Origin of the sequence: Cognatundibacterium jejuense (genome assembly GCF_014284255.1) — a bacterium.
Taxonomy (GTDB): Bacteria; Pseudomonadota; Gammaproteobacteria; order Burkholderiales; family Burkholderiaceae_D; genus Undibacterium; species Undibacterium jejuense.
This window is the reverse complement of record NZ_JACOFV010000011.1, coordinates 57,672-115,342: the sequence shown is the minus strand read 5'-3', so window position 1 is coordinate 115,342 and position 57,671 is coordinate 57,672. Positions and strand designations below refer to the sequence as shown.

The following is a 57,671-nucleotide window of genomic DNA, read 5'->3' as shown; positions in this document are numbered from 1 at the left end:
CAGCCACGGCGTAATCAATGGTAAAACAATGCGATAAAAAATCGTCCATTCTGTTGCACCATCCACCCGCGCTGCATCTAACAAATCCTGCGGCACCTCATCAAACGCCTGCTTGAGCAATAAAATAGAAACAGCTGTCACAACATTAGGCAACACCACACCGGTATAGGTATCAACCAGACCTAGTTTTGTCATACTAATAAAGTTGACCAAAAAATTCACTTCAGAAGGCAAGATCATCGTTGCAAGAATGATGCCCAGTATTAATTTACTGCCGCGAAATGCCATCCTCGATAAAGGATAAGCGGCCAGCGAACAAATCACTAACTTGCCGAGTACCGTGGCAACTGTAATCAAGAGCGAATTTTTATAAAATGCCAGAATGGGTATTACCCGAAAGACCTCAATAAAATTAGCCAGCGAGACGCCTTGCGGCCAAAACGTCGGCGGAAATTCAAACATATTTCCTTTGGTAGAAATGGCGACGACAAAAGTCCACCAAAACGGGAAAACGCAAATCACAGCGATCACGCCGAGCACCAGATACTGCGACACGATACGGAGAATTTTATGATGATTCATTTTGGCTGCTAATTTCATTCGCGGTGCCTTGGCTTCAGATATTTCAGACACACGAAGGCAATGCCTATACAGCAAATCGACACAACAAAACTAGCAGCCAAACCGCGCGGCAATTTTAAATGTTTTAAACCTTGATCATACGCATAGTAGAGAGCCGTAAATGTCGAATTCATCGGCCCGCCTTGTGTTAGCACATCGACTTCCTGATACGCTTTTAATGCCGCTAATACAGACATGATGCTGCATACCATGATGGTTGGATATAGCATAGGCACGGTAATACGCCAGAAACGTTGCCAACGATTCGCACCATCGAGTATGGCGGCTTCTTGCATCTCTGAAGGTAAAGATTGCAAAGCCGCCAGATACATCACCATATACCAACCCAGACCGCGCCAAAACGATACAAACATGATGGCAAATAAGGCTAATGCATCATCAGACAACCAACCTAAGGGCGTGTGTATCAAATGTAATTGCAACAGCACATAATTGAGCGTGCCTTGCTCATGAAACATAAAACCCCACATAATGCCCACCACAGAAACGGTCGTCACTACGGGTACATAATACGCGGCACGGAACCAGCGAATCGCAGGCAATTGATTGTTGACCAGCACCGCCAAACTGATCGCACCGATCTGGGTAAATGGCACGACCAATAAAAAAATCAGCGAATTTTTCAGACCGGTTAAAAACATATCATTGCTAAACAAAGCCTGATAATTATCCAGGCCAACCCAATGCGTGGTTCGCATCAGACTAAAATCGGTGAAGCTTAAATACGAACCGTAAAACACTGGCCAGAATGAAAACGCCGCCAGTAACAGCAATGCCGGGGCCAGAAAGGCGTAGGCTAATTTAGATGAATGGCGGTAATGACTCATGGCCTGTGTACCTTGGCTAATTTCTTATTCCAGATCGCAACGGCTTCATTGAGGGAAGTCTGGATGTCGGCTTTTCCGGTAACGCCAGCCTCAACCGCTTTCACCAGAAAACGACGTAATTCATCATAATCATCGATGCCGGCAACATATAAGCTACGTGCTGAATTCATCGAGTTTGCGGCCACGGCAGATGCTAATTCCGCCGCGCCGGCATTGACTGGCAATTGTTTGAAATACGGATTGGCTAAGGCTTGCTTCGTGGTTGGCATGACGCCAGCTAATCGGGCAAAAGCAAGTTGGCTGCGATCACCGGTCAGGTAACGTGCAAATTCGGCGACGGCTGGCATGTCTTGTGACTTCACACCTTGTGGAATCGCGAAGTGAAACATCCAGCCACCGTCGTTAATACCTGTGGGGCCTGCTGGCATAGGAAAAATGCCGGTTTGGGCATAAATATCAGGTGCATCAGTTTGTATGCGTTTGATCGCCGTGGGAGCACTCACCATGACCGCTAATCGTCCCCCTAGATAAGCATCAACAACAGCAGGAAAATTATCTTCAGCGAACAACTTATCTTTTAAAAAGCCATTCGCTTTGTAGGTGGCAGCCAGCTTTTTTACTAAGGCAACATGCGCTGGCGAATTAAAAACCGCCTTGCCATTAACGATCAAATCCAGACCTTGCTGCATCATGAATCCATCGATTTTACCTAAAGCGGGTGCATAGCCTGGTTTGCCAGTTTTGGCGGCCACCTTGACAGCCAGTGCTAACAGCTCATCCATATTTTGAGGCGCTTGCGTGATTCCCGCTGCGGCCAATAGTTGGCGATTATAGGCAATCACATTAACGTTGCTGTAATGGGGAAAGCCATACACTTTTCCATTAAAACGCAAATCTGCTAATGCCGCATCGGTGTAGGGTATCGCTTGCCCCGGCGTAGTTAAATACGCATCCAAGGGTTCCAGCAAGCCATCGCGTGCCATTTCCTCAGCCCAGGGCACACTGAGATTAACCAGTGCTGGCGGTTTGCCTGCGGCAATGGCAGTGATCAATTTGAGCTGCAAGATGTCCCACGGAAAATCCACCCAGACGATCTGAACGCCGGGGTGAGTAGCCTCATAATCACGCACCAGATCATGAAAATACGGAATAAATTTGGGCTTAAGACTCATGGTCCAGAATTCGATTTTCTGAACTGCAAAAGCGGAGGCCTGAAAAGAAAATAGCAAAACAAAGGCGCAGATGACCTGAGCGAAAACAAGCCTGCCGTCTCGCTTGCGACAGGAAAGGATTTTGCTAGAAATACGCAGATTAAATATACTCCCCCATTTTTTTAAAAAATAGTTCATCTAACCAATACCTTTATTAGAATATTTTTTAATACTGAGAGGGAGTATATTTTTATACATTAAAAAAATTTCACACCAACCTGAACAGGTTTACTTGGGTTTAGTTGGTTTTAGTCACTTTGCTCAGATGACGTGGCTTATCCGGATCAAGTCCGCGTGCCACTGACAAATGAGCCGCCATCACATAAAACGCCTGAATCGCCACGATAGGATCAAGGTCAGGAGTCGCTGCAACAGGCAAAGTAAGATTACGTTCTTTAATATTATCCGGTGCTGCCAACAATACATTCGCACCGCGGCCACGCATTTCTTCGGCGAGCTTGATCAAACCATCTTGTGCTGGCCCACGCGTTGCGAAGATCAACAAAGGATAACCATCATGAATCAAGGCCATAGGACCATGCTTGATCTCTGCACCACTAAATGCTTCTGCTTGAATGACTGAGGTTTCTTTAAACTTCAATGCCGATTCCAATGCAACCGGGAAACTGATACCACGCCCCACCACCATAATGCGTTGTGCTGGCGTCAGCACTTCTAATGCAGGTGACCAATCTAATTGAGTCGCTGCTGTCAGCGCTTCAGGCAACTGTTCGATCGCATCTAAAAATGCCGCGTCGTTTTGCCAATGACCTGCGAGACGAGCACCAGCGACCAACGAAGTGATAAAACTCTTGGTGGCAGCAACACTCAATTCTGGACCGGCATGCAAAGGCATAGTCCATTGTGCTGCTTGGGCTAAAGGCGAGCTTGCGTCATTCACGAGTGCTACCGTGGTGGCGCCACCCTGACTGAAATAGGAGATAGGCTCTACCACGTCAGGGCTCTGACCAGATTGGGAAATAGCAATTGCCAATGCATCTTTTGCCAGCAATGGTGCTTTGTTTAAAGTGACCAAAGACATCGGTAAGGATGCGACGATGCGTCCCAGTCTTTGCATGATCAGATACGCTGCATAATTCGCTGCATGGTCAGAACTACCGCGCGCAACAGTCACGACTGAAGTCGGCGGCTTGGCGCGCAGATGAGCACCAAGCTCAACATAGCGTTCACGATCCTGGGTTAATTGATAAGCGACACGTTCTGCGGAAGAACAGGCTTCTTTAAGCATTTGCGAGGTCAATCTTTTCTCCTTCTACATACACAGCAATGAGGTTGAGCTGACGATCCAGCACAACGAGGTCGGCAAACGCGCCCGTTTTCAAACGGCCACGTTCAGATAATCCGAGGTAATCAGCGGCGTAAGTAGAAACCCGTTTGGAAGCATCTTCCAAATCAAGTCCGATACTGACCAAATTGCGCAAAGCCTGATCCATGGTCAGGGTGCTACCTGCCAACGTGCCATCTTCGAGGCGCACACCGCCCAAACATTTATGCACCACCTGACGACCGAGCATATATTGCCCATCAGGCATACCAGAAGCAGCCGTAGAATCAGTCACGCAAAACAAATGAGGAATAGCCCGCATTGCGGCTTTAATTGCACCAGGATGTACGTGTAATAAATCAGGAATAATTTCCGAAAACTCGGCATGCGCTAAAGCTGCACCAACCATACCCGGTGCGCGATGATCAAGACGCGACATCGCGTTGTACAAATGAGTAAAGCCCTTAGCACCATTTTGCAAAGCAGCGACACCATCTTCATACGTGCCTAGAGTATGACCAATTTGCACCTGCATACCCATCGCACACAATTCGCTGACCAGTTGCAAATGCCCTTCCATCTCAGGTGCAACGGTGATGAGTTTAATCGGCGCAATCGCATCCAGATGTTTTACTTGTGCGAGCGAACCAATATCAGCAAAATCGGGCTGCGCACCAAGCTTACCCGGATTAATGTAAGGCCCTTCCAGATGCACGCCAAGCACTCTTGCTGCGCCAGCAGGTCTTTGCTCGATCACAGGCTGTATCGCACGCAGTGCCGCTTCAATATCGGCCATTGGCGCGGTCATGGTGGTCGCCAGCAAACTGGTCGTCCCATGTTTAGCATGTTGACGTGCAATCACTTGCACTGCGTCTCCGGCTTCCATGGTGTCTTTGCCGCCTGCACCGTGTACATGCAAATCCACAAACCCAGGCAAAATAAAATACTCTGGTTCAGCAGAAAAATCACTCGCCTCGATGCTTTCAATCTTTTCTGAAAACTGAATTTCACCCTTTACCCAGCCTTCCGGGGTGAGTATTTTTCCTAGCAATTGTTGATTCACACTCATCTGAACAACTCCGCCACGAAGTCGTAGTAATCGCTACGGCAATATGAATGCGAAAGCTCAATGGCGGTGCCATTTGGTAAGTAACCAACGCGGGTAATGAACAACATGGCAGCACCTTGTTTGATATCTGCCAATCGGGCTTGCTCTGGTGTCGCATTCACCGCGCGAATATGTTGCAACGCACGGGTCGGCGCGACATTGTGTGATTCCAAATAGCCGTACAAACTATCTGTGACCAATTTTGGGTTTGGCATATACATCGCTGGTACGGTGGTGCTTTCAATCGCCATCACCACGTTATCTGCGGTACGCAAACGCTTCAGACGAGATACAACGGTATTTGGCGACAAGCCCAGAGATAAAATTTCTTCTGGCGATGCAATGCCAGTTTCACGGGAAATCCAGCGCGATCCAGGCACAAAACCGCGCTGACGCAACTCTTCACTAAAGTTGGTCAGACGGGATAAAGGTTGCTCCAACTTCGGCGTAATGTAAGTGCCAGAGCCATGTTTGCGGGTCAACAAACCACGCTCACATAACATATCAATGGCTTTACGCGCGGTGACGCGGGAAATCTGCAAAACCTCGGACAGCATACGCTCTGATGGCAGTGCCTCGTCAGGCTGCCACTGTCCGCTATGGATGCCGTTCGCCAGCTTATTTGCCAATTGCAAATAGAGCGGCGTAGAGCTCTCGTTATCAGGTTTAAAATCATCCAGTTGTGTCAGCATTTTTTGTCTCTCTTGTTATATTTTTTGCAGATAATGTTGAATCAAAATCAAAGCACCGCTCGCTGAATCTCCCTGCGGTTTTTGCGCTCTTTGTTGCAATTCCAATGGTAAATAATGCGCCATCACCGCGGCCAGACCACCACACAAGGCGATCGGCAATTGTCCGCTAGCGTCAAGTGCATGCGCCATTGCTTGCACCTCGCGACCTGCGGCCAGCATGATGTTACGCGCCACATCTACTTCTGTGGCACAACGAATTACGATAGGCGCCAATTCGGCATAGCGGGTTTGGTTAGCACTGGCGAGCCACGCAAAAACGGCATCTTTATTGCCACCACAATGCGCTAATACCGCAGCCGAAAATGGATTCGCAAGAGCACGGCCATCGAGCGTACGTTGCAAGTGATTGACTGCATGCAAGCCCAACCATGCACCACTTGCCTCATCACTGACAGGAAAACCCCAACCACCAACCTCGCGCCGCTGACCATCCGCTTGCAGCACTTCACCAACACTACCCGTCCCCAATGCAATAACCACACCTGGTTGTCCAAGATGTGCGCCGAGCAAAGTGGTATAAGCATCTGTTTCCGCCTGGAGTAAGGCGAAACCAGGATTGAGCGCGATAAACTCAGCAGCCCATTGAACATTATTCACACCAGCCAAGCCGCAACCGATGGCGATTGCAGATAATTCCGGCATCGCCAGGTTGGTATCTTGAAATGCTTGACGGATGGCGACCAGGATAGAATCCCACGCTTTTTGCCGCCCATGCACCAGACCAGATGGTCCGCCAGCACCGCGCGCCAACTCAGTACCACTTTCATCAGCTAACACCACTCGCGTGCCAGTACCGCCACCATCGACACCAATCAGATAGCATATCTCGCGTGCTTGTTCAACGCTCTTAGTCTGGTTCGATGTTTCCAGAGTTGCCTGCGGTGTGTGTAAATTATTCATTGATATATTTATAGCGAGCAAATTTTCCGAAACGCAATGTAGGTTTGAAGTTCTGTTAAACTAAAGTACTTCACTGTAAAGTTTTTTTATAGTGGTTGTCAATAGGTATTTAAGTGGTATTGTATCGAAATAATACTAAGCTCAAATACCTCTTTGTTTTTTGTATGTCCCAATTAAACAAAAACACTGTTTAACGCATCGCATTTCTCCAACCACTTTCCAATCAAACCAGAGCCGTTTATCATCAGAAATCGTAAAAGGTATTCACCGTCAGACGTCCAGAATCTGGATTCGCATTGATACTAATTGCCGGATTGATGCACGCAGAATGCAGTAAGCTGCCGCGATAAACCACCAGCCGGTTAAATTTTGCTGGGATCATTCCCAGAAAAGTAAACTGAGAGTTCGATTCATCAAAATATCTTTGCTGTGGTCGTTCCGCATTAATTTCTTCGTAATAAATGTCAAGGTAGCTTTCTCGATTGCCAGCAGTAATTTGCTGCAGACCAGTCTTCTTATGCCGATAGAAACCAGTCCCTCCATGCTGCTGATCGCAAAGATAAAGTAACACTGCCATATGATTTGGTGTACTAGCATCAAAATGTGGCGTGCATTGCAAGGGACCCAACTCGTTTGCTGGTGTGGTCGTCAACGAAAACATGCAGATACTTTTGCGTATAGCCAATAGCTCTGGCACATCAAAATTTGTTTTAATAACTGGTTCTAGTAATTCGGTCAGGTTGAACGAATACTGCTCTGGTGCTTTAGCGCGCACGCCAGGATATCCTTTACCGTCCCGCACTCCAGGATAAGGTTCAAACTGACTTTGTATGGCAATTTCTTTTAAAGCCTTCGGATCCTGCAAAAAATTATCGATGATCAAGGCATAATGCTCGCCTATCTTCACTGACTCAATGACGGGCGGCATACTAATTTCAAAACGAGTGTCCATATAATCGTCGATGAGGTATCTGAAAATATCGGTATTTCTTCATTATGTGAGGGATCCACTGGCACCGTATTTGCGCAGTGATCAACACAGTCGTACATAAAAATCACAGACTAAAGGAGGGACTATATTTTGACAATCCATGCATCAATCTGGCATGAGTTTCAAAAAAAGCCCGGCATAAACCGGGCTTTTTTATACATCAAACTTACATCAGAACTTAGCGCTGACACTCAGACGATAAGTTGTTTCTCCCTTGAATGACCACGCTGGATAGCCAGCTTGCAAAGGCACTTTTACTGTAGTCGTGGTTGATGCCGTACCATATTGAACATCGTCTGCTTTCAGCAAGTTTGTTGCTTCCAACGTCAAGCGAATTTTGTCAGTAACATTCCAACCAATACTTGCATCCAATGTGCCATAAGAATCATGCATACGGTTACCGTACCAACCAGTTTCACGCAGCATGTATTCAGAACGCCAGTTGTAGGCAGCACGAGCAAAGTACTGTGGGCTTTCCCAGTAACCGAGCAAGTTCACATTGTGCTTGGAAGACTGCGTAAATACGTTCAACTGATCCTGGTAGCTAGTTGCTGGTGCAGTGGCGTTTGCCAGCGTGTAGTTGGCAACAACACCGAAACCATTATCAAATGAATGATTGATTTGCGCTTCCAAACCATCAATTTTACCGCCGCCAGCATTGACGTAGCGATTCACTGTCCAGCTATCTTTTCCGCTATCTGGACTAACCACACCAATACTTTGATTAACAGCAGTCTGCGTAGTGATGAAGTTATTGATGTCTTTGTGGAAGTAAGTCAGAGACAACAGGTTACCCTTACCATAATAGTACTCAACACTGAGATCCAACTGTGTGGACTTCATTGGCTTCAGAGCTACACTACCGTAAGTAATTGTTTCATTACCGGCCGTTTTATCCTGATAACCAGTTTCTGTCGCCAGGAACATATTATCAAAATTTGGACGAGTAACTGCCTGAGAAGCTGCTAAGCGCAAAATCGTGTTTTTGTTGAGGTCATAAGCAATATTCAGACTTGGCAATACGTCGTTGTATTTTGCCGTCTGACTAGTCAGACTATTACTCCAGCCATTGTTATTGCCAATGTCACCAGCAGCCAATGGCGTGCCGTTAAACGCATATCCGGTCCCAGTAGCATCAGTACTAATATAACGAGCGCCAAAGTTACCATGCCACTGTTCTTTTTCGAAGTTAAACATACCGTAGATTGCGGTATTTTTTTCTTCAAGTTTGCCGTAACCGCTACGATCATAAGTCCAGCCAGTGATGTTTTGATTGGTGTTAGCCATCATTGCATCAATATTTGGTTTTGGATTTGACCAACCATTTGGACCCATCGCAATCGTGCCGCTGTACAAACTTGCAGTTGGGGCGTTGATGGTAGTCGCAGCAAAATTAGCACGGTAAGAACTCTTTTCAAACGTGTGATCCGAGACGCGGAAGCCAGTTTTGAAGGAAGAAATACCACTAGCCCAGTCCAGGTTCAGCAACAAATCAGCTTGCGCATAATTTTCTTTGTCGGTGTTAGGACCTTTAGACGTTGCCCATGAACCTGAAGGGCCGATACTTCCAGGCAAATTCGCCAAAGTAACGTCCTGAGGCGAACTTGGTGTCATAATAATTTGCTTACCTGTAGCATTGATATTACCCGTCCATTTTGGCAGATTTGGACCAGTCGCATCACCTGAATAGTAAGCGTAGTTAGTTGTTTCAGAAGTACCACCGTCTGCCTTGGTAGAACCAGCAACCGCATCCAGTTTAAAGCCGTTACCCTTGTACGTACCATTCAGATTCAAACTATCAGACGTCATTTCTGCAGTACGCGCCCAAGTCTGCAAGAATGCATTGTTTGCAGTTGCAGCCGTTGTTGTACTGCTTGTACATACACCAGCAGCATTCAAAGATGTACAGTTATTGAATCCTGTTTTCGCTGCAGGATCGTAAGTGTTTTGGAAAACGTACTGACTCGTGTTCGAGTTATCACCAGTCAATTTCAGTTTTAAGTAATTCAAACCAAGATCCAGATCTTTGGTTGGACGAGCTTGCAGGTTCAAGTTAAACGCTTGACGCTTACGCTCTTGCACGAAGGTCGTTGGCGCAACGTCACCAGACCAGCGTGAATCAGACTCAATACCACGGCGAATATATTCACCATTTTCGACCGCACCACCAACTAACACACCAAATGTATTGGCTTCATTCTTCCAGCTATAAAGACCAGACACATCTTTATCCAACTCAGTGCTGACAGTGCCTTTACCGATTTTCGCGCCGATAAATGCAGAACCAGATGGCATATCCAATGGCTTACGGGTTTTAACAATCACCGTACCACCAATACCACCTTCAGTCAGATCTGCCTGAGAGGATTTGTACACTTCTATGCCACCAATCAACTCTGAAGGCAACAAGGAGTAGTTAAATGAACGATCGATAGATTGCTGGTCATACCAACCAGTAGAAGCAATCGTCTGACCATTCAATGTCGTGTATGTCATTTGTGGATCAGAGCCGCGCACAGAAACAGATGCACCTTGACCAAAAGCACGGCCAACAGAAACGCCTGGAACACGTCCCAAGGATTCACCAACGTCGGTATCTGGCATCTTACCGATGTCTTCTGCAGAGACGGCGTCAACGACAGAATTTGAATTTCTCTTAATATTTACTGCATTTTGCATCGATGCACGGATGCCCGTTACAACGACCTCTTGTGCAGCAGGCTGCTGCGCCTGCTGTGCTTGCGCTGACATCGTTGCACTCAGAACCAGCAGCGCCACTGCCGAAGCAATAGGTGTCAAACCAGATGTTGAATTATGTTTCATTTACTCCCCCAAGGATTTTTTTAAACAATTTTTTAGCTAAAGTACTTCAATTTAATGAAAAGCCAAGTCCCCACCGACACAAAAACACCAACTTTTTACAACAAAAAAAATCCACTTAGATGCCACTACAAATAAAGGAGGCAATATTCTTGTTTTGTAAAATTGCCTTATAACTTCGTCCCAAAAATCATTTTAAAATTATTTTTTTACAAATAAATTATTGAGCCAAACCGCAAAATTCACCTCAATTTAAAAAGAGTTTTCGGCAATTACACCACCCATTTGCATCCGGAATTGTCGATTTCAAACCTGGATATTGCGAGTGAAAATCAGACAAAAACTTCGAATGAGTCTCACTTTAAGGACGGCAAAAGTGGTTGTCAAGCGGTATCTACGTGGTATTAACATGAGCGACATTGGTATTAATTATATTGATCAATAATTGGATGTAAGCACCTGTTTTTAAACAACTATATTTAATTTATTTTAAATACCAAGATAAAGTGGTCTGTTTAGTTTTTCCAACAATGACATATAGATATTTACTTAATGCATATCAGATTCACATGAAGTAACACTATATTTTTACGACCATTTAAAATCAAAACTTCCAGTAAATTGGCGCCTGAATTGACAGTAACTTCCCAGGAAAGATTGTCGTTAAAAATTACTAGGATTTTTTATACACGGAGATAAAAAAGTAAAAGAACCGGCAACCTCAGAACCAGAAACTTTCCATCAGAGAACATTTTTTTTCGAATAAAATTAAGAAAACATATCTAAGTGGTATTAAGACGTTATTTGGCAATACAAAACAGTAAAGAACTGCACGCAAAAGTAGGGATAGTAGGGATTCATAAAAGGCGTGGAGCTCCTGTTTTTCGGGGTTTGGGTTTGCAATGAGCCAGAAAAGCTTAATTCACTGACGAAAATCAAAGACACTATGAGCAAGCGGATTATTTCACTGCACAATTGCGGCAAGATCTCGACTACACTTGAATTCCGACTCGTAAAAATGCGCGCACCGTTATGCCTATCAACTACCTGTCTGCACTGACTTCTCCAAAGCGCTCTGCGCGAACAAACCTACATCTGGGTGTCAGCCTTGCCGCGATTGCCGGCGCTCTCAATGCCGGTGGATTTTTAGCGGTTGGTCAATACACTTCACATATGACAGGTATGTTGGCAGCAGCGACAGATGATTTGGTATTAGGAAGAATATTGCCAGCGATAGCGGCCATGTTTTCATTACTAAGTTTTGCGACTGGTGCCGCATGTACTGCATTAATTGTGAATTTCGCCAAACGCAATCACCTGCGCTATATCTACACGCCAGTATTGCTTCTTGAAGCAGCGTTGCTGCTGATGTTTGGACTGGTAGGCACGAGACTTCAACAACACGAAGTCATTACCGTTTCATTCACCACGGTATTACTGTGTTACACGATGGGATTGCAAAATGCCTTGATCACCAAAATCTCTAACGCAGAAATCCGGACGACACATGTCACAGGATTAGTTACAGATATAGGGATAGAACTAGGGAAATTGGTATATTGGAACAAAAACAAAGATGAGTTGCATCCATCGGCAGAAGTGGCGGCAAATATGGATAAATTGCGCTTGCATCTCTTGTTAGTTGTCTGGTTTTTTATTGGTGGAGTCTTAGGCGCATCCGCGTTTAAACATCTGGGATTTATCTCCACTGTACCGTTGTCGATCGCACTCATTATTTTATCATTAGCACCGAATCTGAAACGGCGATTAAAACAGAGTAAGCAAATCCAATAAAACTTAAGCCTCTGCGCCAGCAATTACTATTTACTGGCGCAGTGCTTGTAAAACCACGTCTTAAAATTGCGGCAGGTCTGTCAGTCGACTACCGTAGACAACATCTACTTCAGTACTTAACCCTGGCATGCCATCTTCATACATGATTCCGACCACCTTCGGCCCAAGAATAATGGCATTGTCACGCTGAAATTTCGTCACGACCTCATCGCCGTTCGTGATCGTTTCCCATACCGCCGATACATCCGCCTCTTGCAGTTGATCAACGACTGCGGGTGGCATCACCTGCCCCCCTTTGCTTCGCCCCCAACGCACTTTAGCGACACGCTCGCCACTATCGTCAAACCGGACTGCCTCAATAAAGAAAAGTGCCATGACAATACTCCTTATTTACAACGAACAAAAAACAGAAGAAGAATGGGTGTGGGATGAAGAACTTACCTCGCAACTGAAGCCGGACAAACAAGTCCTCCTATGAACCTCAGTAACGGGAATATTACCAAAGAAATTCGACGCCGGGTTTTTTCAGGAAAGCTAATTACAGAGCGGCTCTTCAAGACAAAAACCCTTGTAAGGCGCGTAGGCGCGAGAGGAAATTTATTATTTCATCTTGCGTTTAGATATGTACGCAAAGAAAGATTATCGAAGAAAAATTTCCGAATAAGGAAATGTTTTCTGAATCCGGCTAGCATTGAAAAAAGTTGCTCCTAAATACTGCTATCCATAGCAAGCTTTTGCTTACAGCGCAGGCTGGAATCCAGGAGTGTTCAGTGTCGGTGTAATATGCGCAAGATCTTAAAGAAACTGGATTCCTGCTAAAAACACGTAGGAATTACAATACCTGATGCGAGTTGGCGGCTTGCACCCGCCCTACAAAAGTAGTAGCTACGGGTGCAACAATACATCAACTCAATTTTGCGGCATGCTCACGAGTCGCATGGAAAGTGATGCCAGGCCAACGCTCTTGCGTCAATTTCAGATTGACACCAGAAGTCGCCAGGTATGCCATGTTGCCAGCGGCATCATAGGCAATATTGGCGCCGGCGGCAGAGCGTTCAAAGTCAGCCATCATTTTCTTGTCGTCGCAAGTAATCCAGCGCGCGCTACTGATACTCGTACCTTCAAACACAGCGTCAACACCGTATTCATTTTTGAGACGACTTGCCACCACTTCAAACTGCAACACACCGACTGCACCTAACACCAGATCGCTACTCACGACTGGTTTGAACACCTGGACGGCGCCCTCTTCGCCCAACTGCTGCAAACCTTTTTGCAGTTGCTTGATTTTCAGCGGATTCAAAATACGTGCAGTGCGGAAAAAGTCCGGTGCAAAATAGGGAATACCAGTAAATTGCAGCAATTCACCTTCAGAGAAACTGTCACCGATTTGCATATTGCCGTGGTTCGGCAAACCAATGATATCGCCAGCGTAGGCTTCTTCTACTTGCTCGCGGGAGGACGCCATGAACGTCACTACAGATGACACTTTGATGTCACGATTGAGTCGCAAATGCTTGAGCTTCATACCGCGTTCAAATCGACCAGAACACACGCGCAAAAACGCGATGCGGTCACGATGAGCCGGATCCATATTGGCTTGAATTTTGAATACAAAACCAGAGAATGGCAACTCGCGTGATTCAACCGTACGAACAGTCGCATCACGACCGCAAGGCGGCGGCGCCCAATCCAGCAAGGCATTTAAAATTTCACGCACACCGAAGTTATTAATCGCTGAGCCAAAGAATACTGGCGTTTGTACACCAGCTAAAAAGTCTTCCAGACTAAACGGATGAGAAGCACCATGCACTAACTCGACTTCCATTTTGAGCTGTTCAATTTCCAGCGGGAACATTTCAACCAGACGCGGATTATCGATGCCTTTAATCACTTCAAATTCCTGATCGGCGCGTTCGCTACCAGGCGTGAACAACAAAATCTCGTCTTTCAGAATGTGGTACACACCACGGAACGTTTTGCCCATACCTATCGGCCAGGTCACTGGTGCACATTGAATCTTCAATACCGATTCCAGTTCATCGAGCAATTCCAAAGGATCGCGAGTTTCACGGTCCATTTTATTGACGAAGGTAATGATCGGTGTGTTGCGCATACGGCAAACATTGAGCAATTTAATCGTTTGCTCTTCGACACCTTTAGCAGCATCGATCACCATCAGTGCCGAATCCACTGCCGTCAACACCCGATACGTATCTTCTGAGAAGTCCTGGTGACCTGGCGTGTCGAGCAGATTAACGACGTGATCACGGTATTCAAACTGCATCACGGACGACGCAACCGAAATACCGCGTTGCTTTTCGATCTCCATCCAGTCAGAGGTAGCGTGGCGACCACTCTTACGCGCCTTGACCGTTCCGGCGAGCTGAATCGCACCAGAAAACATCAGCAGTTTTTCAGTGAGCGTGGTTTTACCCGCATCCGGGTGGGAAATAATGCCGAAAGTACGACGGCGCGCCACTTCGCGGCTGATCAGATCGCTCGATGGCGAAGTAGCGTTCGCAGACTCAAGCGTTGTATCTACTACAGAGTCAGACGCTGATTCAGGACTTTCGCCTGAGGATTCGTTCATGGTGTTCATTGCAGGTGCCGCAAAATGGAAGAAAAACGTGCAAGTTTAGCTGGTATTGCGGCCGAAGTCGAATTGACAGTCAAACAATATCTTAAACACATTAGGGGACTGATCAATAGATCGGGGAAATTTCATGCAGGCATGACGCATTCCGGCAAAAAAAAGAAGCGCGATATGCTCCGAGGAGTATTTTTTCAAGCTTTGCTATATGCTAGTCATCTTTACAAGATAGTATGCTTATTTTTCCTATTTTTCTTTCCCTTTCTGACGCAAATGAAAAAACTCTTGATTTGTCTTTCCATGCTGACTGCAGCGACAGTACCGCAACTCAGTTTTGCCTGGGGTGCCGATGGTCATCAAACCGTCGGAGCGATTGCCGACACCTTACTCACTGGTACTAAAGCCGGGGCACAAGTCAAAAACTTGTTGGACAATAACACCCTGGAAAAAATGTCAGTGTGGGCGGATTGCGTTAAGGGTATTTCGCCTGAAAAAGATTTCGCCTATACCTCAACTGGTCGCTATCCTGAATGTGCACCATTTGAAACGGCCAACGGCATCGCTGCGATGGCAGATTACGTAAAGCGTAATTCGGATGATTGTCATCCAGCTGCAGGTGAAGAAAGTTGCCACAAACAATATCATTACGCCGACGTGAGCCTGCAACACTCCCATTATCAAACTGGTTATGTGGGCACCAGCGATCATGACGTGGTTCACGCAATTCGCGCCGCAGCACTGGTTTTGCAAGACAAACCAGCGCCAGCACCTTTTAATTTCAAAAACAAGGCAGAAGCTTTAGCACTCATCACCCATTACATCGGCGATATACATCAACCTTTACATGTCGGTTCCGTGTTCTTAGATGCGAATGGCCAAATAATCAATCCCGACGATGTTGCACACAACCAAAGCAACAATACGGTCGGTGGCAACGCATTGCAATGCCCGTGCGGAAATTTCCATGCACTTTGGGATGATGTCCCTATGCTATTCAAACGCGGCCGCATGAATGCGACGTTAAGCAAAAAAGCCCGTACACTGACGCTTGCCAGTGCACCTGTCGATCAACTACCGGTGCTATGGGCTGACGATGCCATTGCCGATGCCAGACTGATTTTTGCAGGAACACAGTTTAGCAAAAGTACGCAGAACCAATTTGGTAGTAATTGGTCTATAGGCTTGCCGTTAGAATATGAAAAAACCATGCAAAATGTTAAAGAAGATGCGCTAGCCCGTGCTGGCGCCCATCTGGCGCAGATATTACAAGCCATCTGGCCTGAATAGTTTTTAAGACAATAAAGGACTGACTATGAGTTTCCCACTGTTTCGCTGGATAGGCGCAGGTTTCAAATTTTTATGGAATGCGCTAGATACCAGCCGTAAGATTTTTTTAAATATCCTGACCTTTTTTATTTTGCTTGCGATCGCTATCGGCATCTTCGGTGGCGGTTTGAGCAAGTTAGAGGACAAAACATCACTGATCCTTGATTTCAAAGGCCCGGTCGTTGAGCAACATTCTGGAAACGCGCGCGATGCCTTACTGGCTGAAGCACAAGGCAATGCCAAAAAATCGACGCAATTACGTGACATCTTAGCGGTGCTCGACAGTGCTTCTAAAGACAACAAGATCAATAGTGCAGTCTTGTTACTCGACGACATGGGCCCGACTGGCCTACCGATGTTGCGCGAAGTTGCGGCCGCGATCGACCGCTTTAAAGCCAGCGGAAAAACCGTGGTTGCCTGGGGCTCGAGCTTTGACCAGCGTCAATACTTTTTAGCTGCGCATGCCAATGAAGTGTATATGCATCCGATGGGCTCAGTGATGTTGACTGGGTTTGGTCGATACCGAAATTATTATCGCGATGCATTAGACAAAGTGGGTATCACCGTTAACTTGCTTAAAGTCGGCACCTACAAAAGTTTTGCAGAACCGTATATCGCCAATGCCCCCTCCGAGGCAGCTACAGAAGCCGAGAGTTTTCTCTACAATGCAATGTGGAAAACCTATACCAACAACGTTGAACAAGCACGCAAACTTCCAGTTGGCAGCATCATGCAGGGCATCGACCAATTACCAGAGTTAATGAAAGCAGCTGGTGATGATAGTGCCAAACTGGCATTGAATATGAAGTTGGTCGACGGCTTAAAAACACGCGATGAACTGCGTGAGTTAATGCTCAAACGTGGTGCACGTGATGTCCAAAATCATACTTTCCGTCAAATCGCATTTGATGACTATCTGAGCCGCCAGAAACCAAAATTGTTTGGTGATGCGGTCGGTGTGATTGTTGCTTCCGGTGAAATCGGTGATGGCAAAGCGCCACCGGGATCTATCGGTGGTTTATCTACTTCTGCCCTGATCCGCAAAGCAAGAGAAGACGACAGCATTAAGGCCGTTGTGTTACGGGTAGACTCTCCTGGCGGTAGCGCATTCAGCTCTGAATTAATCCGTCGTGAATTAGAACTGACGCGTAAAGCAGGCAAACCTGTGGTCGTTTCTATGGGCAATGTGGCAGCTTCTGGCGGTTATTGGATTTCGATGTCGTCTGATGAAGTAATCGCTGATGAAGCGACCGTGACAGGTTCGATCGGTGTTTTCGCAATATTACCAACCGCAGACAAGGCGATCGAAAAATTAGGTATTCATACTGGCGGCACGACGACGACCTGGCTGGCTGATCCGTTTAATCCATTGCGTCCTCTGAATCCTAAATTTGGCGAATTAGTACAATCAAGTATTAACCATATTTATTCCGAGTTCACGACTAAAGCAGCAGCGGCGCGTAAAACGACACCAGAGAAAATCGATGAGGTAGCACAAGGACGCGTTTGGACAGGGGCTCAGGCGAAGGAACGCGGTCTGGTTGATAAAGTCGGTAGCTATTCCGATGCGATCAGCTCGGCTGCAAGCAGAGCCAAGTTAGGCAATGACTACCGTATCAGCTATGTCGAGCCGGAACTGACCAAGTTTGATCGGATCTTTGATCTGATCGGCTCGCAAGCGGCACATATTTTACAAGACCAATTTAAAGTTGCTTTAGTACCGACAGGTATTCCACCAGTTGCGGCAACACAAATTATGTCTGACTTTGCCTGGTTAGCGGATGTCAATAAAGATGGCAAGGGTTACTCAGCGATTACCCATTGTTTGTGTTCAGCACCATAAAGGAAGAATAAAAATTAAATAGGCAGCAGGGGTAACTCTGCTGCTTTTTTTTTGCTAAATGAAAAATGCAATGAACAAACTGAGTATCTCCTTTTGAAAAGCCAAAAAGAGTAGGACTTTTTTATTGAGCGATCTTGAGCAAGTTTTTCATCGATGCCGATCAGGTTTCAGGTCAAACATCGCGATTGGTATCAAACGAAACGACGTGTATTCACTTTCTTAATTCCACGCAATTTCTGAATAATATGGCGTAAATTGAGGAACATAATAAACGGTTCATTCCAGCGCATTTCCCGCCACCATAAAGGATAAAAGCACCACTTCAACAAGCCCTGCCTGTCTTGGGCATCAATTGCACGGAACACATCCTGTGGAAATAAAGGAATGACTCTCTTTACTACCTCCTTTTGCGTCAAAGCGTGCTCTTTTATTGCTTCATCACTTCCCAGGAAAATCCGAATTGCCATCGCAAAATCAACGCCAAGGCGCTTACCAAGGCTTATAGTTAAGGTAGGCCGAAAATTCTGTTCAAGCAATATCAGTTCACCCGTATTTTCTTGTTCAAAAAAGTCGATACCACACAATCCATGAAAGCCCGAGAGCTCCCCAAGTTGGTTCAACATATGTTCAAGCTCAGGAAAAATTTTTGCCTCTATTGCTGCTGATGGACCGCAATCTCCCCAAGTGCGTGAACGATAATACGAAAACCATGCAATCGGCTTGCCCTCTTTAAAGACTGCCGCAGCACTTGCCAGACGCCCGCGAATAAACTCTTGTGCAATAACTTGTCGTTCAACATGAATGCCAGAAAGTGACTCTGCGTGATCAACAATACGCACTGCCAATCCGGCAAAACCTTGTTCCTGCTTAATCACCAATGGATAGCCGAGTCGATGACCAGCTGTTTGTATTTGCGACAGATCTGAACATAAATCAAAATCCGGTACCTTGATATTTTTATTGCGACAAGCCTCAATAAATGCGGACTTCGACGTAATGAAGTCGATTCCTGCATCTCCTGCAATTGTCGGGAAATTTTCTTTAACCCAGGTTTCGTTGCGACGCTTTTCTAAAGCATATAACAATGGGTCATCACTAATAATGACCCAATCATATTTGTTGCTCTGATTCTGCAAGTGAACGTTGAGATCTGCAACGACTGCATCAACATCGTTAGGTGATATAAAAAGACGTTTTACAAAACGGGAATAAGACGGAAAATTATCCGGAACCCCCAACACACAAATCTCACATCCGGCTTCATGTAACAGTGCAGGAAGCCTGGATAAGCCCTCCCAGTAAGCGTAAGTAACAATCAGAACCCGGAAATGGCGCATAAATTTTGTCCTTGAGTTTAAATGCAACAAAACATGGGAATCGGTTTTGCTTTAATAGCAATATTATAGAACAATTTACAACGCAATTATCTTTTTTGCATTGAAGCGATATGTAAGCGCTATTCAAGTGCAATTGTCGACCATTTTTAACTACAAAAAAACATAGCATTAAGCAAAATTTGGGCTTGCTTGTTTAAACTTTGATCGTTGTTGCAGATAAATACAGAAACACACCTGCCTCTCTTTTATGAGCCACTTCGCGCGACCAATATCGTTGACAGGGTCGGTCAGACAAAAGTGTGACAAATGTCATATAGATTTCGTGGCAAACGAATCTTGTTTGTGAAATATGCATCGGTCAACATAACGACGTTTCTGACGACTTACGAAATACTTTTCGAACTGCGTTATCAGTCTAAGGTGGCGCATTTTCTACCGCTATCGCGTGCCTCGCACAAACAATTTTTTATAAGTTCCACTTTCTTTTCAAGGAAATCAAATGAACAAGTTAACGACGTTGAAAAAAATTATTTTTGCATGTATGACCGGATACTGTTTCTGCATTAGTGCCAACGCATCCGTGAATGAGTACCTGATTCGTAACGTTCGTGTTTTTGATGGCCAACGCAGTTTTGAAAAAAGAACTGTTCTGATCAGCGATGGGAAAATTAAAAATAGTGACTTTCATGGGCCAACACCGGTTACAGCAATTGAAGTCAGTGGCAAAGGCAAAACGCTTTTACCGGGTCTGATTGATTCACATGTCCATGCCTATCAGGATTTCGACCTGCCACTACTATTTGGGGTAACCACAGAAATCGATATGTTTACCTCGGTTGCAGTAATGCAGGACTTTAATCGCAAAATGCAACATAAGCAAAATGACGACCAATCCGATGTTATTTCAGCTGGCACACTGGCAACTGCTCCTGGTGGTCATGGTACAGAATATGGCATTCCAATAGCTACCTTGACCAAGCCAGAACAAGCGCAAGCCTGGGTTGACGCGCGTATTGCGGAAGGTTCGCACTTTATCAAAATTGTGATGGAGGAAGGCAGCGACAAACATCCAATCAACAGTCTTAATATGGCAACGGTGAAAGCACTGATTCAAGCTGCACACAAGCGCAGTCGATTAGCAGTCGTTCATGTCAGTAGCCTCAAAGATGCACAAGCTGCTCTGGACGCGAATGCTGATGGCTTAGTGCATTTATTCACTGGAACAACAATCGGTGATGACGATCTGAAGAAGTTCGTGAAAACAGCGAAAAATAAACATGCCTTCATTATTCCCACCTTTTCAGTACTGGAAAGCATTGCAGGAATCAAAGCGGAAGACGTTTTACAAGATCAGAGATTGACCAATTTACTTAATATATCGCAACTACAAGCATTAAAAAAAATGTATGGTAAAACAGAGAATAAATCCATTCTTCAAGTACCAAATGTAAGCACAGCAGCGCTGAATGCCGCACAGGTTCCCATCCTCGCCGGCACCGATGCAGGTAATGCTGGCACTCAATATGGCATTAGCTTGCATCATGAATTAGCTTCACTGGTGAATGCTGGTTTAAGCCCAAGTGCAGCATTGGCATCCGCCACGTCAGTGCCAGCCAAAGCTTTTCGTCTCAATGACAGAGGACGTATTGCAAACGGGTATAAAGCAGATTTGCTATTGGTCGAAGGCGATCCGGATAAAGATATTAATGCCACCCGTAATATTATCAACATCTGGAAAGACGGCAGACTAGTCAATGATCTTCGCCAACAGAAATTGCTTGCAGTAAGCAAGGAAAATAAAGCGCAAAAAACAGTGTTTCAATTACCAGCCGATGGTCGCATCAGCTTATTCAGCGAAGAAAAATTAGGCAGCCCTTTTGGAGCAGGTTGGTTTCCATCCAATGATGAGCGCATGGGGGGTAAATCGAGCGTCTCTTTGACACTTTCTGGGACTGAACCAGCTGGACAGCCTGCACTCAATATCGATGCCAAGGTACAATCTGGATTTGCTTACCCATGGGCCGGGGTGGTATTTTTTCCCGGTAGCGATCCTGGGCAAGCAGCAAATCTGAGTGCCGCAAAAAAAATCTCGTTCAAAATAAAAGGAGACGGAAAGCCATACAATGTTGGCTTCTATATTCAGGGCAACTATATTCCGATAACAAAGCAACTCAAAAGCAGCAATGAGTGGCAGACTGTTAAGCTGCTACTCGATGATTTTAAAGGCCTGGATCTTAGTATTGTGACGATGATTACTTTTTATGCTGGTCCAGAAATTGAGACTTATCATTTTACAATCGCTGATGTTCGGTTGCTACCAGAAGAAAACTAAAGATAAAACGGGATACTTTTTATCCGTCATCGTTACAAACAAATGACGCAAAAATAAAAATCCATCTATTTTTGCGTCAGTGAATGTCGCAGTCATTTTTTCATCTTTTAATTTGCCATGATTTCAGCCAAACAGATCAGCGCTGCGTTTCGATTTCCGTGGGTCCCGGACAGTTTCGGCCATGCGCCTTATTTCTGGCTGCTATCATTAGGAATATTCGGATTAAAATATTTCTATCAGGCGCCAACTATTTTTGAGCTTGTTTTAAGCGCGGTCACTCTGTTCCTATTTTTGCCTTGTTACTTTTATAGTTTTTGGGCTCCGCAACGACTGCAATTACTATGCGCCCTTGCTATTTATCTCGCAGGCATCGCTTGGGCACCATTTAACTTTGGTAGCTCTACGTTCTGTATTTTCGCGTCGTCGATGATAGGACATAAATTACCGACCCGTACTTCATACCTATGTCTTTTTTCACTCACTGGTGTCACAAGCCTTCTGAGCTTCGTCTTGCATTTCAACGCAGCATTTTGGATTCCTGCGACCATCTTCAGCGTGACGGCAGGGGTCAGCGTCATTGTAGGAGAAAAATTTAAACGAACCCAAGAGAGCCTTCTGCGAAAACAAGAAGAGGTTGAACATCTGGCTGCATTAGCGGAGCGTGAACGCATCGCCCGTGATATGCATGATGTACTTGGACACAGTCTGTCCGTGATTACGCTCAAGGCTGAGCTCGCACGTAAACTGTTTGATCGGGATAGAGATGCCTGTAAAAAAGAACTAATTGACATAGAACATGCGGCTCGTGTTGCCTTATCCGAGGTTCGTACGGCATTGACTGGCTACCGATCAACTGGCTTAGCACATGAGTTGCACTCAGCGCAGGAAGCACTGGCTGCGGCACAGGTGATCATGACTCAGGAAATAGCAAGCGTCGCCCTGACACCAATGACAGAAAATGTCATCGCCCTCGCGCTCAAAGAAGCAACCACGAATATCATTCGTCACGCACATGCCAGTGTCTGTCACATTCGACTGACTGAAGACCCTGAGCAGATTACTTTCAGCATTAAGGACGATGGCATTGGTCGCAAAAACTTCAGCATCCATAAACAGGGAAACGGATTAATGGGTATGTCTGAGCGCGTCGCATCGCTTGGAGGCAGGCTCATTATTGAAGCAGAACAAGGAATGACACTCATGCTTCAATTTCCAAACAAGACGAGCGCTAAAGGGTAAGCCGATGATACGAATTATTATTGCTGAAGATCAGGCCATGGTTTCCGGTGCGCTGGCGGCCTTACTTGGAATGGAGCACGATTTACAAGTCGTTGGGCAGGCAAAGAATGGCCAGGAAGCGCTCAACTACTGCCAGCAAGACACTCCCGACATTTTAATCACCGACATTGAAATGCCGGTAATGACTGGCCTTGAACTTGCCGCTGCAATTCAAGAACAGAAGCTGGCTTGCAAAGTGATCATGCTCACGACTTTTGCACGTACTGGCTATTTACGTCGCGCCCTTGCCAGTGGAGTACGCGGCTATATGCTCAAAGACGCACCTGCAGAAGCCCTGGCACAGGCCATACGCACAGTACATGTGGGTGGCAAAGCGATTGCACCAGAATTGGCAATTGAAAGTTGGGGCGGATCACAAGACCCATTAAGTGAGCGAGAACGTCAAGTTCTTCGTTTGGCGGGCACTGGTTCGACCAGCGCAGAAATTGCCAGGGTAATGTTTTTATCTGAAGGAACAGTGCGAAATTACTTGTCGGAGGCTATCAGTAAATTAAACGCAAAAAATCGGGTAGAAGCCTACCGTATGGCAAGGGACGAAGGCTGGCTATAATAAACTTTAAAAACGATAACCAACTATAACCAGCAGCCAGCTCAATGCTTTTTCGAAAACCTTAGAGCTGACAGCCAGAAAACGCTCAAACTTTAGCTGAACGGGATCGTCGGCGAATCGATGCATGGATTGCAGGCGCGATATCTTCCCCTTTGATCAGGCGCGAAATATTCATCGCATCGACAAAACGCGAGGAACTAGCGCTGGCATTTAACAAGACCAAAGTTGCTTTTTTCTCTGCCAGCTTAATACGCATGATCAAACAATTGCCTGCTTCATTCGTGAACCCAGTCTTCGAAAGTAAAATGTCCCAGCCTTTTTTACCGACCAGACGGTTGGTATTGTGGAACAGGCGCTTACGACCTTTAATATCAATCACATCTGATGTGTCGGTCGTAATATCAGTAATCTGTGGATAATGCGATGCTGCAACGGCCATTTTTACCAGGTCGGCTGCCGTAGACGTATTTTCTGGCGATAAACCAGTTGGTTCTTTCATCACAGTATTGGTCATTCCTAATGCTTTGATTTTGACATTCACTGCCTTCTCAAAAGCGACATTTCCACCTGGATAGGTTCTTGCCAGTGCTGCGGCAGCGCGATTATCTGAGGACATCAACGCTAATTGCAGGACATCTTTCCTCGGCAAGGTAGCACCAACCGGTACATGCGACAAGCTATGCTTGAGCGTATCCATGTCAGAATTTTCTATGGAAATCATTTCATCCATATTTGGTTTGCTATCTAAAATGACCATCGCTGTCATCAGCTTGGTCAAAGAGGCAATCGGTGCCACCTCAGTCGCATTTTTTTCCAGCAACACTTTACCCGTGCCATCTTCGACCACGATCGCGTGCTGTGAATTTAACTGCACTGCCGAGACACTACCTAAATGTAGCACCAGGCATAGCCCAACTAAGCGTTTCAACATTGCTTCACACCTGACTTATTAAATATAAATGTTTTCTAGTGCCAGTCTCATTGCCACCTGATCTCACATCGCAAAAATCAGAGTATCAAGGTTTTACACAGAACGGCAAATAGGTTAAAACAAGGGCGTTCAGTACATTTTTCTGAACATCCTAAATTATGACGCATTAAAAACTTTTTTTCATAGTAATTAATGTCTTTGAAGATATTTTTAACTTCTGAGCGAATTGAATTGCAATAGATAGGGGTACAGCGGAAGCGGGATGGAAGAGCGCTCAATGACTGACGATAGAAATGTTGGGGTTTGCAATTTTTTGTTGCAGTCCGTTACTTTACTGAAAATTTAAATGCGTTGAAAGGGGTATTGAAGAATAATAAATTTAAATATTCACAACGCAGGGTTGTCATCATTCTGTCATAAATTATCTGTAAGGTTCGGGACTCCAAGTTTGGAGTTTAAGGATATGAAAATGAAATTCTTTTTGAAAACTACACTCGTTACTGCAGCAACTCTGTTGACCCTTTCTTCCGCAATCGCCGCTGAAATTACCGGCGCCGGATCCAGCTTCGTCTACCCTATCGCTTCTAAATGGGCAGAAGCTTACAAAAAAGCGACTGGCAACAGCCTCAACTACCAATCCATCGGTTCTGGTGGCGGTATCAAACAAATTAAAGCAAACACAGTTGATTTTGGCGCATCTGACATGCCTTTAACAGTTGAAGAACTGGACAAAGAAGACTTATTGCAATTCCCGGTAGTTATGGGCGGTGTAGTACCTGTCGTTCACATCGATGGCATCAAACCAGGCCAATTGAAATTGACTGGTCAGGTAATCGCTGACATCTACTTGGGTAAAGTAACAAAATGGACTGATGCAGAAATTGCGGCTATCAATCCTGGCGTTAAATTGCCAACTGAAGACATCACTGTCGTTCACCGTTCTGACGCATCCGGCACCACTTTCTTGTTCTCTGACTACTTGTCTAAAGTAAATGCAGAATTCAAAAAAGTTGTTGGCTCCAGCACAGCAGTTAAATGGCCAGCAGGCTTGGGCGGCAAAGGTAACGAAGGCGTTGCCGCTAACGTTCAACGTATCAATGGTTCTATCGGCTACGTAGAATTTGCTTACGCTAAGAAAAACAATCTGTCTTACACACAGTTGAAAAATCGTGAAGGTCAGTTTGTTACACCAGATGCAGATACATTTAAATCTGCTGCGGCTGGTGCTGCATGGGACAAAACACCAGGCTTCGCTGTGGTGTCAACAGACCAACCAGGTAAAGCAAGCTGGCCAATCACTGGCGCGACTTTTGTGTTGGTTCACAAAACTCAGCCTGATGCAGCTAAAATCAAAGAAACTCTGAAATTCATCGACTGGTCCTATAAAAATGGTACAGCAATGGCTACAGAGCTCGATTACATCCCAATGCCATCTTCTGTTGTTGAGCTGATCCAAAAAACTTGGAAAGCACAAATCAAAGACGGCTCCGGTAAGGCTGTTTGGTAATTCAGTAGAAGAAATTTAATTAGTTGGCGGTTTCTAAAAGAAGGGCTTTCACGACAAAAGTGAAAGCCCTTTTGAATTTGACCCCACCAAAATCAGTACCAATGTCAGTATCAGTACGAAAACTTAAGGTTGCAAACGATTTTTCAAACCGTACCGCTTTAAAATTTGTTCGTACTCTCCTGATTGAATGATTTTCGCTAATCCTGAATTAAACGTATCAGCCACGGCTTTGTTTTTAAAGAATGCCCTGTATGGTGAATTTTTAAATTCGTAGCTACAGCTAATTTTCCCACTCTTCACCCTCCCCCGCTGTGTCAATTCAGCAAGCTTATATTGAGCAATATATTGATCAGCAACAATTGCATCAGTGCGTTGAGCCATCAACATTTCCAGCTGTGCGACCTGATCATTCAGTTCTTGGTAACGAGGACTCTGACGCGTTACCGCAAAAAATTGCTCCCCAAAAGAGACAGAAGCACCTTGAAAGGCCACGATACTATAATTAGCCATATCAGCAATTTCCTGAATTGACCGACGCTCGTCCAAAGTAATGAAGCAGGCTCTGTAACGAATATAGTCGTTAGTAAAAAAACCTTTCTTCCCTACTTCGGTCATGCGAGCAGACCCAGCAATATCCGGCCAATCGAAATTAATAGTGACGCGTGCTAAGGGAACGAAAACAAACACAGGAGTAAAGTCGCTATCCCTGAAGGCTGCCTTTATAATATCAACTTCAGCACCTTGACTAATTGGGTTATTTTTGATGGCATAGGGCTCAATATTGTCACCCTCTAATATCTTGATGATTTCCGTCGCGTGAACGGGAGTCGCTGCCAGAAAGCTGGAAATTAGTATGGTAAATAGCTTATCCATTCGCGATTCCTCTGCGCAGCGAGAAGTTTTTCCAGTCTATTCTGAAAAAGCTTCAATGAACCAGTCATTTTATACCTCGCCTCTTACGGCGATAAAACACCTTCAGTCAGCCTACAATTGAAATGATGAGTATCTTTAGCGTCGGTAATTGATTATAGGATGAATTTCGCCTTCATTTACTACAATTCCGCTTGATACAATGCGCCTAAAAAAATTTTTCTTTGCCGGAACTCCATGAACTATTTGCATACTTCAAATACCCATTTCAATCCACTGAAAAAACTACTGCAATTAAGTTAATTATTTTTTTGCAATGTCGTTGAATTCTTTGATACGAACTATCACGTTCTTTTCTGCTCATTCTTACGCAAGACATCTCCGTGATTCCACAAATAAGTATAAATCAAAATTAATTTAACTTAATTTTCACAGCCAGACGCCAGCGATAAATTCTACGAAAAGTTATACGAGCAAGAGATCGTATTTTTACAATACAATTTCTATCAAATTGACTGATATGAGGTTATCACTCAAAAAGGAGCATGAATTTTAAATGTATCGGTTTCATACCCGACTTCCTGAGTCACCCGTTACCGATACATTCAGCACAAATTTAGATACGTTTCACAGCACGCCTTTTTTCCTCTTCATCGTATAACTCTTTTTTGGATAATTTTCCAACCGGCGTTTTCGGTAATTCTGCCCGAATTTCAATTTCTTGCGGCATTTCATGCTTGCCTAATTTGTCGCGCAAGAACTCTTTCAGTTCATCAAATAGCAGTGTACTTTGCCCGGCTTTGAGTTTAATAAACGCCTTCGCCGCCTGACCGCGATAATCATCCGGGATACCGATCACACTGACCTCAGCAACGGACGGATGCAGGTAAATCGCTTCTTCAATATTGCGTGGATAAACGTTAAAGCCACCAGATAAAATCATGTCTTTGGTACGATCCACAATGTATACAAAGCCATCAGCATCCATGTATCCAACATCGCCAGTACGGAAATAACCATCGTCCGTAAACGCTTCTTTAGTGGCATCTGACTTATTCCAATAGCCTTTCATAATATTGGCACCAGAGACACAAATTTCACCACGCTCGCCTAAACCTACATATTTCCCTCGCTCATCGATGCTTTCAAATTTAAAACTGATCCCTGGTGTCGGTAAGCCACATGAACCCGCTTTTCTCAGCCCACTGGCAGGTGTAAAAGTACCAGTAGGAGAGGTCTCTGTCATACCCCACCCCTCAAGCAAATTACACGAAGTCAATGACTGAAATTTTTGCAAAACTTGTGCGGGTAAAGGCGCACCGCCCGAATTACAAAACTTCAATGAACTCAGATCAAATTCGGCTATCTGCGGATGTTGAATAATCGCCGCATACATAGTTGGAACACCAGGGAAAACCGTGATTTTTTTTGCGGCTAATTCTTTAACGACAGCATCAACATCAAAGCGCGTATGCAGAACAATTTCTGCTCCCATGCGGATGCCGAATAGCATATCAACCGTCAGTGCGTAAATATGAAACAGCGGTAGTACAGCCAATACGCGTTCTTTGCCTTCTTCAAGTATGCGCGGCTCTACATTGGTGGTCTCTAAAATCTGGCTACATGCGGTTGTCAGATTCGCGTGGGTCAGCATTGCGCCTTTTGGCAAGCCCGTGGTGCCGCCCGTGTATTGGAGTACGGCGATGGTCTCCGCGGGATCGGTTTCTGCGATTGCCTGGTAACGACCATCATTATCGATCAGACTAGCAAATAGTTGATGTTGCGCGTCCAGTGGGATCGCGCTGAGCTGTCCTGCTTTTTGTAAATTAGCGTTGATAGCTTCCGGATATGGCGACATCTCAGCGACGTTACCCACGATGATTTTTTTCAGTCGCGTATGAGATAACATCCCTGCCATTTGCGGGTATAACATGACCATATCCAGGGTCACCAGCAAATCGGTCTGACTGTCTTCGATTTTATGTGCCAACACTTTTTCTGCATCAAGTGGCGAGTAGTTCACCACCGTTCCACCCGCTTGCAAAATCGCAAAAAAACAAATCACATAATGCGGCGTATTTGGCAAAAACAAGCCCACATGCACGCCAGGCTTGACGCCCAGTGACTGAAAACCTTTGGTCGCTTGATCAACCAGGTGTTGTAATTCACGATAGGTGATTTGCTTGCCCATGAACTCGAGTGCAACTTGATCTGCCCAGCGCGCTACAGCATCATGCAACAATGCTGGTACAGTGCTGACAGGTAAATTGGCATCCCAATGTACGCCTGCCGGATAAGATTTGACCCACGGTGTTTCGCTCATTTTTGTCTCCTGAATTTTTCATTTTTTTGGAAAATTAAGCACAACAAATCAATTGCAAATCTTTCTGAGGTTCTCTACGTAGCTTCCTGATTAGCACGCAGTGATATTTATAGCTTTTTGATGATACTCCCGAAATCTGATTTACTCTGCGGCTACTATCTTTAGATGTGTGCCATAACAAAAAAAACGACAAACCAACAGTCTGATATTGGCTTGTCGCATTCAACATGCGTTACTTATTGCTGGTATATTTTTTTAATTCCATCTTGCCGATCTGGTTTCTATGCACCTCGTCCGGTCCATCCGCCAGTCGCAGTGTACGCGCTTGAGCATACGCATAGGCCAAACCAAAGTCATCTGAAACGCCACCACCGCCATGCGCCTGTATCGCCCAATCAATTACTTGACATGCCATATTTGGTGCGGCGACTTTGATCATGGCAATTTCTTTGGCGGCAGCTTTATTGCCTACGGCATCCATCATTTGTGCCGCATTCAACACCAGAAAACGCGCCTGATCGATCAAGATGCGGGCGTTGGCGATGCGTTCCAGTGTCACGCCTTGTTCAGCCACACGCTTACCAAAGGCAATACGGGTCAAAGAACGTTTGCACATATCTTCGAGTGCCCGTTCAGCCAGACCAATCAAACGCATGCAGTGATGAATCCGACCCGGGCCTAAACGGCCTTGTGCGATTTCAAACCCACGGCCTTCACCAAGCAACATATTCGATGCTGGGACTCTGACATTGTCAAATAAGACTTCGCCATGACCATGTGGCGCATCATCGTATCCAAACACTGGCAAGGCGCGCAAAATCGTCACGCCTGGGGTATCGCGCGGTACGATGATCATTGACTGTTGCTTATGACGATCGGCATTCTGTGGATCACTTTTACCCATGAAGATGAATACTTTGCAGCGAGGATCATTGGCACCGGAAGACCACCATTTGCGACCGTTGATCACGTACTCATCGCCGTCGCGGCGAATTGACGCTTCGATATTCGTTGCATCTGAAGAAGCGACTGCAGGTTCTGTCATCGCAAAGCATGAACGAATTTCACCACGCAGTAGCGGCTTAAGCCATTGCTCTTGCTGCGCTGGCGTGCCATAGCGTGCGAACACTTCCATATTGCCAGTGTCGGGGGCCGAACAATTAAAGACTTCAGCCGACCACAATGCGCGTCCCATAATTTCGCATAACGGTGCGTATTCCAGATTGGTCAACCCTGCGCCATGGCCTGACTCTGGCAGAAATAAATTCCATAGCCCTGCATCTCTTGCCTTTGCTTTGAGTTGTTCGACAATCTTCGTCGCCACCCACGCGTCGCCCGCTTTACGATTGGCAGCAATCTCACCAAAAAATGTCGCTTCATTTGGATAAATATGCGCATCCATAAACGCCTTTAAGCGCGACTGCAAATCAATAACCTTAGGGCTGTATTGAAAATCCATGTGGTTCCTCTTTGATTAAATAAGATTCAAAAAAATGACGGCATCAACGTTTTGAAAAAATTGCGGCACTAAACATAGGTAATACACTTGGGGTCATTGAGCACCTCGAGGTGAGAGAAATTATTGAGATAAGCCAACGCCAATCGCTGCGCTTGCCCATCACGCTCTGGTTGAACATGAATACGCGTGACACCGCTATTGACTAAGGTCCAATTCAATTCAGAAAATTTGCTATCGGGTAAATGAAGAAGATGCTGGCAAATCGCAGAAATCGTACCGCCTGACGTAAAAACGGCAATGTTTTTGGCACCATCATTCAATGCCAATTGTTTTTGAAAAGCGGCAATACACCTATTCTGAAATGCATGCCAGGTTTCGGTATAGTCAGTATCAAACTGACCTGACATCCAGCGTGTAATAGCCGCAGAAAAGATGTCCTGAAATTCGCGCCCGGCATCGGGTTTGCTTTTTAAAAAATGTTTAACCACCGCAGGATCCTCGAATTCTGGCACATGTTTCACTAACACCTCATGGTGATGATATTCATTAAAGCCAGCATCGGTATGCCAGCCTGTCGTATCGAGCTTATCTTCTTCGCAATCAAGGAGGGCGGACATGCAAGCCAATGCTGTTTGCTGATGCCTGTGCAGGGCACCGGTAACAATACGATGCACAGAAAAGTCCCGTTCCGCCCACCATTTTCCTAACTGGCGTGACTGCTGCGTCCCAAGTTCAGACAATTGATCATAGTTCTGACTACCAAATGAGGCTTGTCCATGCCGTATCAGATACAGTTGCGCCATTGTATGTTCCACTTTCTTTTGAGTTCAAATTACCAATTGCTCAGCGTGCTGCTGATTTTCCACAGGTTAGCTACGGAGTGTAAGTCTGGGGATATAATTGATCAAATGAATAGTTGTTATCAAATAATATTAATTTCATGCATATATCTCGCGTTGATCTAAACCTGTTTATTGTATTTGAAGCCATTTATACAGAAGGCACGGTCACGCGTGCCAGTCAACAACTGAACCTCACGCAACCCGCGATCAGTCATGCGCTAAATCGCCTGCGCAGCATGTTCGATGATCCCTTGTTCGTACGTCAGGGAAATAGTATGGTCTCAACACCGCTGGCGCGCAGCATTATTGAACCTGTCCGACAAGCTTTACGCGGCTTAGAAATGACGCTGACCGATAACGGCAAATTTGATCCATCGCAGGCACGCAAGCAATTCAATCTGGGACTGCGTGATGTACTGGAATCGACAGTGCTACCACCAATCGTAGAAAGCATTACCCAACAAGCACCAGAAATTAATCTGGCGGCTTTTCAGGTTGAAAGGCGCGAATTAGCAAGCGAATTAGCAGCAGGTACACTCGACGTTGCGATCGATATGTTATTGCCCTTACCGCCTGAAATCCGACGGCAACAAGTCTCGCGAGATACCACCGTTGTGCTGGCTCGCAAAGACCATCCTTTAATTAAGCGCAACCTCAATTTAAAACAATATTTGGAAGCCGAACACATCCTCGCCAGTTCACGTCGTAAGGGTATGGGTTTGGAAGATTTTGAACTCAGCCGTTTAGGGTTACAAAGGCGCATACGCCTGCGTTGTCAGCATTATTTTGCCGCCTGCAGGGTCGTCAGCCAGAGCGATTTATTGTTGACCATGCCAGAAGCCTACGCACGTATCGTCAACCAACAATTTACCAATCAGATATTAGCCTTGCCTTTGACCATGCCCTCATGGGATGTCTATCTCTACTGGCATCAGAATTTGGATAGCGATCCGGCTAATTGTTGGCTCAGAGAGCAAATAATGCAGGCTTTTGGATAGCTTCTGAATAAAAATCGATGGCAAAGAAAGCAAAAAACCGCCAATTTAAAAGTTAGCGGTTTCTTTTATACCAGGATAGCGTCCAATATGCAGGCTACGACATGCTGGCTGACTTGATTTTCTCTGCTTATTTTTTCTTTTCTGGCTCATCAGGCAACAAGCAGGCATCGACAATTTGTAAATCATTATCTTTAGCAAAACTGACCACAAAATGATACGCCAGCGGTTCAATCTCACGAATGGCTTCATTCACGACCACAGAACGCACGCCATTTAACAAAATCGGACGGACGTAGGGTGAATACTGTAAATGCGAATTACGTCCACCATCAGGACTAAAACAAGACATGGCGCCACAAAGCCGCTCCGCCCAATCGCTAGGGCGGAACTGTTTTCCATCGCTGGTAATGCCTTGGATGAAAAATTCTTTAATTGGCTCAGAATGAATTTTATTGGAATCGGCCATGTGCTCGGCTCGCTGTGAAGCAAAATTGAAAAAAGCAAAATATCATTATGTGACACTCAGCTTTCTAGATAATCAGTATTATATCTTATAGAAGACTTGGATCGAAACCTCCGATACATTTTAATACGGTAACAATGCACCTTAAGCAAGACACGCACTCAATATAGTGTATTTTGACGCTTAGTAAAGCTCGCGCAATCAACGAAAAGCAAATTAAGGTAACAACCTGGCAATGACAAACAAAGAAGCCGCTTAAAAGCGGCTTCTTATTTCACTTTATCACCGATAACTTAAATCCAAATCGCAAACGAGAGCAACAGCAGCAACAACATCCATAGCAACAAAGCACGCCACACCAAACCAACGGCACTTTGCAAAGCCCGTGGCGATGCCTCTGCACCAGGCTGACTTTCTAATTCCAAACTATCAACATCGACGGCACTAGCATCGGCTTGCAGTACCATGGCCTTTTCTTCTGGTTCTCCCAGACGCACTCCTAAGGCGCCACCGCCAGCAGACAAAATAATACCGACCACTTCATCCGCCCAACGATCAGCATAGTTACGCCATGAATAAACCGCATCTTCAAAATTACCGACAACGGCAAATGCGACAGCAGTAAGGCGTGCAGGGATCCAGTCTATCCAATAAAACACTTTCGTCGCATAGATACCAAACTCTTCATTTTTCATGTGATCTGGTTCTGTCCAGGCACGCGCCAGATATTCTGCAACTCGATACATCACGGCACAAGCCGGACCTACTGGCATTAAAAACCAAAAAAACACACCGAACACATTCCTGTGCGTCGCAATTAATGCACTTTCTATCGTAATCCTGGAAATTTCGGACACATCCATATCACTGGTGTCGCGGTGCGTCCATTCAGCGAGAAAACGACGCGCAGCATCTTCATCTCCAGAACTAAGTGCCAGTTGTATCGACGTAAAATAGTGACTGTAGCGACGAAAACCGAGGGTCAGATAAACAATGATGACGTTCCAGATAAACGCTGCAAACGGACTAAAACGCAAACACAGATAATGAATCAAAGCTGTTGGCACAGTTAGTAAGCCCACCATAATCCACCAGCCCAAACGCCCGTGCTTGGCTTTTCCGGCATTAAACGACGCTTCAATTTTCGTCGCCAATGTCTGGATTTGCATGTAAATCACATTATCTGCACGCAAAGGTTTAAGCTGTTCGATCAGCAGGGCAAACAAGATAGAAAGAAATGTCATGGTAGGCTAGGCAAAAGTCGCGGCAAACGACAATGGTCAATGAGTTTGCTAATGCGGCAAGTGTAAACGGAATTGCGTAGATTATGAAGCTTTGTTCCGAAACGAAATACAAACTCGGTCGAAACTACATAGAATCACGACCAAAGCTCAGCAAAAAACATCATGCACGCAGAAAATGAAACAGGTTACGTAACATGCCTGCCGTTGCCCCCCAGATAAAATGCTGTTCATACGGCATAGCATAGAAGCTGCGCTGTCCACTACCATCCGGCATCTGAAATACCCGACGCTGGTGGTGCTGTCCATTCATCAAATACGCCAGTGGGACCTCAAAGACCGCCGCCACCTCAGCCGGATCAGTGATTAAGTCAAATGGTGGATGCACCAAGGATACGACAGGTGTCACCAGATAACCAGTGCCAGTCTTATACTCAGGCAGGTTACCCAGGATATCAATGTGCTTTCGAGACAGGCCAATTTCCTCCTCAGTTTCTCTCAACGCCGTTTCAATCGGGTTCACGTCACTGGTTTCAAATCGCCCACCAGGAAAACTAATTTGTCCTGCGTGATGATTCAAACTCGTCGCGCGTTGCGTCAGTAGCACCGTCAATCCACTCTCACGCAAAACCAGAGGTATCAATACCGATGCCGGACGAAATGAAAGATCCTTAAATAGACTTTCTTCCATCTGTATTTCTGGCGTCCAGACGGGCGCTTGTGCAAAACGTTGCTTTAAATGATCTGGCGTCAGTCTCACATGTGGCAAGGGCTCTTCGCTGGCCACTGATAGGATAGGTAAAATTTCCGGGTCAAAAATTAATTTGCTCACTGGGTTTCAATTCTGCATAGAAAAGGAAAATATACGGTTTACACAACAAGATAACGGTAGTGCATTACGATCAATTTGCGACTGCATTGGCGTCAATCTTCGTATTATGAACGAGTTATAGTGAACTGGGAGAATCAGTCAATAGGAAGATTAGATTTGTTTTGGCGGGTGTAACCGGTCATGTTTAACTCTTTCTTTAAACGTACCGCTGATCAAGGTCAGAATACACGGCAATCAAACAAAAAAAGGGATGCACAAGGCATCCCTTTTTTGAACAACGCAGGCAGATATTATTCTGCTTTTGCTGCTGCCACTTTACGTGCTGGCAATTTTTCTTTGATACGTGCAGATTTGCCTGAACGTTCACGCAAGTAGTACAACTTAGCGCGACGTACGTCACCGCGACGTTTCACTTCGATAGAAGCGATCAAAGGAGAATACAACTGGAATGTACGCTCTACGCCTTCGCCGGAAGAAATCTTACGAACGATGAAGTTAGAGTTCAAACCACGGTTACGACGGGAAATAACAACGCCTTCGTAAGCCTGTGCACGTTTACGTGTACCTTCAACAACGTTCACGCTAACGATGACTGTATCGCCAGGTGCGAAGTCAGGGATGTTTTTGCCGAGGCGAGCAATTTCTTCTTGCTCTAATTTTTGGATCAGATCCATTTTTATACTCCGATAACCATCTTGCCGACGCCGCAGACTAGGTCTGACTTCTGCCCGGTAGAGGATGGGGTTTAACATGCATACCGAGGTATGCGCTTTACATTCTTATTTGCAACGCAAATAAGAAAACTTGTATGACGAACACAAAATTATCCTGGCAAGGTATGACGACGAAGCAAGTACAAATGTACGGCCAAGAGCCATAACGCCGCTGGAACGATGTTGCGTATGTCCTGCTATAGACTACTATAGACTGCTTAAAAACTTTTCATCAGTGCGACTAAGCAAACCAGCCTCACGCGCAGCTTGAATTAAATCAGGTCGCTTTTGCACACTGGCTTCCAGTGCCCGCTGACGCCGCCATTTTTCAATCTCAGCATGATTCCCGCCCATTAACACAGCGGGGACTGCTAGTCCTTCGAAAACTTCCGGTCTGGTGTAATGTGGACAATCAAGCAGCACATTCACAAAGCTATCTTGCACAGCCGACATATCGTCATGCAATACACCTGGAATTTGCCGGATTACCGAGTCCATCAATGCCATGGCAGGTAACTCTCCACCAGACAAGACAAAATCACCAAGACTAATTTCTTCATCCACACAGGAATCCAGCAAACGCTGGTCAACTGCTTCATAACGGCCACACAATAACACCATGCCAGATAAATCTGCCATTTGCATAACACGTTGATGCGTCAGGCGCTTGCCTTGGGGCGATAAGTAAATCACTTTGGGTTCAGCCTTTCCCAAGGCATTCTGACGCGCTTTCGCTGCCTGAATCGCTTCTTGTAAGGGCTTCGCCAGCATGACCATACCTGGTCCGCCGCCGTAAGGTCTGTCATCCACAGTCCGGTGTCGGTCTGTGGTGAAATCACGCGGATTCCACAGCTTTAATTCGCACTTCTTTTGTTCAAACGCACGCCGCGTCACACCAGATTGGGTGATCGCTGCGAACATTTCAGGGAACAGAGTGATGACATCAAACTGCATAGCTATGCTTTCTGATTCCATCGGACTAATAATCTGTACCCCAGTCAACCTGTATTTTTCGCGCTTCCTGATTCACTTCTTTGACGAATTGATCGACAAAAGGAATTAATCTTTCATGCTTTTGCAACTCAGCTTCAGGAATATCGGCAGCTGCCACCCGTAAAATCGGATGCGCGCCGTTATCCATCAAATCTCTGACGATACCTAAGCTTTCGCCTTGCAAATTTTCAACTTGCAAGCCAACCAAATCTACCCAATAAAACTCGCCATCGGATAAAGCCGGGAATTGTTTGCGCGAAATTTTGACCGTTGCACCTCTCAGTGCTTCAGCCGCATTTCTATCTGTGACACCTGCCAGTCTTGCAACCACATCTTCGCCATGGATTTTTGCTTCCATACGTGCAATGTTTTGCAATTCAGGCTTATCTATCCACCAGTGCTTGGCAGAAAGCATAGCATCAGCATCTGGCGAGTAAGGACGAATCTTTACCCAACCATGAATGCCAAATGCTCCCGAGACATAGCCAACCAAGACTAAATCATCAGGAACATCGATTCCAACTGACATCGCGAGCAAACTATTAAGCTGCTGCTTTACCAGCTTGAGCAACCAGACGTGCAACTGCCGGAGACAATTGTGCGCCTACGCCTTGCCAGTAAGCCAGGCGGTCAGCTGCAACACGTACGGATTCTGCATTGCCAGTTGCTACTGGATTGTAAAAACCGATACGCTCGATAAAGCGACCATCGCGACGATTACGGGAATCAGTTGCAACGATGTTGTAAAAAGGACGCTTTTTTGCGCCACCACGAGCTAAACGAATAACGACCATAATATTTCCAAAAAATGTTCTAAACGCGGAAAAAGCTGTAGATTATAGCCCGCTTAAATCCAATCATGCAAGGATTATCAACGATTTCGACGACAAGCGTATGCTTTTCGCCCGTAACAGGCACATCGCGCTACAATCATGACTCTTCATTAACGATGAAATCGCCCTCAATGACGTCGCCACATAAAAATAAAACCATCACGACCCTCCTCGCCGTCCTGACTGGGAGTATCGGCGGACACCGATTTTACATGTATGGCAAAAGTGACAAATGGGGATGGTTGCATTTTTTATCATTGCCAATCTCTTTTATCGCCAGCCACTTGTTTATTGGCCAGCCCGGACTAGTCATATATAGCGCCCTCGTGCTGTCTTTTCTAGTCTCTTTATTGGAGGTGCTGATCATTGGCCTAACTCCCGATGAAAAATGGGATGCGCGACATAATAAGCTGTCTGAACACCCAAGTGAGTCTTCCTGGCCGCTGGCATTGATTCTGGTATTCACCGTCGGCTTCGGTGCCATCGCACTGATTGGCACAATCGCCCGCGCTTTTGACCTGTTTTATACCGGTGGGGCTTACGGATAAATTCAGATCAATACGACTTACAAAAAAAACGACCCAGAGAATATTTCAATGGGTCGTTTTTTTTGCACGTCATCGCAATGTAGCTGGGGCGATTTTTCGAAAGCACACCCAACGGAATCCCGTAAAGCCATTCCAACAAGGCGCGACGACGCAGACAGTGCTTCAGCACGGAAAGGAGTCGCAGCGCCGTTGGGGCGGCTTTTCGAATGGACGACTTAGAATTGGTCGACAGGGAGACCTAATACCCCGGCACTACCACTCACAATCGCTGAACGTAAACCTTGTGCAGCAGACAAAATATGATCAGCAAAGAAACGTGCTGTAACGATTTTTGCCTGATAGAACGCCGCATCACCCTCACCTGCTTGCAATTTTTTGTGCGCAATCAATGCGGCACGCGCCATTTGCCAGCCGCCTAAAACGATACCTGCCAGTTTCAGATACAACACGCTACCTGCAAATACGGCTTTGATATCTTGCTTCACGTTGGCAACAACGAAGTTAACAACATCTTCCAACGCTGCTGAACCCAAAGCTAATTGTGCTTGAATAGCCAACATATCAGGCGTGCCAACGGCTGCCAATTCCGCTTCAACAGCGCGTACTTGAGCAATCAACGCTTTCGCAGTTGCGCCACCATCACGCACGGTTTTACGACCGACTAAGTCATTTGCCTGAATCGCTGTCGTACCTTCATAGATAGTCAGAATTTTGGCATCACGGTAATGCTGAGCTGCACCTGTTTCTTCTATAAAGCCCATACCGCCATGCACTTGCACACCAGTTGAAGTTACATCGAGTGACATTTCTGTGGACCAGCCTTTAACGATAGGTACCAGATATTCATAGACTGTCTGATTTGCTTTACGTGTTTCTGGGTTTTCATGATGATGGGCCACATCACTCAAAGCTGCCGCTACGTAGGCCAGGGAGCGAGCGCCCTCGGTCTGAGCACGCATAGACATCAGCATACGACGTACGTCTGGGTGATGAATGATAGAAACAGGACCAGCAGAACCAGCCAGATCGCGCGATTGCACGCGATCACGCGCATACTGCACGGCTTTTTGATAAGCGCGCTCAGCAACACCGATACCTTGCATACCAACGCCAAAGCGTGCGGCGTTCATCATGATGAACATGTATTCAAGACCACGGTTTTCCTCACCAACCAGCGTACCGATAGCACCACCATGATCACCAAACTGCAATACCGCTGTCGGGCTGGCTTTGATACCCAGTTTGTGTTCGATGGATACGCAATGCGCATCGTTACGTGCACCTAAGCTGCCATCAGCATTGACGAGGAATTTAGGAACGATGAACAGAGAAATACCTTTCACACCTTCTGGTGCGTCCGGTGTGCGAGCCAATACCAGATGAACGATATTTTCTGCCATATCATGCTCACCGTAAGTGATGAAAATCTTGGTACCAAACACTTTGTAAGTACCATCACCTTGTGGAACAGCACGGCTACGCACCATCGCCAGATCAGAACCAGCTTGTGGTTCAGTCAGATTCATAGTACCCGTCCATTTACCAGAGATCAGGTTTTCAAGGTAAATCGCTTTTTGCTCATCGCTACCAGCTGTCAATAAAGCTTCGATGGCGCCATCCGTTAACAATGGGCACAGTGCGAAAGAAATACTAGCGGAATTGAGCATTTCTATGCATGGCGTAGCAACCAATTTTGGCAAGCCCTGACCACCAAATTCTTGCGGATGCTGTACACCTTGCCAACCGGCTTCACCAAATAATTTAAACGCTTCTTTGAAGCCTTTGGTAGTAAATACCTGACCATCTTGCCAGTAGCTAGGCGCTTTATCGCCTTCCCAATTGAGGGGCGCAACTACTTCGCCTGCAAACTTGGCGTTTTCTTCCAAAACCGCTTCGACTGTTTCTGCTGTTGCGTCTTCACAGCCTGGTAAAGCATTGACTTCAGACAGACCTGCGAGTTCATTAATCGCAAACAACATGTCTTTTACAGGTGCTACATAACTCATAGTATTTCCCCAAAAATAGTTAAGACTGACGCAAAATGGTTCTGGCAAAAGCGTGGCGCGGGGCCTGCTTTTTTAAGCAATTTGAACATGCTTATTGAGAGCAATTTTGTATCAAGCTTGAATACGAGCCCCAACAAAGAAAAGCCCATAAAAAAAGACAGAACGAGCAATGTGTCACAACAACAAACTGTTTGCTGTTAATAGCGCGACAAACGACTCATTCTGTCCTGTTCAGATCAATAAATTGATCGGCAATTGCTGGCAATAACTGCTGATTAACCTAATTCAGCAACTAGTTGCGGTACGATTTCAAACAAATCGCCAACGATACCGTAGTCAGCAACCGAGAAAATTGGTGCCTCTGGGTCTTTGTTGATGGCGACGATCGTTTTGGAATCTTTCATACCAGCCAGATGCTGAATTGCGCCAGAGATACCGACAGCGATATACAGTTGTGGCGCAACGATCTTACCGGTTTGACCAACTTGCCAGTCATTTGGTACAAAGCCAGCATCGACGGCTGCACGGGACGCACCCATTGCCGCGCCCAAACGATCAGCCAATGGCTCAAGCACTTTAAATGCATCGCCAGAGCCCATACCACGACCACCAGAAACGATGACTTTAGCAGCAGTCAATTCTGGACGATCAGATTTAGCCACTTCACGCGAAACAAAAGCAGATTTGCCAGAATCAGCAACCGCAGCAATCGTTTCTACAGCAGCGGAACCACCTGTCGCTGCAGCAGCATCAAAACCTGTTGTACGTACAGTAATCACTTTCACTGCATCAGTAGATTGCACAGTGGCAATCGCATTACCTGCGTAGATTGGGCGCTCGAAAGTATCTGGAGAATCAACTTTAGTGATTTCAGAAATTTGTGATACGTCCAGTTTAGCTGCCACGCGTGGCAGAATGTTTTTTCCGTAGGCTGTTGCAGGAGCCAAAATATGGCTGTAAGAACCAGCAATCGCCAGAACTTGTTCAGCAACATTTTCTGCCAGACCGTCAGCGAAGTACGCTGCATCAGCATGCAATACTTTGCTGACGCCAACAACTTGTGCTGCGGCTTGAGCCACTGCGCCAGCATTAAAGCCAGCAACCAGAACATGTACATCCGCGCCACATTGTGCAGCAGCAGTGATGGTATTTAAAGTGCTGCCCTTGAGGCCAGCGTTGTCGTGTTCAGCGATGACGAGTGTAGTCATGATGTTTTCCACTTAGTAAATCACCAGCAACTTGGTCTGGTGAAAAATTATTCGTAAATATTCTCAGCGAAACTAAAAAAGAAGCCAAAAAGAAGCTAAAAAGTTGCTAAAAATTAGCCGATTACTTTTGCTTCATTTTTCAGTTTAGAAACCAGCGTCGCAACGTCTGGCACGATAATGCCGGCGCTACGTTTTGCAGGCTCTGCTACCTTCAAAGTCTTAACGCGGGATGTCACATCGACACCCAAATCCGCTGGCTTGACGTTATCCAATTGTTTTTTCTTTGCCTTCATAATGTTTGGCAAAGTCACATATCGTGGCTCGTTCAGACGCAAATCTGTGGTGACGATCGCTGGTAAAGTAAGGGACAAAGTTTCCAGACCGCCGTCCACTTCACGTGTCACCGTTGCTTTACCGTCAGCAACAGTCACTTTAGAAGCGAACGTTGCTTGTGGCCAACCCAACAAGGCTGCCAGCATTTGACCAGTTTGATTGCAATCATCGTCAATTGCTTGCTTACCGAGAATAATCAATTGTGGTTGCTCTTTGTCAGCCAGTGCTTTGAGCAACTTAGCGACTGCCAGTGGTTGCAATTCTGCATCGCTTTCCACCAGGATACCGCGATCAGCACCAATCGCCATCGCAGTACGCAAGGTTTCTTGACATTGTGCTACGCCACAAGAAACCGCCACAACTTCAGTCACAACACCAGCTTCTTTCAGGCGGGTTGCTTCTTCAACAGCGATTTCGTCGAAAGGATTCATCGACATTTTAACGTTGGCGATATCCATCCCTGAGCCGTCAGATTTGACGCGCACTTTGACGTTGTAATCGACTACTCGTTTGACTGGTACCAGGACTTTCATAGTTCTGCCTTTATGAGCTAATTTTGGGGATACTGAGGGTATTGCTAATTGAGTGTATTGCTTAAATAATGCTTAATAACGCTTAAGCGAATTGATATTGAATTAACATCAATCCTACTTCGAATTCTGCTTACGCTTTCTCTGACAAACACTGAATACTAATCCTTAAATTGCATTAGTGAGCACTAACAACATATTAAGCGGCACTTCAACGCGTTCAAATTGACGTATACGTAAATCTTAACGATTATAAATCGAAATCAGGAACATTTTGCATAATTTAGCACGATCGTTCCTTTTTTACTTCAATTGAGGCTAGAGCGAAACACCTAAAGATGCTGTCACAAACACTAAAAGAACAATAAGAAATGAAAACAGGTAACTAATTAAGCAGATTACTTCTATTTTTCATTCGGTCAACCAAATTAATTCCGAGCGAGGTCAAATACAGCCCACCAACGTCGATATGAAATAAATAGCGTTAAGCTTCTGACTGACACCTGCTCAGGAATTGTCCGGCTGCATCTCCCCGGCAATGATATGCTACCTGCGATGAACTAATGGGTTTTGAAACACGCATTTTTCTTCCGATCTGATACAGGAGTTTCCTGATGCTGAACGTCAATGTCCGCCTTCAAAACATAGCACACTTTCTTTTGCTGTCATTGACATCCGTATTGATGTGCACATTGTTGTGCGACTGCTCCGCCCCACTTCGTCCAGACCTGTCCCGCCTATACCGGATCAGCGATCAGACGACAGACAATACCCCCGTCATTCTTATTCCCGGTTTATTTGGATCTAAACTGCGCGACAAGCAAACCGGTAAAGAGGTATGGCCCGGATCTGCAACCGATGTTTTGTTCAGCGACTACCAACAACTTGCACTTAAATTCGATCGTGAGACCTTGCAAGTGCTGCCAGACAATCTGGAGGCCTACGATGTTGCAGACCGGGTGCTCGGGCAAGATATTTATGGTCCTATCATTTCTACTCTAGAAAAAAGTGGCGGCTACCAACGCGGAGCGCTGGGGGCACCAGCATTAAAAAACGAACGACGCTACTATATTTTTCCGTATGACTTCCGTCAGGATAACAGCCGCCATGCGCTTGCGCTGGAAGCCTTAATCGATCAGATTCGACGCGACTATGGCAACCCAGATTTGAAAGTTGATCTGGTAGCGCACAGTATGGGCGGTCTGGTCGCAAGGTATTACTTACGCTATGGTGTGGCAGATGTATTGAATGGTGACCATGAACAAGTAACTCTGTATGGCACAACACGGGTGCGCAAGCTGATTTTGCTCGGTACGCCTAATCTTGGCTCAGCGTCTTCGCTACATGCTTTTCTGAATGGGGAAAAGGTCGGTTTCGGAAAAATTGCCCCTGAGGTGTTAGCGACAATGCCGAGCGGTTACCAGTTATTTCCTCACCCTTTGGTCAGTTGGCTCATTGATATCAACGGCAATACACTCAATGACAATTTGTTCGATGTTGCGACTTGGGAACGCTATCGCTGGAGCATCTTCAATCCGAGTATTCAGCAGCGAATGCTTAACTCAGGACGCGCTATGGCGGGCGAGAGTCTCGCCGATTTAAAACGTTTTTTCGCCTACCGACTGGAACGTGCGCGACGCTTTATGTGGGCACTATCCACATCGGAGCCTGAAACACCAATACGCTATGTGCTATTTGGTGGCGACTGCAATCTGACTCCTGCAAGACTGCTGCTTGAACCTGATGGCGATCAACTCATGACCAGACTCAATCCGTCTGAAATCCACAGGCCAATTGCAGGAGTAAGATACGATGAATTGATGCTGGAACCAGGCGATGGTCGCGTCACCAAGCCCTCTTTTTTAGCCAGAGAAACACTGGACCCATCGACTGAGCAAAGCGAAGATAGTTTCATCCCGGTAGCATACTGGTTTTTCTTATGCGAAGACCATGTGCAATTGACCAATAATATTAACTTTCAAGACAATCTTTTAAACGTTTTGCTGACGCGCTCTTTACCATGGGAAAATGATCCATCGCAAATGAAAACTAAGTAGTCTAGGGCATCAATGACAATGTCGGCTTCAAGCTCCTGCAAGTTGAGGAGCCAACGGTATTTGCTTTAGTAAACATCAAGCAAAAATTGTCGATACTTGGCGGCTGATAGCAACCAGATTTTTATCATCATCCCAGATATGTGCCTCCGCATGAGCGTATCCCGACTCTGCAAAATCGGTTGTGACCTGATATTGCCACCAATTCTCGCTCGTCTTCTGAAATTCATGAGAGAAAAATTCGATATTCCAACTAAGCGTACTTGCGTTGCCATGGCCCTTAAGCATTGGCAACACTGAAGGTGGCCAGGAGTCCGTCAATCCAAGTAAGTGCGTAACCGTTATGCAAGGAAAATCGTCAACCCAACGCATCCAGCCTCCAAAATCAGCCTTATTCGATCCACTGAATGGTGCATCGCCGTGTGCCCAGCGCAGATCCACTTGTTGCAAAAATTCCGGCGTTAGATTTGGGATGTGAGGCAGTCTTACTGCGTCACCCGGCGCTTTAAATTCGGGAGCAATGCTGCGCGGCGCGACGTGAATACCTGACGCGCGCACGCTGCCAAAGCTTGCCAGCAAGAACGCCATGACCTCACCATTTTGAGTTAATTTTGCAGCCGCTTGTGTCACTGATTTTCCGCTACGGAAAATTTCGGTACTGATTTCCACTTCGCCTTGCGTTACCGCACCAATAAAAGAAATGGTCGCTGATCGCAACACCCGGTCATTCGCCAACTCACCCAATTCAGCGGTCAGACGGCTTAACATTAAACTACCGATTAAGCCACCGAATGTGGCACGCCCCTGCCCCCAGTTTGCGGGAATAATTAATTTGGACTGCGTTTGCGCTTCTTTCAGCAACAGGTCAATTGACATCGTTTTCCTCGTTTATTGGGCCGTTTTTGGCTTAGGTTCCCATAACTCTACCTTATTTCCTTCGGGATCAAGTATCCACGCAAAACGACCTTGTTGATCATCATTTCACTAGTCGACGGCGCAAAGTATTTGGTACTCGAAGGGAAAATGCTCCATGCAATGGCTGGAGGGTGCTCTGGCGCGTCATAGCGCATGATAGCTCCGCCCCAAACAGCGACGGGTACGCCTAGCACGTCGCGATACCAGGCAACTAAGGCCTTGGTATCCCTGGTTTTAAAGAATATGCCACCCACTCCGGTAACGTGACCGACGGGCGCAATGGCGGATGCAGATGTCTGCGACCACGTTGAAAGTGACACACCCAGCATTAACGTGAAAAGCATGCAGCGTTTAACTAGTTTCATTCTTATCCCCTTTGCATTTGCTTTATTTTGATGTGTTAGTTTAAATCGATTTAGCAAACTCAACAGCAATCCGAAAAAGTCACTCTTAAAAGTCACTCTTGCATCGCTATTACATAAAGCCTCGTCCAAAGAACTTTAAAATCAATTTGCCACACACCATATTTTCTCTCATTACAAAATCAATTTATCGCATTTGATGCTGATGCGGCGCACTCTGCGGACGTAAAAAAACCCGCAAACAAATTTGCGGGTTTTTAAGGCCTATCTTATTCAGAAAGCTACCAATTTACAGTGAAGCCGTTTATCTTCCAGCTAGTGCTTATTTTCGCTTAATAAAATATTCAAACTCATTGGTGTTTTCTTGGTGAGCCAGCAATTCGTTGCCGGTCTGTTTAGAAAACGCCTTGAAGTCGCGGACTGATCCCGGGTCTGTTGCCAGCACATGCAGTACCTCACCGGTAATCATTTCTGCGAGTGCCTTCTTGGTCTTTAAAATGGGCAAAGGACAATTGAGTCCGCGTGCATCCAGTTCTTTGTTGAATTGCATGATTTTTCCTGTAGCAGCAAATGAGTTCAGCTCATTTACAAAACATATGATGCACCAATTCTACCGGAAATTTCTTTGAGATGGTGCAACGCAACACTCTAACAACATTTTCTTAATTTAATGAAAACTAAATGCACCAAATTTATGCATTAAATTATCATTTAGCCATGAAAAGATCACTTTTTCTATCCTGAAGGCCACTCTGCATACACTGGATCGTATCCATTTGATCGCATCCAATCTGCCACCGCATGACCTGTTCCGGCATTCCATGGGCGCAATTTTTGCGGCTCAATTAATCGGTATTCAACTAACTCAGGCGATAGATTAATGTCCCCGCTCGCTCTTACATGATAGGCGATAATGACTTCATTCTTTTTGATGAATTCATAGACGCCGATCAGACTGATGATGTCGGCATCAAGATTGGTTTCTTCTTTGAGTTCGCGCGCCACGCCCTGCTCTGGTGTTTCTCCGCGTTCCATAAAACCGGTGATTAAAGCGAAGTTTTTTTCTGGCCATGCAGCATTGCGCGCAAGCAAAATTTTTCCATCGACTTCAACTAAGGCTGCCAGAACCGGCAAAGGATTATCCCAATGCGTCCAATGACCATCAGGACAAGACAGGCGTAGCTTTTGCGGATCTTGTTCATCCACACGGGTAGCTAACGTGCCCGCGCACACCGGACAAAATCGTAATTCCATCAGGTTTCGCGCAAAGGTATCAGAGGCTGATGTGGATGCAATCGCGCCATTGAATACGAATCAGTGAAACGCCCATTGCGCATCGCATGTGCTCTGTGTGTTCCTTCGATTTCAAAACCAAATTTTTTATACAAATGAATGGCTGGTGCATTGTCACAGAATACCGTCAGCTCAACCCGTAAAATATGCAGCCAATTGTCTGAAAGATTGAGTAACTCTGTCAGCAAGGCAGTCGCCACGCCGCGACCGGTAAATGCATCAGCAACCCCTAGCCCCATACTTGCCACGTGCGAACGTCGCTGCTTCTTCTCTAAATGCAAACCAGCATTAGCCACGATAACACCATCATATACCGCTACCAACATAGTGCTATCAGGGTCAAAATTTCGTAACCTTTCCTGCCACATTTCAACTGAAGGATGCGGTAACTGCAAAGTACCGGAATAGGCTCCGGTACTTGCATAGACCCGTTGGATCTGGGCCGCATCAGAGAGTTCTGCGCGACGTACGTGGATCATAATTTTCCATTCACCCATTCATTGACGCTAGCCAAAGCCTGAGACAAGCCTGCTGGTTCAGTACCGCCAGCCTGAGCCATGTCCGGGCGCCCACCACCTTTACCGCCAACCTGTTGAGCAACAAAATTAACCAAATCACCCGCTTTAACTTTCGACGTACTATCTGCAGTCACGCCAGCAATCAGGCTGACTTTACCGTCATTCACACTTGCCAGTACGACTGCCGCAGTTTTCAGTTTATCTTTAAGCTTATCCATGGTTTCGCGCAGTGCTGTCACGTCAGCACCTTCCAACACAGCAGCCAAGACTTTGATGCCTTTGATATCAACCGCCTGCGCCACCAATTCATCACCCTGAGAGGAGGCCAATTTAGATTTTAACGTTGCTAATTCTTTTTCCAAAGACTTAACATGATCCTGCACCTGAGTGATACGTAGTGTCAATTCCTCAGGCTGCGCTTTCAATGCCGCTGCAGCTTCATTAACACGGTTATTCAGACTTTGTACCAGATTGAGTGCCACCTCACCGGTCACAGCCTCGACGCGACGAATACCAGCAGCAACGCCACCTTCAGCAACAATTTTAAACAAGCCGATATCGCCTGTACGGGATACGTGGGTACCACCGCATAATTCGCGTGAAGTACCGATGTCTAATACGCGCACTTCATCGCCGTATTTTTCACCGAACAAAGCCATAGCGCCGTGCTTAACCGCATCATCATAGGCCATCAACTGAGCGCGAGTCGCTATATTGGCTAAAATTTCGCGATTGACAATGGTTTCAACCTGACGAATTTCCTCGGCTGTCATTGGTGCATTGTGGCTAAAGTCGAAGCGGGTTTTTTCCACGTCAACCAGAGAACCTTTTTGTGCAACATGGCTACCTAATACTTCACGCAATGCTTTGTGCATCAGATGTGTCGCAGAGTGGTTGCGCATGGTCTGAGCGCGGATCTCCGCATTGACTTCGGCTTTGACGCTTTGCACTATAGTCAAGCTACCAGACTTCACAACACCATGATGTCCGAATACGTCAGCTTGTACTTTGAGTGTGTCATTGACTTCAAACACCGCACCATCACTGCCGATCAGTACCCCGGAGTCGCCGCACTGACCACCAGATTCCGCATAAAACGGCGTAGTATCCAGAACGACAATCGCTTGTTGTCCAGCCTTGACTTCATTCACCGCGCTGCCATCGACATACAATGCAACGATTTTTGCTTCGTGTTGTAGTTGTTCGTAACCGACAAATTTGGTTTTATCACCGCTGTAATCGATGGCAGCAGCCATTTTAAATTTACCGCCTTCTCGCGCTTTTTTTCGTTGGATTTCCATCGCGGCATTAAAGCCTGACTCATCCAGCACCACATCGCGCTCACGGCAAATGTCAGCAGTTAAATCTAATGGAAAACCATAGGTATCATACAAAGTAAACGCCGTCTCGCCATCGAGCTGCTTACTGTCTTTAGCCAATGCGGTTTCCAGAATTTTCATGCCGTGTTCCAGCGTTTCGCCGAAACGCTCTTCTTCTTGCTTAATCACTTGCGCAACGCGCTCTGCAGCGTCTGCCAGCTCTGGGTAAGCGGTACCCATTTCTTTGACCAGATCAGCGACCAGTTTAAAGAAGAAAGGCTGACTCTGACCCAGTTTGTGACCATGACGTAACGCGCGGCGAGTAATGCGACGCAACACATAACCACGGCCTTCATTGCCAGGAATGACGCCATCGACAATCAGGAAGCCAGCGCAACGAATATGATCAGCAATGACGCGTAAAGAATTGTTTTCCAGATCGGTGCAGCCGGTTTCACGTGCAGCTGCCTTGATCAGATTTTGGAAGGTATCAATTTCGTAGTTGGAATGCACGTGCTGCAATACTGCAGACAAGCGCTCCAAACCCATACCAGTGTCAACGCATGGTTTAGGCAAAGGATGCAAGACACCTGCTTCATCCTTGTTAAATTGCATGAACACCAGATTCCAGATTTCAATGAAACGATCGCCATCTTCTTGCTCAGATCCTGGAGGACCACCCCAGATTTCAGGTCCGTGGTCGTAGAAAATTTCTGTACATGGGCCGCAAGGACCAGTATCAGCCATTTGCCAGAAGTTATCTGACGCATAGCGGCTACCTTTGTTGTCGCCGATACGAATAATACGTTCGACAGGAACACCGATTTCATTCTTCCAGATATCGTAGGCTTCGTCGTCTTCTTGATAGACAGTGACGGTCAGCTTGTCTTTTGGCAAGCCATAAACAACCGTCAGCAATTCCCAAGCATAGTGGATCGCATCCGTTTTGAAATAGTCGCCGAACGAGAAGTTACCCAGCATTTCAAAGAATGTGTGGTGACGCGCGGTGTAACCGACGTTTTCCAGATCGTTATGCTTACCACCCGCACGCACGCAACGTTGCGCGGTTGTGGCGCGGCTATACGAACGCTTATCTTGCCCAAGGAAAACATCTTTAAATTGCACCATACCAGAGTTGGTGAACAACAAAGTTGGATCATTGCCTGGAATCAAGCTTGATGAGCGCACACGGCTGTGGCCTTTGGATTCAAAAAAGCTAAGGAATTTATCGCGGATTTCTGACGAGTTCATAAATTGAGATGGCTGAGCTAAAAATGGTCTAATTTTTGATTATACGGTATAAATTAAGTGCGACATCAGCAATCCGCCTGCAAATAAGTCGTAAATAGGGCGAAATCGAGTTGCCAAATTACTACACTTACAAAACCTATGCGACGAATAATATCTGACCAAGAGATTGCTTTTTATTAACATCTAAAAATCAGCATCTATCAGGTCAATTCTGTCTGTGCAAAAAGCATCAACACCCCAACTCAAAATTTCTCGTGCCCGCTCTGGCGTATTGACGGTGTAGCAAAATAATCCATAACCTGCATCTTTGATCTGCTTAGCCATGCCGGGTGTCAGATACTTATGGTTAGTATGTACTGCACAAGCGGCTAATTCTTGCATTTGGGCACGCCAGTCAGATTTCATTTCGTCCATCAGAAAGCCGCGTGGAATATTAGGCGCAGCATGTTTTGCCGCCATCAACGCATCAAATTCAAACGATGAAAACAGCGGTAAATGCGCCAAATCTGTCACACCGACATCAGCAAACAAGGCTGTGGTCATTTCTGCGACGACACGTCCAGTGTCCTGTTCGTAACCAGGTGCTGGTTTGATTTCCACGTTCATCCAAATGCTGTGGTTACGGCAAAACCGTACCACTTGTTCGTAAGTGGGCACGGGCTCGCCAGTGAATTTATCTGAAAACCAACGCCCGGCATCCATTTCTTGCAATTCTGCCGCCAGACTGGCAGCGACACTACCGGCACCCGCAATGGTGCGGCCAAATTCAGGATCATGCATCAGCACAGGAATGCCGTCTTTTGATAACATGACATCAAATTCTACGGCGGCAAATCCATAATCGAGACCACATTGCATCGCCGCCAGTGTATTCTCTGGCGACAAGGTTCCGCCACCTCTGTGGGCAATGACCTTAGGATAGGGCCACATACTGCTCTCCTGAAAATAATAAATAAACATAAGGATAAACGAAGATGACGACTGCATCATTACCTAAAACAGCACTGGGCCATATTCGTGTGTTGGATTTGACCAGAGTTCTTGCCGGACCATGGTGTGCACAAAATTTGGCGGATTTAGGAGCAGAAATTATCAAAGTAGAGCGCCCTGGTTGCGGCGACGATACCCGTAGCTGGGGGCCGCCGTATTTGCGCGATGGCGAAGGTAACAACACCACTGAGGCAGCCTACTACCTTGCTGCCAATCGCGGTAAGCAAGCGATAACGGTCGATATTGCTACGCCAGAAGGGCAGGCGATTATTCGCGAGTTGGCAGCGATTTCTGACGTGGTGCTGGAAAACTATAAAGTCGGGCAACTCAAAAAATACGGCCTAGATTACGACTCTCTGAAACTCATCAAACCTGATCTGGTGTATTGCTCAATTACCGGCTTCGGACAAGATGGACCCTATGCGAATCGCGCAGGTTATGATTTCATTGTGCAAGGCATGGGTGGCTTTATGTCACTCACTGGTGAACGCGATGACCTGCCTGGGGGCGGGCCGCAAAAAGCTGGCGTTGCCATTACAGACTTAATGACCGGAATGTATTCCACCATTGCCGTCATGGCTGCCCTTACGCATCGCGACCGCACGGGTGAAGGTCAATACATCGATATGGCTTTACTCGATGTGCAAGTAGCAATGTTAGCAAATATGAACATGAATTATCTGACCACCGGTAATGCGCCAAAACGTTGGGGCAATGCCCACGCCAATATTGTCCCCTACCAAACCTTTGCGACTTCTGATGGACACATTATTGTCGCCGCTGGAAATGACGGCCAGTACAAAAAATTTGTCCACATTGGCGGTCAGCCAGAATTGGCGGAGGATCCTCGCTTCAGCACCAACCCAGCGCGGGTACAACATCGCGACACGCTGGTTCCGATGTTGGCAGACATGGTGAAACGTAAAACCAAAGGCGAATGGATCACTCTGTTGGAAGAAGCTGGCGTCCCATGTGGCCCTATCAATCAGCTCAATGAAGTTTTCGACGACCCGCAAGTCAAAGCACGCGCCATGCAAATTGACTTACCACATCCAACCGCAGGAACGGTCAAACTGGTCGCCAGTCCGATGAAATTATCCGCGACACCGGTGAATTATGCAGGTGCGCCACCCTTGCTGGGACAACATACCGAATCCGTGTTGCAGCGCTTACTCAATTACGATGTAAATCAACTGCAGTTACTGAAAGAAAAAAAAGTAATCTAAGCAGCAAGTGCCGGACAAATATTCTTTTAAACAAAGATCCAGCTCCCGCCTTACCAGAGACCGTTGGCGACATCATTCTACATGTCGTCGCCAGTTACTTGCGACAAACCCTTATTATTGAATACCCTTCAGACTTCACCACAGCAAAGAATATCTATGATGCAGATAGTCCACCAGATGCGAGAACGGTTGCAGAAAAAATACCAGGTAATTCCAGATAGTTTACTTAAAAAAATTATCGGCGAAATACCGAGATTACTCGTCATCAATTTTCTTTGTGCAATCCTGGTTACCTTTATCATGCGCAATGGTAGCTCGTTTTTGGAAAACCTCGTTTTTTCAAATGCTATTGGGTTTAGCTGTCATGCTCTGATTCGCGTCGCCGATCGTCTCATTTGGGGAAAGGCACAGCGCAACATGTTCGCGTTTTATCTATTGTGCATTTTTTTAGCGCCAGTGGGTTTTACATTGGGATCAGTTATTGGCGCGTTGATATTCTCTTATCCCGTTGGTGAAGTATTACATTTTCAAAGTAACTATATTTCTGCATTCATTGCTTTAAGCTGCCTGATCAGCGTCATCGCTGCATGGTCATTTTGGAACAAAATTAAGATTGCAGAATTGATCGCAAATGCAGAAAAAGAAAAAGCCCGCACGGCATCGATTGAACGGCAGGCAATGCAAGCGCAACTGCAATTGCTACAAGCACAGATAGAGCCGCATATGCTGTTTAATACGCTGGCAAATTTACAAGGCTTAATCGCCATCGATACCGATAGAGCGCAACACATGCTGGCACAATTGATTGTATATCTGCGTGCCACGCTGAGCTCTTCCCGTGCCGAAAATATCAGCTTAAAACAAGAATTTATTTTAATCCAGGCCTACCTGGATTTACTCGCGATCCGTATGGGAAAACGTCTGCGCTATACGCTCGATTTACCGTCCGGATTGGAAGAAGAGAAAATCCCACCTATGCTATTGCAACCTCTGGTAGAAAACGCAATCAAGCATGGATTGGAACCCAAAGTAGAAGGTGGAGAAATCACCGTCAGCGTCAGAAAAAATAACAATCAAATACTACTGGAAGTCAGTGATACGGGTTTAGGTCTTGCGTTTAATTTTGAGAAAAATATTTCTATCGACCGAGATAGAGCACACGTTGGAAATGCCAATATTCGCGAACGACTACTCGCATTATTCGGAGAACAAGCAACATTCAATCTGAAATCAAACCTGCCTGAAGGTGCAATAGCCACGATTACCCTGCCAGCATTAGCTTAAAGGCATTTCAACCGGACATTAAAATATGAATCAAGCGCCAACTATCAAAGCTCTGATCGCCGAAGACGAGTCAATTTTATCTTTAACCTTGCAACGTATGCTAGGCAAACTATGGCCTGAATTGGAGTTATGCAGCGTGGTAGAAAATGGCATAGAAGCAGTACAAGCAGCACTTAGTGAATTGCCTGATGTGCTGTTTCTGGATATAAAAATGCCAGGCAAAACCGGCCTTGAAGTTGCACAAGAATTAGCTGAAGAGTGGCCAGCCGAACAGCCTTTCCCTATGGTTGTTTATGTAACTGCGTATGATGAATTTGCCGTGCAGGCATTTGAAACGTGTGCGGCAGATTACGTATTAAAGCCAATCAGTGAAGAACGCCTTAACAAGACCATCAAACGTCTACAAGAGCATTTTCAAGCGCGTACAAAAACTCAGAACGACCGCCAACAGCCAGAATCAGAACTTGAACGCGTGATTGTACAATTACGGCAATTACATCAAATTCAATTACCAAATTCGGCAGAAAACCTATCACCAACAACTGAAAAATTATCGGTCATCCGTGCCGCTGTCGGTAACAATATACGTATTATTCCCATAGAAGACGTGATCTATTTCGAGGCGACAGACAAGTACATCAACGTCGTCACGGCAGAACACTCTTCTTTGATACGTAGTAGCTTACGTGATCTGCTACCGCAACTTGATAGCAGCCTGTTCTGGCAAATACATCGCAGTACAGTGGTCAATGTTAAGCGGGTACACATGGCGCACAAAGATGAATCTGGCAAGATCACCTTAAAGTTAAAAAATAGCGATGATAAACTCAGCGTCAGTCGGGTTTATGCACATTTATTCAAACAGATGTAAAGTCTGACCAAGTATTCTCGTCAGACATTCACTTCAAATATTTTTACTATGACCTCGACTTCCCAATTGCAATGGCAATGCGTGAGCTTTAACGATCTGAGTAATCTGCAATTGCATCAAATCTATGCAGCGCGTTGCGCTGTATTTATCCTTGAACAAAACTGTCCGTATCTGGATATTGATGGCAAAGACCCTCAATGCCATCATTTGATCGCCTGGGATCCGGATGGAGAAGTCGCCGCCTATACGCGTATCGTGCCAGCAGGACTTAGTTTTGCAGAACCATCCATAGGCCGGGTCCTGAGCAGCAAAAAATGGCGTGGTACCGGTATAGGAAAAATGCTCATCACTAATAGCATTGCGGCTCTGCGCGAGTTGTATCCAAACGCACCGATACGCATCGGTGCACAAGCATATCTGGAAAAATTCTACGCCAGCTTTGGCTTTGTCACGGTCAGCGAAATGTATCTGGAAGACGATATTCCGCACGTTGACATGCTGCTCGCGGCAGAAATCAAATAAAAGCTTTGAGCAAATCAACGACGTTTTCAACTATAATGCTGACAAATCAATGACTTACTGAATTAATTATTATGCCGGTAGCAACACTTTCCCCAGAAACGCCCTACGTCAATATCTCTGCTTATAAATTTATCACGTTTAACGACACCGCTGAAAAGCGTCAGGCGTTTATCGACAAATGCACGGAACTCAATCTGAAAGGCACGGTTTTATTGACGCCTGAAGGCATCAATATGTTCCTTGCTGGTTTGCGCCATGAAATCGACGCGTATATGGATTGGCTGCACGCTGACCCGCGTTTTGCTGATGTGGTCGCGAAAGAAAGTTTTTCTGATCATCAGCCGTTCACCAAATTGCTGGTGAAGCTGAAAGCAGAAATCATCACCATGCGTATGCCGCTGATCAAGCCAGAAGAAGGCCGCGCGCCATTTGTCGAAGCCAAAACCTTAAAACGTTGGCTCGATCAAGGTCATGATGACAATGGCAAACCAGTGGTCATGGTTGATACCCGCAATGATTTTGAAGTCGACGTGGGCAGCTTTGACAACACGATCGATTATCGCATCACCAAATTCACTGAATTTCCAGCGGTCATTGAAGCGAATCGTGACGCGCTGAATGACAAAACCGTGGTCACCTTCTGTACCGGCGGTATTCGCTGCGAAAAAGCGGCGATCCACATGCAAAACATCGGCTACAACAGTGTCTACCAACTCGAGGGCGGCATTCTTAAGTATTTCGAAGAAGTCGGCGGCGACCACTACCATGGCGATTGTTTTGTCTTTGATTACCGGACTGCATTGAATCCACAATTAGAAGCTACCGATACCAAGCAATGCTTTGCCTGCCGCGCCGTAGTCACGCCTCGCGAGCAATTATCACCTTGGTATGTACCGGGAAAATCCTGCCCGCATTGCAAAAAAGAATCCAGCGAAGCCAACACCAGCAGTGCTGTATAAATAGTTATTGCTGATTTGCAGTGTTAAAAAGCGCCTTGCATCAATATTGATCCAAGGCGCTTTTTTATCGACTTAATTAATTTAGTCAGTGGCGTTAGCGATCATATCTCGCTACTTTTTTGTTCAGATAATTCTACTTGAGCTACACTCGTTGTTAAGAACTAATTTTGCGTTGATGATAAGCACTTCTTACTTAAATTACCCAGGAGACACCATGACTATGCAAATTAAAAACAGAAAATTGAACAAACAAATCAACGCTTTCTTATTACTCGGCATGATGTACTTAGCTCCCACAACATATGCTGCCGATTGTGTCTCTTGCACCCCGTCAAATGCATCCGAAACCTTATCACTTGGTGCGGGTTTTGTTGTTTTGGGCACCATGTCAGTCTTAGTGGGAACAGGAGCAGTCATTGTCACTAGCGTAGAAAAAGCTGCAGATGGCATTACCGTGGTTCTTAAAGCCTCAGGTCAAGCCGCTAGCACTACCGTTAAGCTGTCAGGAAAAGTAGTAGAAAAAGCCGCACTTGTCAGCGGTGCTGTGGTCGAAGTCAGCGCGACTTCAACGGGTTATTTGTTGATTGCATCAGGCAAAGCGATCGCTTTTATTCCAAATGAAGTCGGAAATGCACTTTTACATCATAACAAGGTGCAATGATGCATACTAAGACCGTCTCATTGATTTTCAACTGCGCATTGGTCGCACTAAGCTTAGTTTATGCACCATTAAGTTTTGCAGGTCGGTCTTGTGATGCACCGGCCTACGATGCATATAAAGTCATGCAAGCATTGGAACTGGCTCAAAAAACGCATATGAGACTCGCAGATAGCCATGCTGATATCGCCATCATTGCGCGCGTTGGACAAGACCTGTCCAAATACCATTTACGCTACTCCCACCTTGGCATCGTTAAACACGATGCGGATGGGCGTTGGTCAGTGATCCATGAACTCAATGATTGCGGTACCGCAAATTCTGGCTTATTTGATGAAGGATTGGGTAACTTCTTTCTCGACGATTTGTTTGCGTTTGAGACCTTAATACTGATCCCTAACCCTGAATTGCAAACGAAAATCAGAAACCTGCTAGAAAATGGTAAAGCCAAAGCACTGCATGATCCGCACTACAATATGCTGTCCTACCCATTTTCGACGAAATATCAAAATTCAAACCAATGGGCACTCGAAGTCCTGGCCGCTGCGCAGGCACAAGGCATCAACATCAACACGCGCGAGCAAGCGCAAGCCTGGTTAAAATCCGCTGACTATCAGGCGGACGTTTTACATATTGATGCGGTGACCCGTTTAGGTGCACGTATGTTTCGCGCCAACGTCAGCTTCGACGACCATCCATTTGACCGTCGCATGTCGGGATCAATTGATACCGTCACCGTCGAATCCATCGTACGTTTTATACTAATGCGAGATAACGGTGCACAGAAAATTGTGCTTGGTCTGTGACTTACATAGGCCACATTGATACACGAATTCCCAGACGACCATACATAGGAAGTGATACATAGGAAGTGATACATAGGAAGTAATATTTATTCCCAAAAAAGAGTAGCTACTCAATGAACATTGAAATACCTCTTGATACATTGCATTAAAAAATAAGTGACAAAGCGTTACACATGGCGTGTAATCCATTTTTGCATTCAGTGCGTTTTTTGCTAACAGGCCACAACAGTTTGGTGGCTAATTAAAAACCGGTAGACACACTTACTTTATTGGAGAACATCATGATCAAGAGCACACGTCAATTCGCTTCCGTTGCAATCCTCGCTGGCTTTGCAGCACTGTCGATCCAATCCGCATTTGCGCAAGACAACAATTTTGCAAAAGAACATCCACGTCGCGCTGA

At 45.8% G+C, this 57,671-nt stretch carries 52 protein-coding genes (2 of these 52 cut by a window edge); 18 read left to right on the top strand and 34 right to left on the bottom strand.

Going from position 1 to position 57,671, the window contains the following annotated elements:
- The 9 genes from H8K32_RS12780 to H8K32_RS12740 all read right to left on the bottom strand — a co-directional run.
- On the bottom strand, positions 1-582 hold the 5' portion of the coding sequence (locus tag H8K32_RS12780) for a carbohydrate ABC transporter permease (RefSeq protein WP_186912919.1). It extends 240 nt beyond the left edge of the window; the window shows 582 of its 822 coding nt (coding positions 1-582); it begins with the start codon at positions 580-582; its stop codon lies beyond the left edge, outside the window.
- A 14-nt stretch (positions 583-596) separates the two neighbouring features.
- The gene (locus tag H8K32_RS12775) at positions 597-1,469 is read right to left on the bottom strand and encodes a carbohydrate ABC transporter permease (RefSeq protein ID WP_186912918.1); all 873 of its coding nucleotides are present in this window, start codon (positions 1,467-1,469) and stop codon (positions 597-599) included.
- On the bottom strand, positions 1,466-2,641 hold the full coding sequence (locus tag H8K32_RS12770) for an ABC transporter substrate-binding protein (RefSeq protein ID WP_246447338.1): 1,176 nt from the start codon (positions 2,639-2,641) through the stop codon (positions 1,466-1,468). Before H8K32_RS12770 ends, H8K32_RS12775 begins: the two co-directional genes overlap by 4 nt.
- A 277-nt stretch (positions 2,642-2,918) precedes the next feature.
- Positions 2,919-3,929 (bottom strand): SIS domain-containing protein, encoded by a 1,011-nt coding sequence (locus tag H8K32_RS12765; protein ID WP_186912987.1) that lies wholly within the window; start codon positions 3,927-3,929, stop codon positions 2,919-2,921.
- Positions 3,922-5,034 (bottom strand): N-acetylglucosamine-6-phosphate deacetylase, encoded by a 1,113-nt coding sequence (gene nagA / locus H8K32_RS12760; protein ID WP_186912916.1) that lies wholly within the window; start codon positions 5,032-5,034, stop codon positions 3,922-3,924. The genes H8K32_RS12765 and nagA overlap by 8 nt, the downstream gene beginning before the upstream one ends.
- Entirely contained in the window at positions 5,031-5,765 is a 735-nt protein-coding gene (locus H8K32_RS12755; RefSeq protein ID WP_186912915.1) for a GntR family transcriptional regulator, read from the bottom strand. Before H8K32_RS12755 ends, nagA begins: the two co-directional genes overlap by 4 nt.
- A 15-nt stretch (positions 5,766-5,780) precedes the next feature.
- Positions 5,781-6,725, bottom strand: a complete 945-nt coding sequence (locus tag H8K32_RS12750) for a glucosamine kinase nucleotide-binding domain-containing protein (protein WP_186912914.1) — start codon at positions 6,723-6,725, stop codon at positions 5,781-5,783.
- A gap of 244 nt (positions 6,726-6,969) precedes the next feature.
- Positions 6,970-7,677: a DUF6445 family protein gene (locus H8K32_RS12745; protein ID WP_222613101.1), complete on the bottom strand. Its 708-nt coding sequence runs from the start codon at positions 7,675-7,677 to the stop codon at positions 6,970-6,972.
- A gap of 210 nt (positions 7,678-7,887) precedes the next feature.
- Positions 7,888-10,539, bottom strand: coding sequence for a TonB-dependent receptor (locus H8K32_RS12740; protein ID WP_186912913.1), 2,652 nt, complete (start codon positions 10,537-10,539; stop codon positions 7,888-7,890).
- 1,029 nt (positions 10,540-11,568) lie between these two features.
- Here H8K32_RS12740 and H8K32_RS12735 point away from each other — a divergent pair.
- Positions 11,569-12,330 carry a YoaK family protein gene (locus tag H8K32_RS12735; protein ID WP_186912912.1) on the top strand — a complete coding sequence of 254 codons (762 nt, stop codon included), beginning with the start codon at positions 11,569-11,571 and terminating at the stop codon, positions 12,328-12,330.
- Between the two features lie 60 nt (positions 12,331-12,390).
- Here H8K32_RS12735 and H8K32_RS12730 read toward each other — a convergent pair whose 3' ends face one another.
- The gene (locus tag H8K32_RS12730) at positions 12,391-12,705 is read right to left on the bottom strand and encodes a hypothetical protein (RefSeq protein ID WP_186912911.1); all 315 of its coding nucleotides are present in this window, start codon (positions 12,703-12,705) and stop codon (positions 12,391-12,393) included.
- A gap of 529 nt (positions 12,706-13,234) precedes the next feature.
- Positions 13,235-14,923 (bottom strand): peptide chain release factor 3, encoded by a 1,689-nt coding sequence (locus tag H8K32_RS12725; protein WP_186912985.1) that lies wholly within the window; start codon positions 14,921-14,923, stop codon positions 13,235-13,237.
- 273 nt (positions 14,924-15,196) lie between these two features.
- Between H8K32_RS12725 and H8K32_RS12720 the strand changes: the two genes are divergently transcribed.
- Both H8K32_RS12720 and sppA read left to right on the top strand, forming a co-directional pair.
- Positions 15,197-16,210, top strand: a complete 1,014-nt coding sequence (locus H8K32_RS12720) for a S1/P1 nuclease (protein WP_186912910.1) — start codon at positions 15,197-15,199, stop codon at positions 16,208-16,210.
- Between the two features lie 25 nt (positions 16,211-16,235).
- Positions 16,236-18,092 carry a signal peptide peptidase SppA gene (gene sppA, locus H8K32_RS12715; RefSeq protein WP_186912909.1) on the top strand — a complete coding sequence of 619 codons (1,857 nt, stop codon included), beginning with the start codon at positions 16,236-16,238 and terminating at the stop codon, positions 18,090-18,092.
- A gap of 191 nt (positions 18,093-18,283) precedes the next feature.
- Here the strand turns inward: sppA and H8K32_RS12710 are convergent, their stop codons facing one another.
- Positions 18,284-19,429 (bottom strand): ATP-grasp domain-containing protein, encoded by a 1,146-nt coding sequence (locus tag H8K32_RS12710; protein ID WP_186912908.1) that lies wholly within the window; start codon positions 19,427-19,429, stop codon positions 18,284-18,286.
- A 499-nt stretch (positions 19,430-19,928) separates the two neighbouring features.
- On the opposite strand from H8K32_RS12710, the gene H8K32_RS12705 reads away from it, so the two are divergent.
- From H8K32_RS12705 to H8K32_RS12695, 3 genes are all read left to right on the top strand, one after another.
- On the top strand, positions 19,929-21,761 hold the full coding sequence (locus tag H8K32_RS12705) for a CIA30 family protein (RefSeq protein ID WP_246447335.1): 1,833 nt from the start codon (positions 19,929-19,931) through the stop codon (positions 21,759-21,761).
- A gap of 510 nt (positions 21,762-22,271) precedes the next feature.
- Positions 22,272-23,000 carry a sensor histidine kinase gene (locus tag H8K32_RS20160; protein WP_222613100.1) on the top strand — a complete coding sequence of 243 codons (729 nt, stop codon included), beginning with the start codon at positions 22,272-22,274 and terminating at the stop codon, positions 22,998-23,000.
- A 4-nt stretch (positions 23,001-23,004) separates the two neighbouring features.
- The gene (locus H8K32_RS12695) at positions 23,005-23,610 is read left to right on the top strand and encodes a response regulator transcription factor (protein ID WP_186912906.1); all 606 of its coding nucleotides are present in this window, start codon (positions 23,005-23,007) and stop codon (positions 23,608-23,610) included.
- An 85-nt stretch (positions 23,611-23,695) separates the two neighbouring features.
- Here H8K32_RS12695 and H8K32_RS12690 read toward each other — a convergent pair whose 3' ends face one another.
- Positions 23,696-24,541 (bottom strand): serine hydrolase, encoded by an 846-nt coding sequence (locus H8K32_RS12690; protein WP_186912905.1) that lies wholly within the window; start codon positions 24,539-24,541, stop codon positions 23,696-23,698.
- A gap of 469 nt (positions 24,542-25,010) precedes the next feature.
- Here H8K32_RS12690 and pstS point away from each other — a divergent pair, with 469 nt between their 5' ends.
- Positions 25,011-26,048 (top strand): phosphate ABC transporter substrate-binding protein PstS, encoded by a 1,038-nt coding sequence (pstS, locus tag H8K32_RS12685; RefSeq protein ID WP_390311586.1) that lies wholly within the window; start codon positions 25,011-25,013, stop codon positions 26,046-26,048.
- A gap of 123 nt (positions 26,049-26,171) precedes the next feature.
- On the opposite strand, the gene H8K32_RS12680 is transcribed toward pstS, so the two are convergent.
- The 4 genes from H8K32_RS12680 to H8K32_RS12665 form a co-directional block, all read right to left on the bottom strand.
- Complete coding sequence (locus H8K32_RS12680) at positions 26,172-26,921, bottom strand: substrate-binding periplasmic protein (RefSeq protein ID WP_186912903.1); 750 nt, start codon at positions 26,919-26,921, stop codon at positions 26,172-26,174.
- A 613-nt stretch (positions 26,922-27,534) separates the two neighbouring features.
- Entirely contained in the window at positions 27,535-29,241 is a 1,707-nt protein-coding gene (locus H8K32_RS12675) for a long-chain-fatty-acid--CoA ligase (RefSeq protein WP_186912902.1), read from the bottom strand.
- 232 nt (positions 29,242-29,473) lie between these two features.
- Entirely contained in the window at positions 29,474-30,700 is a 1,227-nt protein-coding gene (locus H8K32_RS12670; protein ID WP_186912901.1) for an acyl-CoA dehydrogenase family protein, read from the bottom strand.
- Positions 30,701-30,768: 68 nt separating this feature from the next.
- On the bottom strand, positions 30,769-31,503 hold the full coding sequence (locus H8K32_RS12665) for a histidine phosphatase family protein (protein WP_186912900.1): 735 nt from the start codon (positions 31,501-31,503) through the stop codon (positions 30,769-30,771).
- Positions 31,504-31,640: 137 nt separating this feature from the next.
- Here H8K32_RS12665 and H8K32_RS12660 point away from each other — a divergent pair, with 137 nt between their 5' ends.
- The gene (locus H8K32_RS12660) at positions 31,641-32,540 is read left to right on the top strand and encodes a LysR family transcriptional regulator (RefSeq protein WP_186912899.1); all 900 of its coding nucleotides are present in this window, start codon (positions 31,641-31,643) and stop codon (positions 32,538-32,540) included.
- 127 nt (positions 32,541-32,667) lie between these two features.
- Here H8K32_RS12660 and H8K32_RS12655 read toward each other — a convergent pair whose 3' ends face one another.
- From H8K32_RS12655 to rpsP, 7 genes are all read right to left on the bottom strand, one after another.
- On the bottom strand, positions 32,668-33,006 hold the full coding sequence (locus H8K32_RS12655; RefSeq protein ID WP_186912898.1) for a DUF3579 domain-containing protein: 339 nt from the start codon (positions 33,004-33,006) through the stop codon (positions 32,668-32,670).
- A 290-nt stretch (positions 33,007-33,296) separates the two neighbouring features.
- Complete coding sequence (locus tag H8K32_RS12650) at positions 33,297-34,247, bottom strand: CobD/CbiB family protein (protein ID WP_186912897.1); 951 nt, start codon at positions 34,245-34,247, stop codon at positions 33,297-33,299.
- A gap of 160 nt (positions 34,248-34,407) precedes the next feature.
- A complete protein-coding gene (locus H8K32_RS12645) occupies positions 34,408-35,076 on the bottom strand; it encodes a CoA pyrophosphatase (RefSeq protein ID WP_186912896.1) in 669 nt (222 codons plus the stop codon).
- Positions 35,077-35,366: 290 nt separating this feature from the next.
- A complete protein-coding gene (gene rplS, locus H8K32_RS12640) occupies positions 35,367-35,750 on the bottom strand; it encodes a 50S ribosomal protein L19 (RefSeq protein ID WP_186912895.1) in 384 nt (127 codons plus the stop codon).
- A gap of 246 nt (positions 35,751-35,996) precedes the next feature.
- Positions 35,997-36,743 carry a tRNA (guanosine(37)-N1)-methyltransferase TrmD gene (gene trmD, locus H8K32_RS12635; RefSeq protein WP_186912894.1) on the bottom strand — a complete coding sequence of 249 codons (747 nt, stop codon included), beginning with the start codon at positions 36,741-36,743 and terminating at the stop codon, positions 35,997-35,999.
- Positions 36,744-36,768: 25 nt separating this feature from the next.
- Positions 36,769-37,311, bottom strand: coding sequence for a ribosome maturation factor RimM (gene rimM, locus H8K32_RS12630; protein ID WP_186912893.1), 543 nt, complete (start codon positions 37,309-37,311; stop codon positions 36,769-36,771).
- Between the two features lie 13 nt (positions 37,312-37,324).
- Complete coding sequence (gene rpsP / locus H8K32_RS12625; RefSeq protein ID WP_186912892.1) at positions 37,325-37,576, bottom strand: 30S ribosomal protein S16; 252 nt, start codon at positions 37,574-37,576, stop codon at positions 37,325-37,327.
- 170 nt (positions 37,577-37,746) lie between these two features.
- Between rpsP and H8K32_RS12620 the strand changes: the two genes are divergently transcribed.
- Positions 37,747-38,163, top strand: coding sequence for an NINE protein (locus H8K32_RS12620; protein WP_186912983.1), 417 nt, complete (start codon positions 37,747-37,749; stop codon positions 38,161-38,163).
- Between the two features lie 215 nt (positions 38,164-38,378).
- Here the strand turns inward: H8K32_RS12620 and H8K32_RS12615 are convergent, their stop codons facing one another.
- From H8K32_RS12615 to H8K32_RS12605, 3 genes are all read right to left on the bottom strand, one after another.
- Positions 38,379-40,169: an acyl-CoA dehydrogenase gene (locus H8K32_RS12615; protein WP_186912891.1), complete on the bottom strand. Its 1,791-nt coding sequence runs from the start codon at positions 40,167-40,169 to the stop codon at positions 38,379-38,381.
- 275 nt (positions 40,170-40,444) lie between these two features.
- Positions 40,445-41,377, bottom strand: a complete 933-nt coding sequence (locus H8K32_RS12610) for an electron transfer flavoprotein subunit alpha/FixB family protein (protein ID WP_186912890.1) — start codon at positions 41,375-41,377, stop codon at positions 40,445-40,447.
- Positions 41,378-41,490: 113 nt separating this feature from the next.
- On the bottom strand, positions 41,491-42,243 hold the full coding sequence (locus H8K32_RS12605; protein ID WP_186912889.1) for an electron transfer flavoprotein subunit beta/FixA family protein: 753 nt from the start codon (positions 42,241-42,243) through the stop codon (positions 41,491-41,493).
- A gap of 611 nt (positions 42,244-42,854) precedes the next feature.
- On the opposite strand from H8K32_RS12605, the gene H8K32_RS12600 reads away from it, so the two are divergent.
- The gene (locus H8K32_RS12600; protein WP_186912888.1) at positions 42,855-44,297 is read left to right on the top strand and encodes an alpha/beta hydrolase; all 1,443 of its coding nucleotides are present in this window, start codon (positions 42,855-42,857) and stop codon (positions 44,295-44,297) included.
- A 75-nt stretch (positions 44,298-44,372) separates the two neighbouring features.
- Here H8K32_RS12600 and H8K32_RS12595 read toward each other — a convergent pair whose 3' ends face one another.
- The 7 genes from H8K32_RS12595 to ugpQ all read right to left on the bottom strand — a co-directional run bounded on the left by H8K32_RS12595 (position 44,373) and on the right by ugpQ (position 50,882).
- Positions 44,373-45,170, bottom strand: coding sequence for a thioesterase family protein (locus H8K32_RS12595; protein WP_186912887.1), 798 nt, complete (start codon positions 45,168-45,170; stop codon positions 44,373-44,375).
- 47 nt (positions 45,171-45,217) lie between these two features.
- Positions 45,218-45,574 (bottom strand): VOC family protein, encoded by a 357-nt coding sequence (locus H8K32_RS12590; protein ID WP_246447334.1) that lies wholly within the window; start codon positions 45,572-45,574, stop codon positions 45,218-45,220.
- 319 nt (positions 45,575-45,893) lie between these two features.
- Positions 45,894-46,121, bottom strand: coding sequence for a sulfurtransferase TusA family protein (locus H8K32_RS12585; protein WP_186912886.1), 228 nt, complete (start codon positions 46,119-46,121; stop codon positions 45,894-45,896).
- 185 nt (positions 46,122-46,306) lie between these two features.
- Positions 46,307-46,825: an NUDIX domain-containing protein gene (locus H8K32_RS12580; protein ID WP_186912885.1), complete on the bottom strand. Its 519-nt coding sequence runs from the start codon at positions 46,823-46,825 to the stop codon at positions 46,307-46,309.
- Positions 46,825-47,343 carry a GNAT family N-acetyltransferase gene (locus H8K32_RS12575; RefSeq protein WP_222613099.1) on the bottom strand — a complete coding sequence of 173 codons (519 nt, stop codon included), beginning with the start codon at positions 47,341-47,343 and terminating at the stop codon, positions 46,825-46,827. The genes H8K32_RS12580 and H8K32_RS12575 overlap by 1 nt, the downstream gene beginning before the upstream one ends.
- Positions 47,340-49,952 (bottom strand): alanine--tRNA ligase, encoded by a 2,613-nt coding sequence (alaS, locus tag H8K32_RS12570; RefSeq protein ID WP_186912884.1) that lies wholly within the window; start codon positions 49,950-49,952, stop codon positions 47,340-47,342. Before alaS ends, H8K32_RS12575 begins: the two co-directional genes overlap by 4 nt.
- A gap of 183 nt (positions 49,953-50,135) precedes the next feature.
- Complete coding sequence (gene ugpQ, locus H8K32_RS12565) at positions 50,136-50,882, bottom strand: glycerophosphodiester phosphodiesterase (RefSeq protein ID WP_186912883.1); 747 nt, start codon at positions 50,880-50,882, stop codon at positions 50,136-50,138.
- Between the two features lie 44 nt (positions 50,883-50,926).
- On the opposite strand from ugpQ, the gene H8K32_RS12560 reads away from it, so the two are divergent.
- The 8 genes from H8K32_RS12560 to H8K32_RS12525 all read left to right on the top strand — a co-directional run.
- A complete protein-coding gene (locus H8K32_RS12560; protein ID WP_186912882.1) occupies positions 50,927-52,168 on the top strand; it encodes a CaiB/BaiF CoA transferase family protein in 1,242 nt (413 codons plus the stop codon).
- A 156-nt stretch (positions 52,169-52,324) separates the two neighbouring features.
- The gene (locus tag H8K32_RS12555) at positions 52,325-53,452 is read left to right on the top strand and encodes a sensor histidine kinase (protein ID WP_246447333.1); all 1,128 of its coding nucleotides are present in this window, start codon (positions 52,325-52,327) and stop codon (positions 53,450-53,452) included.
- 25 nt (positions 53,453-53,477) lie between these two features.
- Positions 53,478-54,323 (top strand): LytR/AlgR family response regulator transcription factor, encoded by an 846-nt coding sequence (locus H8K32_RS12550; RefSeq protein ID WP_186912881.1) that lies wholly within the window; start codon positions 53,478-53,480, stop codon positions 54,321-54,323.
- Between the two features lie 48 nt (positions 54,324-54,371).
- On the top strand, positions 54,372-54,845 hold the full coding sequence (locus tag H8K32_RS12545) for a GNAT family N-acetyltransferase (RefSeq protein WP_222613098.1): 474 nt from the start codon (positions 54,372-54,374) through the stop codon (positions 54,843-54,845).
- 71 nt (positions 54,846-54,916) lie between these two features.
- Positions 54,917-55,804, top strand: coding sequence for a sulfurtransferase (locus H8K32_RS12540; protein ID WP_186912880.1), 888 nt, complete (start codon positions 54,917-54,919; stop codon positions 55,802-55,804).
- Between the two features lie 214 nt (positions 55,805-56,018).
- Complete coding sequence (locus H8K32_RS12535; RefSeq protein ID WP_186912879.1) at positions 56,019-56,465, top strand: hypothetical protein; 447 nt, start codon at positions 56,019-56,021, stop codon at positions 56,463-56,465.
- On the top strand, positions 56,465-57,268 hold the full coding sequence (locus H8K32_RS12530; RefSeq protein ID WP_186912878.1) for a DUF2145 domain-containing protein: 804 nt from the start codon (positions 56,465-56,467) through the stop codon (positions 57,266-57,268). Before H8K32_RS12535 ends, H8K32_RS12530 begins: the two co-directional genes overlap by 1 nt.
- Before the next feature lie 281 nt (positions 57,269-57,549).
- Positions 57,550-57,671, top strand: partial view of a hypothetical protein gene (locus tag H8K32_RS12525; RefSeq protein WP_246447332.1) — the 5' end (the start) only. It continues 259 nt past the right edge of the window; only the first 122 of its 381 coding nucleotides appear in the window; it begins with the start codon at positions 57,550-57,552; its stop codon lies beyond the right edge, outside the window.

What these genes read in the sequence shown, in the direction of transcription:
- H8K32_RS12775 (WP_186912918.1), bottom strand. Translation starts at nt 1,469, where the DNA reads ATGAGTCATTACCGCCATTCATCTAAATTAGCCTACGCCTTTCTGGCC.
- H8K32_RS12770 (WP_246447338.1), bottom strand. Translation starts at nt 2,641, where the DNA reads ATGAGTCTTAAGCCCAAATTTATTCCGTATTTTCATGATCTGGTGCGT.
- H8K32_RS12765 (WP_186912987.1), bottom strand. Translation starts at nt 3,929, where the DNA reads ATGCTTAAAGAAGCCTGTTCTTCCGCAGAACGTGTCGCTTATCAATTA.
- nagA (WP_186912916.1), bottom strand. Translation starts at nt 5,034, where the DNA reads ATGAGTGTGAATCAACAATTGCTAGGAAAAATACTCACCCCGGAAGGC.
- H8K32_RS12755 (WP_186912915.1), bottom strand. Translation starts at nt 5,765, where the DNA reads ATGCTGACACAACTGGATGATTTTAAACCTGATAACGAGAGCTCTACG.
- H8K32_RS12750 (WP_186912914.1), bottom strand. Translation starts at nt 6,725, where the DNA reads ATGAATAATTTACACACACCGCAGGCAACTCTGGAAACATCGAACCAG.
- H8K32_RS12745 (WP_222613101.1), bottom strand. Translation starts at nt 7,677, where the DNA reads ATGGACACTCGTTTTGAAATTAGTATGCCGCCCGTCATTGAGTCAGTG.
- H8K32_RS12740 (WP_186912913.1), bottom strand. Translation starts at nt 10,539, where the DNA reads ATGAAACATAATTCAACATCTGGTTTGACACCTATTGCTTCGGCAGTG.
- H8K32_RS12735 (WP_186912912.1), top strand. Translation starts at nt 11,569, where the DNA reads ATGCCTATCAACTACCTGTCTGCACTGACTTCTCCAAAGCGCTCTGCG.
- H8K32_RS12730 (WP_186912911.1), bottom strand. Translation starts at nt 12,705, where the DNA reads ATGGCACTTTTCTTTATTGAGGCAGTCCGGTTTGACGATAGTGGCGAG.
- H8K32_RS12725 (WP_186912985.1), bottom strand. Translation starts at nt 14,923, where the DNA reads ATGAACGAATCCTCAGGCGAAAGTCCTGAATCAGCGTCTGACTCTGTA.
- H8K32_RS12720 (WP_186912910.1), top strand. Translation starts at nt 15,197, where the DNA reads ATGAAAAAACTCTTGATTTGTCTTTCCATGCTGACTGCAGCGACAGTA.
- sppA (WP_186912909.1), top strand. Translation starts at nt 16,236, where the DNA reads ATGAGTTTCCCACTGTTTCGCTGGATAGGCGCAGGTTTCAAATTTTTA.
- H8K32_RS12710 (WP_186912908.1), bottom strand. Translation starts at nt 19,429, where the DNA reads ATGCGCCATTTCCGGGTTCTGATTGTTACTTACGCTTACTGGGAGGGC.
- H8K32_RS12705 (WP_246447335.1), top strand. Translation starts at nt 19,929, where the DNA reads ATGAACAAGTTAACGACGTTGAAAAAAATTATTTTTGCATGTATGACC.
- H8K32_RS12695 (WP_186912906.1), top strand. Translation starts at nt 23,005, where the DNA reads ATGATACGAATTATTATTGCTGAAGATCAGGCCATGGTTTCCGGTGCG.
- H8K32_RS12690 (WP_186912905.1), bottom strand. Translation starts at nt 24,541, where the DNA reads ATGTTGAAACGCTTAGTTGGGCTATGCCTGGTGCTACATTTAGGTAGT.
- pstS (WP_390311586.1), top strand. Translation starts at nt 25,011, where the DNA reads ATGAAATTCTTTTTGAAAACTACACTCGTTACTGCAGCAACTCTGTTG.
- H8K32_RS12680 (WP_186912903.1), bottom strand. Translation starts at nt 26,921, where the DNA reads ATGGATAAGCTATTTACCATACTAATTTCCAGCTTTCTGGCAGCGACT.
- H8K32_RS12675 (WP_186912902.1), bottom strand. Translation starts at nt 29,241, where the DNA reads ATGAGCGAAACACCGTGGGTCAAATCTTATCCGGCAGGCGTACATTGG.
- H8K32_RS12670 (WP_186912901.1), bottom strand. Translation starts at nt 30,700, where the DNA reads ATGGATTTTCAATACAGCCCTAAGGTTATTGATTTGCAGTCGCGCTTA.
- H8K32_RS12665 (WP_186912900.1), bottom strand. Translation starts at nt 31,503, where the DNA reads ATGGCGCAACTGTATCTGATACGGCATGGACAAGCCTCATTTGGTAGT.
- H8K32_RS12660 (WP_186912899.1), top strand. Translation starts at nt 31,641, where the DNA reads ATGCATATATCTCGCGTTGATCTAAACCTGTTTATTGTATTTGAAGCC.
- H8K32_RS12655 (WP_186912898.1), bottom strand. Translation starts at nt 33,006, where the DNA reads ATGGCCGATTCCAATAAAATTCATTCTGAGCCAATTAAAGAATTTTTC.
- H8K32_RS12650 (WP_186912897.1), bottom strand. Translation starts at nt 34,247, where the DNA reads ATGACATTTCTTTCTATCTTGTTTGCCCTGCTGATCGAACAGCTTAAA.
- rplS (WP_186912895.1), bottom strand. Translation starts at nt 35,750, where the DNA reads ATGGATCTGATCCAAAAATTAGAGCAAGAAGAAATTGCTCGCCTCGGC.
- trmD (WP_186912894.1), bottom strand. Translation starts at nt 36,743, where the DNA reads ATGCAGTTTGATGTCATCACTCTGTTCCCTGAAATGTTCGCAGCGATC.
- rimM (WP_186912893.1), bottom strand. Translation starts at nt 37,311, where the DNA reads ATGTCAGTTGGAATCGATGTTCCTGATGATTTAGTCTTGGTTGGCTAT.
- rpsP (WP_186912892.1), bottom strand. Translation starts at nt 37,576, where the DNA reads ATGGTCGTTATTCGTTTAGCTCGTGGTGGCGCAAAAAAGCGTCCTTTT.
- H8K32_RS12620 (WP_186912983.1), top strand. Translation starts at nt 37,747, where the DNA reads ATGACGTCGCCACATAAAAATAAAACCATCACGACCCTCCTCGCCGTC.
- H8K32_RS12615 (WP_186912891.1), bottom strand. Translation starts at nt 40,169, where the DNA reads ATGAGTTATGTAGCACCTGTAAAAGACATGTTGTTTGCGATTAATGAA.
- H8K32_RS12610 (WP_186912890.1), bottom strand. Translation starts at nt 41,377, where the DNA reads ATGACTACACTCGTCATCGCTGAACACGACAACGCTGGCCTCAAGGGC.
- H8K32_RS12605 (WP_186912889.1), bottom strand. Translation starts at nt 42,243, where the DNA reads ATGAAAGTCCTGGTACCAGTCAAACGAGTAGTCGATTACAACGTCAAA.
- H8K32_RS12600 (WP_186912888.1), top strand. Translation starts at nt 42,855, where the DNA reads ATGCTGAACGTCAATGTCCGCCTTCAAAACATAGCACACTTTCTTTTG.
- H8K32_RS12595 (WP_186912887.1), bottom strand. Translation starts at nt 45,170, where the DNA reads ATGTCAATTGACCTGTTGCTGAAAGAAGCGCAAACGCAGTCCAAATTA.
- H8K32_RS12590 (WP_246447334.1), bottom strand. Translation starts at nt 45,574, where the DNA reads ATGAAACTAGTTAAACGCTGCATGCTTTTCACGTTAATGCTGGGTGTG.
- H8K32_RS12585 (WP_186912886.1), bottom strand. Translation starts at nt 46,121, where the DNA reads ATGCAATTCAACAAAGAACTGGATGCACGCGGACTCAATTGTCCTTTG.
- H8K32_RS12580 (WP_186912885.1), bottom strand. Translation starts at nt 46,825, where the DNA reads ATGGAATTACGATTTTGTCCGGTGTGCGCGGGCACGTTAGCTACCCGT.
- H8K32_RS12575 (WP_222613099.1), bottom strand. Translation starts at nt 47,343, where the DNA reads ATGATCCACGTACGTCGCGCAGAACTCTCTGATGCGGCCCAGATCCAA.
- alaS (WP_186912884.1), bottom strand. Translation starts at nt 49,952, where the DNA reads ATGAACTCGTCAGAAATCCGCGATAAATTCCTTAGCTTTTTTGAATCC.
- ugpQ (WP_186912883.1), bottom strand. Translation starts at nt 50,882, where the DNA reads ATGTGGCCCTATCCTAAGGTCATTGCCCACAGAGGTGGCGGAACCTTG.
- H8K32_RS12560 (WP_186912882.1), top strand. Translation starts at nt 50,927, where the DNA reads ATGACGACTGCATCATTACCTAAAACAGCACTGGGCCATATTCGTGTG.
- H8K32_RS12555 (WP_246447333.1), top strand. Translation starts at nt 52,325, where the DNA reads ATGATGCAGATAGTCCACCAGATGCGAGAACGGTTGCAGAAAAAATAC.
- H8K32_RS12550 (WP_186912881.1), top strand. Translation starts at nt 53,478, where the DNA reads ATGAATCAAGCGCCAACTATCAAAGCTCTGATCGCCGAAGACGAGTCA.
- H8K32_RS12545 (WP_222613098.1), top strand. Translation starts at nt 54,372, where the DNA reads ATGACCTCGACTTCCCAATTGCAATGGCAATGCGTGAGCTTTAACGAT.
- H8K32_RS12540 (WP_186912880.1), top strand. Translation starts at nt 54,917, where the DNA reads ATGCCGGTAGCAACACTTTCCCCAGAAACGCCCTACGTCAATATCTCT.
- H8K32_RS12535 (WP_186912879.1), top strand. Translation starts at nt 56,019, where the DNA reads ATGACTATGCAAATTAAAAACAGAAAATTGAACAAACAAATCAACGCT.
- H8K32_RS12530 (WP_186912878.1), top strand. Translation starts at nt 56,465, where the DNA reads ATGCATACTAAGACCGTCTCATTGATTTTCAACTGCGCATTGGTCGCA.